Genomic DNA, 43036 nt, shown 5'->3' on the forward strand with positions numbered 1-43036 from the left:
CCCCCTCCTACTCGATCGCTGTGGAGGTGGAGACGTGTACGCGATCAGGAACAAGAAAACCGGCAAATGGCTTTACGGCACCGACTTCAGATTCAACCCACGGCGTCAGCTTACCTCTTACGATGCTGCTCTAACCTTCGGGGACAGGCAGTCCGTCGAGCTTGATTTTCAAAGACGCGGGTGCGGAAAGGATTAGAGATTGCCACAGTGAGATTGGAGGTGACTGGATGAATCTATCACGCCAAGAATTCCGTGAACGCGTGCCATCGGTGTTGAAAGGCCGGGTTATTTGGGAGGTTGATTTGCCTCGGGATGAAGTCCGCTTATGTCGCTGGTGGGCTTATCCGTTCATGCGGATCTATTGCGCTGCACGAAATGCGAGAATTGGACTGTACCACTGGCTTAATCATGTTGGCGTTATGAAAACTCCGGAGGGCAACCGGATGATTTTATCTGACATTTGGAGGCGGCGGACATGACTGCGAAACTTTATAAAAAAGACGTATTTGTCGAGGCTATCGAATTTACCAACACGCCGGAGAATCATCAGGCGATCATCGACTTTGCCGGGTTACCAATCAGCGTCGAATATACCAGCGACGGCGTACAGGTGCGCGTCATCCGCGGAGCGTACAGTGTTCTGATAGCGCGGCTGGGCGAATACATCGTCAAGGAGGTCGACGGGTCGCTGAGGGTATGCACTCGGGAAGGTCTGGAGGCGGAAGGATACGCTTTATACGTTGATGAGTAATAGGCTCCGGTTGAGACTGCCGGGGCCTTCGCCGTTTGGTATTGTGGGCGCAAAACACAAGACATCACCGGACACGACCGGGAAAAAAGTGAAGATGAAAGGAAAGATGTTAGATGACAAAGGAAGAGTTTATAGCGTTGGGTTTATCCGAAGAGTTGGCCGATAAAGCCGCTGCTGCATCTGCCGAGGAGTTGAAGGGCTTCATCCCGAAGGCGCGTTTCGACGAGATTAATACTGCCAAGAAAAAGGCCGAGGAAGACCTGGATGAGCGCGATAAGCAACTTGAGCAACTCAAGAAAGACGCCGGCAGTAATGAGGAGCTCAAGAAGCAGATCGAGTCGCTGCAGGGAGAGAACAAAGCCGCCAAGGAGAAATATGAAGCCGAGTTGACCGATCTGCAGAAGACTACCGCCCTCAAATTGAAGCTTGCCGGCAAAGTGCATGTAAATGCCATCGACGATGTCGTCAAGCTGTTTGACAAAGAAAAGGTCGTGATCGACGAAAACGGCAACATCAAATCCGGATACGAAGACCAAGAAAAGTCCTTGCGGGAAAGCAAGGGTTTTTATTTTATTCCGGAAGAAACCGAGGGCACGTCAGGAGACATACCTATCCAATTCAGAGGGCTCAAACCCGCTGAAGGTGGAGACAAGGGCAACGGTAGCGGCATCGTCAATCCATGGAAGCAGGAAACGTTCAATCTCACCGAACAAGGACGCTTACTGCGGGAAAAGCCGGAACTGGCTAAGCAGCTCAAAACAGCTGCAGGCGTTAAATGACAAACAAGGAGATGAAAATGCATGGGGAAATTTAGACTCACTCTGGATCTACAAACTTTTGCAGCAACACGCATCGCGGATGTAATCGTCCCGGAGGTGTTTAACCCGTATTTGATTGAAAGAACTGCTGAACTGTCGGCGCTTGTGCAAGCCGGCATCATCGTCCCGGATCCGCAGCTGGACGAGCTCGCGGCCACGGGCGGCACGATCTTGAATATGCCGTTCTGGAGCGATCTTGAAGGGGAGTCGGAGATCCTCTCCGATACGGATCCGCTGGAAGTCAACTCGATCAAGGCGAAGAAAGACATGGCGCGCCTGCACACCCGTGGTAAAGCATGGGGAGCGAACGATCTGGCGAAAGCATTGTCCGGTGACGATCCAATGCGGGCGATCGCTGATCTGGTAGCCGCATGGTGGAACCGAGACCGTCAGAGAATGCTGTTCAGTACATTGAAGGGCGTCTTTGCGTCCCCTTCAATGGAAGGAAATCTGCACGACATCAGCGGAAACTCTGGTTCTGCCGGCGTGATCAGCGCGGTAACGATTGTAGATGCGCAGCAAAAACTCGGGGATGCCGCAAATAAGCTGACTGCCTTTTCAATGCATTCGGCGGTCTTTAGCAAACTGCTCAAAGACCAGTTGATCGAGTGGCAGAAAGACCCTGTAAGTGGCGTGGAAATTCCGTATTACTTGGGCAAACGCGTTGTTGTTGACGACGGTCATCCAGTTGACAATAACGGGGTGTATACGTCGTATCTTTTCGGCCAAGGCGCGATTGGTTTTGGTAATGGTGCGGCTCCTGTGCCGACAGAGACGGATCGGGATTCGTTGCAAGGCGATGACATTCTGATCAATCGACAACATTTCATTCTCCACCCGCGCGGTGTTAAGTGGAATGAAGAAGAAGTTACGGGTGTATCGCCAACGAATGCGGAGCTGGAGAATCCCGACAACTGGGAGCGTGTTTACGAGAACAAGAACATCCGGATCGTTGAATTCAAGCACAGAATTGCGTAGGGGCCTATACGGCTCCTACCTTCATTTTTGAGGAGGGATGATCGATGCCGAATTTGGAAGAAGTCAAGCATCGCACGACGCCTGTCGGCAAAATTCTCGGCGTGATCGAGTATTTGGAACAACAAGAAGGTGGCGGCAACGGCGGCCAAACAACGGTTACATGGGCTGATGTGCAAGGTAAGCCGGCAGTAATCGCGGCCGGAGCCGATCAAGCAGCTGCTCGCGCCGCGATCGGCGCAGGAACATCTAGCTTGGCCATCGGAACGACAGCCGACACGGCCGCGGCCGGCAACCATACGCATACGGCCGATACGATTACAACGGCAGCGATCACGGGCGTGACGGGCTCTAACGTTCAGGCCGTGATCGCTGAGCTGGCAGCAAGGATTGTTGCGCTCGAAAGTGGGGGTTAACAATGGGACTGACGACTTTCAATCGTATGCGACGGGCGCGAGCTGTTGCCCGTCTTGCTGAGGAAAAGAGGTTGGCCGCAGAAAGGTTAGCGGCTGAAGAAGCCGCGCGCGTGGCCGAGGAGGAAGCGGAACGGCTGCGCAAGGAAGAAGTGGAACGAAAAGCGGCCGAGGAGGCAGCAAGATTGGAAGCTGAACGACAGGTCCGAGCAGAAGGGAAAAGCGAGGACGTTCAGCAGCCAGATTTTTTCGCACCGGAATTCCATGGAACGCAACCTTCATCCGAGGGGGTAGAGGATACAACGGAACAGGGAGACGCTGTTGAAGAAGTTTCATTTAACGAGCTTCGGGCGCGGGCGAAAGAACTGCGCATAGAGGGGTACGGAAAAATGAAGATGGATCAATTGGCCGAGGCGGTCGCTGCTGCCTCTGTTCAAGCAGAGGGGTGACGATCGATGCCGATTACCACCGATGATGTCTGGAGGATCGTGAAGTTGCGTCTCGAATTGCCTGATGAGCGTAAAAATCTCGTAGAAACGTACATCGACGAGATTGAACGCCGAATCAAGCGTTATTGCAATATCCGCGAACTGCCGGATGACCTGCTGTACGTCTGGGCGAGCATGGTCGTCGATGCTGTGCGTGTGGATCTGCCCAATGTCGACGAGATTGCCGACACGATCGGAGGGAGCGGCAGTGTGAAGGTGGGCGACACGTCTGTTTCCGGCGGCGGCGGATCCGGGCGAGAACTGACCAACACGGCCAAGGCGGTCATCGATCAGGTGGTCTTTGACTACCGCGCTGACCTGCACGACTATCGACGGATGAAATGGGGGCGTAGCCGATGATCAATTACCGCCGTCACCGCCGGCAGATCGAGCGCATGTATGAGGACCGCGCTACCATCAGCCGGCAGAAGCCCGACGAATCATCTGTGGAGACAAAACTGATATCCGTTACGATTTACGAAAATGAGCCCTGCAAACTGTCGCAGACCAGTCTGGCCCGTAATGGCCAGACGGAGGCGCAAAATGATATCCGCTATGATGCCAAGCTGTTTATTGCGCCGGAGTTGGAGATAAAGCAAGGGGACGAAATCGCTGTGACGCGGGCGGCCACCGGCCGGGTGGAAACATATACGGCAGGTGAGCCATTTCCGCCATACAGTAGCCATCAGGAAATCAATTTGAAGGCTGAGGGATGGGCGTGATGCAGGATACACAGGAACATCGCGGCCCTTTGTCCGACAGAATCATGATCACCATCCACATGATTTCGGGCGATGTATTCGAACAGCCGTTGCCCTATGAGATGGCCGACGGTGTTCAGGATTTTTTAGACTGGTACCGTGATCCGGGGAAAGAACGTATCTGGACGTGGCATGTACCATCGCAAATGAGTGTGCATGCATTCCATCACGCCCATATTGTTGCGGTTGATGTCGACGGATACATCGAGCCGGATGGTCGAAACTCTCGATGGTGGGAACGCCTATGGGAGAAGTGGTTGGTCAGGCGGTGGTTGTGACGTGGCTAATTGGGGGAAGTTTAACTTCCGTGATTTTGAGAATTTGGCCAAGCGTTTCGAGAAAATGTCTAAAGGCGATGTGATTGATCAGTTCATCCGTGATTTCGTTATGGAGATCGGCATGCGGGCACTTCGGAAAATCAAGAAGCTAACGCAGTCTAACGCAAGCGGGCAACTTCGCAGTATGTGGCAGATCGGGAAGGTGGAACGTCAAGGAGATAGCTATATTGTCGAGATTTTTAACAATCTCGAATACGCTTCGTTTGTCGAATACGGCTTCCGCGCTCACTGGGTGCCGGGGAAATGGGAAGGAAATGTTTTTCGGTATATCCCGAACTACAAGCCACCTCCCGGGGAGCCTGGAGGAATGCAGGTTGGTCCCAAGGGCGGTTGGGTTGAGGGACGATTTATGATGTCGATCGGAATGAAAGAAATAGAACGAGAACTCCCCACATATCTCGCGCGCCGACAAAAAAAACTGCTCGAAAAATTGCTGAGAGGGTGAAGGGATGGTCACGTACAATGACGTGCGGCAGGGCGTCTTCGCCCGCCTGCAGCAGAAGTTTCCGGAAGTGGCACGATACGGCGAAGAAATCAAGCAAGGGCTGAAACCACCGTGCTTCTTCGTCAAACTCTTCCCCGGCCAGCAGGATCGAGAAGTGGGCCGGAGGTACATTCGTTATCACTCGTTCGACATTCACTATTTCGCGATGGATGATCGGAATGAAGCGATGCACGCCATGGCCGAGCAACTCTATGACGTGATGGAGTACATCATTATTAATGGCAATCTAACCAGAGGACGAAGCATGCGACACGAAATCGTGGACCGCGTGCTTCATTTTTTTGTGGACTACGACTTCCATGTCATGCGGTCGGCGCCAGACGAGCCACTGATGGAAGAACTGGAACAGAAGGAGAGATTGAAGTGAGCGAGGACAAAGAAAAGCAAGAATCTAAGCCCGTACCACCAACGCCGGCAAAAGCCGGGTTTACGAAGGAACAGTTTCTCCAGTCTCGCAAAACGCTTCCAGCGGACAAAGATATTCTTGCCGTGGTGTTGGAGGAAGGAAAGCGGTACACCGTACAGCAGGCGGAGAAGGCGGTACACGACTTCAAAAAAAGGAAGGTGACGTGACATGGCTGGTGGAACTTGGACAACGCAAAATAAGGTCCGGCCGGGCGTCTATATTAATTTCGCGTCCGATGGTGGCGCCCTGGGTACTATGGGCGAGATCGGAATCGCGGCATTTCCGACCCCGCTTCCATGGGGTAATCCCGGGCTGATCGTATTGGATGCGGCGACGTACCTGGATGATGCACTCGAAAAAATCGGTTTTCATCCTGAGGATCCGCGTATCCGGCACATCTCCGTGGCTATGGAGCATGCCGTAAGAGTCCTCCTTTATCGACTCGGCGCGAACGGAGCGGCAAAAGCGAGCGCAACCGTGGGCAACTTAACCGGTACCGCAAAATGGGGCGGCCCGCGCGGTAACGATCTCATGTTCTCCGTCCAGGAATCTTTGGACGAAGAAGGACAGTATGAGGTCCGGACGTATCTTGAGAGCGAGGAAGTGGATGTGCAGACAGTAGAGCAGATCGAAGACCTGCAAAACAATAAGTTTGTGGATTTCTCTGGCTCGGGTGAATTTGAAGAAACGGCCGGAGCGAAATTTTCGGGGGGCACCGAAGGGACACCGTCGGGCGGCGAGTATTCTGCTGCGTTCGCCGCGTTTGAAGCCGAAGAATACAATGTGCTGGGCTTGCCGGTGGACGACACTCCAACCAAGCAGCTCGCTGTCGCATATGTGCGACGACTGAGGGAGGAAGAAGGCAAGAAGGTCCGCTTGGTCCTTCACGATTATCCTGCAGCCGATTATGAGGGCGTGACGAGTCTTCGCAACAGCTATTATGATGCGAACGGCGAGCTGATTCCTCCGGAGCATGCGATTTTCCGGATCGCGGCCATGTGCGCGTCAGCGAACGTGAACGAGTCGCTAACATATTCCGCTATTCCGGGCGCCACGGATGTTTATCCGAAACTGACGTCGGCGGAGACGATCGCGGCGCTACGGAACGGGGAATTGATCCTCACAGCCACAAATGGGCGTGTGGTGATTGAACAGGACATCAATACGCTGACCACGTTCAGCCCGTCCAAGGGCCGGATGTTCTCCAAGAATCGCGTGCTGCGCGTACTGGATGCAATCGGTAACGATATCAAGCGAATCTTCGAGCAATTTTATATAGGCCAGGTATCGAACAACGCTGACGGCCGGGCGCTGTTGTGGAATGAGATCGTGACCTACATGCGCAATCTGGAAGAGATCGAGGCGATCCAAAACTTTAATTCGGAGGATATCGTGGTTCTGGCCGGTCAGGAGATTGACAGCGTATATGTTGAAGCGGCTATCCAGCCAGTGGACAGCGTCGAGAAGGTCTACATGAAAGTGAGGGTGAGGTAACATGACGTTTTTGCGCGCAAAGGATACAATCTCGGGCCAAGAAGGACGAGCATATGCCGTCATCAATGGCCGACGGGAAGAGTTGTTTTATGTCAAATCGCTTGAAGCGACGGTCGAGAAGGAAAAAGCGGAAGTGCGCACTCTCGGAAAACGTGGGACCCAGCACAAGGCGACAGGATGGAGCGGCTCCGGAAGCATGACGATTTACTACGTCACTTCGGTATTCCGCGATCTGATGTTGGTATATATCAAGGATGGTACGGACACTTATTTTGATATTGCTGTTACCAACGAAGATCCTACATCACAGATCGGCAGACAGACGGTTATCCTCAAGGATTGCAATTTAGACAGTGTGATTATGGCATCCTTGGACACGGAAAGTGATGCACTTGAGGAAGAAGTAAGCTTTACCTTCGAGGATGTTGATATTCCGCAAAGGTTTAATCCTATCAATTAATAAAATGATCGAAGGAGAATGGAACCATGAGCAATCTTAGTTTCTTTTATGCAGATAATGCAGCCGGTAGCTCGGAAGAAAGAGTCGTTATATCAAATCGGTTTACTGACCACGATGGCGTCCCCCTTGAATGGGTGCTGCGCAGCATCACTGAACGAGAGAATGAAGCATGCCGAAAAGCCGCTACGAAGCGAGAAAAGGGTAGAAACGGGGTAGCGGTTAGCGACACGGACTTTAACCTGTATGTCGCAAAAATGGCCGTGGCTAGCGTAGTATTCCCTGATTTGAAGGATGCCGGCTTGCAAGATTCGTACAACGTTCGCGGCGCCGAGGAACTGCTCAGAGCTATGCTGTTGCCAGGCGAATACGCCGATTTGGTGCAGCACGTTCAACGTTTGAATGGCTTTGAGAAGGATATGAACGAGATGGTTGACGAGGTAAAAAACTGATCGAGGAGGGCGATAGCGAGGCGAACTATGCTTACTACGCCCTCCACGAATTACACATATTGCCGCATGACCTGGCCCGCATGAGCCGGCCGGAGAAAGCTGCGATCTACGCCATGATCAAGGTGCGCATTGAGGAGGAGAAGCGCCGAACCCGGCGCAAGAAATAGCGAGGGCAATCATTGCTGTGATTCCTCGTACAGGAAAGGGGGAACAAGATGGCCACCGTATCGAGCACGCTGCAAATATTTGACGCCATGACGAGGCCATTGCAAAACATCACGCAGGCGATGAACATCATGATTGGATCGATGCAGCATTTGCAGCAAGCAGTAGGAGCAGACAACAAGTTGGGCGCTGCTTTTGATGCTGCGAAGGAGAAAATTGCGGACGCCGAGGCTGAGCTGAAAATGCTGGCTGCCCCGATCAATGAGGCGGTGCAAGCCCAGCAAACGCTTAATGATACCATTGCCGCGCAGCCACAGCCGCCAACATGGCAAAGCGCGTTGTCAATGGAAGTTTTCCAGACCACGGGCATGGACCGCATGACGCAAGAGATTGATGCGGCGAAGGCTGCACTGAATGCATTAAATCAGGCCCAGCAGCAAGTGGCGTCTACAGATATGTCGTTTCTGCCACCCCAGGCAATTCGAGACATCAATGCACTGGAACAGCGTGTGATGGGTCTTCGCGGCGCTCTGCAGCAGGCCGAGGATGCGAAACAGAATCTTTCAGTTGATGCTCCTCCGCAGGCATTTGATCGGATCAATGACTCCATTGAAAAAATCAGAAACGAGTTGCTTGACGCAAAGCGCGCCCAGGATGATATGAACGCCGCCATGCAAGCCGGTGACCTTTCCGGTGTGAACAATGCTTACCAGCGGCTTAATGCACACGTCGAAAAGACCGAGCGGGCTGTCAGAGATAACGTCCGGGAGCAGCAAAGGTTTAATGACGAGCTGGAGAAAGGCGACAAAAATGCTAACTCTCTGCTTAAAACCGTCGCCGGGTTTGTCGGTGCTTACGTTGGCTTCCGAGCGATCACAGGGTTCCTAAAAGAATCCCATAGCGCTGCCAACGAACAGATTCGAGCCGAACAGCGCCTGCAGTCGATCATGAGTCAGATCAGTGGTATGACGCAGGATGGGATTGACCATGTAAAAAATTATGCCAAGGAGTTGGAGGCGGCGACAGGTGTAGCAGCCAGTGTAGGCATCTTTGGTCAGAGCCAGTTGGCGCAGTACGTGTATGACCCGGATAATATTAAAAATATGACAAAGGCCATGTACGACCTGGCCACAGAAACATACGGCGTCGGTTTTTCACAAGATCAACTCATGCAGACGTCTAATCTCATGGGTAAGGTTATGATGGGTGATATTAATGCGCTGTCTCGTAACGGTTTCCGGATTGACGCAATTTTTGATGAAGCTCAGCAGCAGCTGTTAAAGACAGGCACCGAAGCTGAACGAGCGGCACTGGTCATCGAGATGATAGAAGAAAACTTGGATGGTTTGTCTGAGGCGATGCGGAACACGCCGGAGGGTGCGGTCAATGCGTTGGCTAATGCCTGGGGATCGGTGCAGGAGAAAATCGGTTACGGCGTCATGCCGCTCATCATGCAATTCGCAGACTTTGTTACAGCGAACATGCCTGTAATTGAGGCTATCTTTTTGAATGCATTCGGGAACTTGATCACCGGTATGCAAACCGTCATGACGCTGGCCATGAGCACCGCGACTTTCTTTATCGAGAACTGGTCATGGATCGCTCCGATCATTTGGGGGATCGTGGCGGCTACGACTGCTTGGTTTATTGCCAGCCAGCGACAAGTGATCGTGACGGCAGCACTTGCTACATGGCAAGGCATCTTGGCGGCAAAAATGGCGATCGCTAAAGTAGCTATTTTTGCGAAGACCGTGGCAACCTTCGGTTTGGCGACAGCTTGGCGAACGCTCAATGCGGCCATGAAGGCAAATGTTATTATATTTGTCATTTCTGCCGTAGTGGGATTGATCACCTGGTTGGTACGTCTATGGAAAACTAACGATAACTTTGCAGCAGGTTTGATGAGAGCGTGGAACAGTATTCTCAATTTTTTCGACCGGATTCCCGGTTACTTCTGGCAGTTGGTAGAGTGGCTGATGGTGCCGTTTGAATGGTGGGCAAAGTCTGTCGGTAAAATCTATGACACAGTAATAAACGGCATCATTTCGGGAATTAATAGCGTTCTCTCCATTATCAACAAAGTAACAGGATCATCTTACGAAATCGCCGCTGAATTCAGCTTTGAAAATATCGCAGCCGGCATGAAGGAATATGCGGAAATCAAGAAAGACGACGCATTTTCTCGTGCTGCGGAGAAGGCAGCAGAGCGTGAGCAGAAAGTACTGGACATGCTCGACAATCGGGCCGCGAAGCGTGAGCGGGAAGAAAAAGAACGGGAAGAGATGTTCGCGATGCCTGAACTCTATGGTGCCGACGGCATGCCGACCGGGGCCTGGGATGTTCCAGATGAGCCGCTCAAGGAAATTAACAAAGTAGGTGAAGTCGGCAAGATCCAAGATACCGTGGATATTTCGAACGAGGACCTGAAGGTGTTGCGTGATCTGGCCGAAATGCGTAACATTCAAAATTTTGTCACCCTTACTCCTACTGTGCAGATGACCACAGGAGACATCATGAATTCGGTGTCTGCTGAGGAAATCATCCGGCAGATTGAAGATGCTTTGGAAGCAGAGTTTGCATCCTCAGCTGAGCAGTTTTTCGAGTGACCACTTTCCCTCTATTTGGTATACTAATTGAAAAGTTGGAGGTGGTCACTTGAAACGATTGCGAGATTTGATTACGGGAGCAGTGATCGGTGCTCTGCTGGTCACAGGCGCGACCGCAGGATATGCGGCTGTGAAGCAATATGTTCTGACAGATGCGCCGTATCCGATCATTGTCAACGGCGTGGAATATAAAGATGCTGAGAGACCGATTCTCAACCTAGAAGGCAGCACTTACGTCCCGTTGGCCAAGCTGGGGGATCTGACTGGCGTGGATTATACGTGGAATGCGGAGCTGCATCGGGTAGAGATCAACACCGGCAGCGGATCACAACCAAACCAAACGTCCCCATCTCCACCTGTAAGCGGCACGCCGGGTGCGAAATTTGAGCCCGCAGATCAGCCAACGGGCGGTACTTATTTCGGTTACAGGGACGAGGATGATCCGGCTTATGAACGAGCATTAATTATGGGATACGAAATCCCTCCTTTATTGAGTGAAGGATGGATATCTTCAACGATGCTATCAAGGATTCACGGAATTTTCTATCCCAGTGATTTTGATGCTCCGAGGGGAACTCTCATTCTCGCAACGGATAGTATACTCGATCCATATGAACTGATTCGATTGCAACTTCCCGAAAGTTACTCTGACGAAACAAATTTTGATCACGAAGATAAAGGTATTAGGATGAAAAGATTTAACGGCACTTGGTTTTTTCAAATAAAAGACCTTGAACATGCCGACGTAATTCCAGAAGATATAAAATAATCTTAATGAAGGCGTCCCTGAATCAGGGGCGTTTTTTTATGGGGTGGAATTGCAATGAGTGAAAACCATTCAATACTTTTAAGTTTCAATAACAAAGCTGAAAATCTACGGATACCTGTGCTGCCGGACAAAATTGACTTCGGAGAAAAAGGTAAGATTCGTACATTCGATATGGTCGGAAATGTAGGTCATAGCGAAGAAGCCCGGGCTCTCGGTTTTAATCAAGCCAATGTATACCAGGGGCGGGAGCTTACATCCGTATCATTTTCAAGCTTTTTTCCTGGGGAGTCATATAAAGAGGCGAGAAGAATTCAACAATATAACGGCGCTAAAGAAGCCGTAGAACAGATTCAGTACTGGATGAGTCGGAAAGAACCAAAGAGATTCACATATGAGGGGAGTAAATATGGACATGAGCGTGACACTTTTTTTATCACCTTCCCCGTCTCCATCGAATCTTTCAATTGGGGGCCGAGAGCCGGCAGCGACGACATCGAATACAGCATCACCTTGCGGCGTTACGAGTTTTATGCTGCGCGGAAGGCCACAATCGTGACGGACGCGAATGGGAACCAGAAGATCGTACTCGGGGCGAAACCTCGTCTGGACGAACGCGTGCGACCGGATTCGGTTGAGCTGCAGCCAGGAGAGAATCTGGTGATATTGGCAAAAAGATGGCTCGGAGATACCGGGCGCTATCGTGAGATCATGGAGCTTAACGGGATCACCGCCGCGCAAGCTAAGAATTTGACAGTAGGCATGGTCATCCGGCTGCCGCAGGATTAAGAAAAAAATGTACTCTCAATGCCTCGCTTTGTGTATAATAAAAACGAAACAAATGTTCTTGTTTTAAGAATGAGAGGTGAATGAAATGGAAGAACAACAAATCCGAGAAATCATACGTGAAGAACTGGCCGAATTCAAAAAAACGATCCAGCCAATTATCACGTTGAATCCAACAGTTCAATTCTGTGATGTCGATGCTGATACCGATCAACTCGTTAAAATGTTGAGAGACAAAAGAATCCCTGACAAACCTTGGGGTTAATTATCTTCTTGGATGTACCCAATGCGACGAGCCGGTTTGTTAGGATCCTTCTTTGGCACAGAAGTGAGTAAAAAACTGAGCTGGTTGATATGCTGGATTAGTTCGCTTTGTACTCCGTTAACATATCCATAAAAATGGATCAGGCTTGGATTGCTGTAACCCAACGCTGTTACATGCATCACAACTGATTGTCCAAATGCTGCTAATTGTACGGCAACTTCAAGGTCATCATCGAGTTCAGATTCAAATTCTCTAATTGATTCCATGATAATCTCATATTGTCGATCAGCCAAGTGATAATTTCGATTATCGATGTTAACTTTTATAGAATCTAACGAATTCCAATTTGAAGGCGATTTAGTCATATTACACTTCCTCTCCTAAAAAGAATAGTAAGTCTCGTAATTCCATAATTCGACAAGTAAGGTTCTAAGTCCTACCGAAAAGGGGGCTTTTTTTATGCTCGAAATCATAATCGACAACCGTGATGGGAACGTGTGGAATGTCGCAGAAATCTGTTCCGGATTAAGTTGGAAGACTAGCCGGATTGGGCGCGCTGGTTCGTGTGAAATCACGCTGATCAAAAACGCCGTGTTTCAGGAAAAAAATTTCAACTACAATAACGGAGATATTCTGAGCGTTCGACATGGGCAGCACAAGATGTTTTACGGATATATCTTCAGCGTTGACTCACACCACGACAAAACGGTCAAAATTACAGCGTACGATCAACTTCGCTATTTGATGGCGAACGACAGTGGTGTATTCGAGGGGGCTACAGCAACGGAGATCATCCGGAAGTTCGCGGGTGATTTCCAGCTCACGATTGGTGAACTGGCTGATACGCGATATAAGATGGACCTGGTTGAGTCCGACAAGCGACTTATGGATATTATCACTACTGCATTAGACAAAACCATGATGGCCGATTACGGCCTTTTTGTGTTGTATGACGACTACGGTCAACTCACATTACGTAATACGCAGCAAATGATCGTGAACCTGTCCGTGGGGGATAGTAGCCTACTGCTTGGTTACAGCCTCAAATCCAGCATAGACAACGACACCTACAACCAAGTAAAGGTTGTACAGGATAACGAGAACACCGGGCGGCGTGATGTGTACATCGAACGTGATAGTGCGAACATCGCCAAGTGGGGATTGCTCCAGTTGTATCAGGTCGCGGATAGAAACATGAATCAAGCGCAGATTGAACAGGCGATGCGCAACCTGTTGTTGCTTAAAAATCAGGAGGAGCGAAAGCTCAGGCTGGATGCGTTAGGTGATATTCGTGTACGAGCTGGCTGCTATTTGAATGTGATGATCGAAGAATTCGGCTTCAATCAAAACGTACTTGTGGACGAGTGTACACACAAGTTTGATGGTCATGTACACACAATGCAATTGGAGGTGCGCGGAATATGAGCCTACTCAACACAATCAAAAAGGCAAGTGTAGGCGCTGTGAACGCCGGGAACCCGGTGAATGTCCTTTTTGGAACAGTGACAGATGCAAATCCACTTGCCGTACAGATTGACCAGAAAACCACGCTTTCGCAAAGATTTTTGGTCGTGCCGGAATCAATTACTCGGTTGGAGATCTCCCTGCAGCACGTTCATGAATATTCCGGCGGCGGAACAACGGAGACTGCTTTGAACGCCCCTGTGGTGATACGGCGCGGGCTCGCTGTTGGAGACAAGGTATTGCTGCTCCGCATGCAGGGCGGACAATCTTATGTCGTTCTGGACAGGGTGGTGAGTTGATGCTGCCACAAGGTTTTGTGCGGGAAGCGGAAGAAGAGCAGCAGCCAAGTCGGACGTATCGGATGGATCTGCAGCGCGGTCGGATCGTGGGAATAACGGATGGGGTCGAGGCTATTCGTCAGGCAGTATATAAGATTTTGCTCACGACCCGCTATGTTCGCGAGATCTACAGCACCTCTTATGGCGCTGTGATCGAGATCGGCGGGGGAACTGGACTGGAACAAGCTATCTCTGAAGCGCTGCTACAGGACGAGAGGATTGCTGCAATCGAAAATTTTCGAACGACGATCGACCGTGAAGCCGTACTGGCGGAATTCACGGTCGTTTCAATTTTTGGCCGGTTCGGCGTATCCCAGGAGGTGGGATGATGTACGAGCATATGACGTTTGAGCATATCCTTCAGCGTATGCTATCTCGGGTGCCGAACGATATCGATAAGCGGGAAGGCAGCATCATTTACGATGCGCTAGCGCCAGCCGCATTCGAACTGGCGCAGATGTACATGGAATTAAACCTGATTATGGATTTGTCGTTTGTCGACACGGCAAGCGGCGATTATCTTACCCGGCTGACTGCCCAAGTTGGTGTCAACCGGCGACCGGCTACAAGAGCGCTGCGGCGCGGGATATTCGTCGGTCAAAACTCTGCACCCATTGATGTACCGATCGGTAACCGTTTTTCGATCGCGGGAGTGGCGTATACAGTCCTCTCTCGGGAGATGTTTGGGCAATATGTGCTTGAATGCGAGCAGCCTGGCGTCATCGGTAACCAGTATTTCGGTGTGATGTTGCCAGTAGATTACGTGACGGGCCTGGTGCGAGCTGAACTGACCGAAGTATTGGTACCAGGAGAGGATGAGGAGGCGGATGAGGTCCTTCGTCAGCGCTACTATGAGGAAGTTAACAACCCGCCATTTGGCGGCAACGTAGCACAATATAAGCAGATAGTAAACGCTATCGACGGTGTGGGAGCGACAAAGGTATTTCCGACGTGGCAGGGGGGCGGGACCGCCAAATGTACAATCATTGCAGCAGATTGGTCCGTACCTAGCCCACAACTGCTCGACGAGGTGCAAGAGATCATTGATCCGACTCCGCAGGGTAAGGGGCTTGGGCAAGCTCCAATCGGACATGAGGTGACCATCGCCGGCGTCACCGAGCATACTATCAGTATCGAGACGACGCTGTCGCTAGCTAGCGATATGACGCCCGGACAAGTACAAGCCGATGTCGAGGAAGTCATCGCTGCCTACCTGTTGGAGCTGCGCCAGAACTGGGCGCAACAGCAGCAACTCATTGTCCGGACTGCGCAGATCGACGCGCGCATCCTGACGGTTCCAGGGGTTGAAGACGTAGAGGGCACTGAAATTAATGGTGACGCTGCGAATTTGACGCTCGGCGAGGATGAAATTCCAATGATGGGGTCGGTGGTTATCCATGGCTGAGCGCATTATGCAGCACTTGCCTGACTACTACCGAGTGATTGAGGATTTCAAGGAATTGGACCATACCGAGACGATTGAACTGGATCTGCTGCAGGGTGCGGTGAACCAGCTGTTTAACGATCAATTCGTCATGACGTCTAACCTGCAGGCGATCCGTCGACGCGAGCAGATGCTGGGCATTCAGGCAGACGCGAACACTGAGCCGTTAGAGTTCCGCAAACGCCGCATCCTGAACCGCTACCAAACGAAGCCGCCGTTCACGGTCCGGTACCTGCAGCAGCAGCTCGACAGGCTGGTTGGCCCCGGTATGACGATTGTGAGTGTGGATGTGCAAAATTTTGTGCTCTATGTGACCACGAACATCGAGACGGCCAGCGTCTTTCGAGAGGTCCAGCGCACGATCGGGACAGTCAAGCCAGCTAATATGGTGTATCAGCAAAACACGTCCATTGAAGAGAAGATCGGCGTGGAAGAGAAGATATCGAGGCGGGAGATCACTTGGAATTACAAGCTTGGTTCATGGAAGCTTGGTCAAAAACCATTCGCCAGCTTGGGACCGGAGGTGCCTGTTGAATGATTGAAGCACAATTCTTGCGGGATCTGGCCAGTTACGTTAATAGCCGAATCGCGAAGGTTATCGTTAACGGCTCATATGAAATAACTAATTTCACGGTGAAGCGCGTTGACGATCAGACAGTAGTGTTGAATTATATAGTGCCGGCAGCTGAGGTATCGCTCGTAACAGAAATCGATTTGAGAGATACCGCAGACCGTGTGATTAGCTCAAAACCAGTACATGTACCGATTACGACCGATCATTTGATGTTGCAGACGCTTAAGGTGAAAGAGGTGACGACATAATGGCGAAAACTGACTGGACTCTCGATGAAGACGTGTTGCCGCAGGATATGAACAACATCGGGCAAGAGATTAACCAGCTCCGCGCGGACGTGGATAATATTCACATTCCACCAGCGTCCACAACACAGGCCGGTATCGTGCAATTGTCTAACGCTGTGAATAGCACAGCGCAGGATATGGCTGCAACACCAGCAGCAGTTAAGGTGGCCTATGATCGAGCCCAAGAGGCTTTTCAACTTGGCAATGAGAGAAAGCAAGAAGTTGTGGACGTGCTCATTGCCAAAGGAGTTTCAGCGTCCACTTCTGAATCATGGGATTCGTTGATTGGAAAGTTGTCTTCGATCATCAAGGCGACAGGCAATGCCGCGGTGGGCGACGTGCTTGTTTCCAAGACATTTTCCAACGCATCGGCGAACGGACTTACTGGTACGATGCCGAACCGGGGGAATGTGACCCAAACGTTGACGAGTCAAGGACAATCCTATACGATCCCGCAAGGGCATCATGGAGGAACGGGCACTGTAACAGCTAACATCACCAATTTGAGCGCGGCGAATATAAGGAACGGCGCAACAGTCGGTGGTATCGCAGGGACGTTTTCACAGTTTTCCAACGGCGCAACGGCTGCGCAGATACTAACAGGTCGGTCGGCGGCAGTGAATGGAGCCGCTGTAAACGGTTCAATGCCTGATCGGGGAAGCGTTGGGACGCAAACAATCTCCACGCAAAACGGTGAGTATGCCATACCCGCAGGGTATCACAATGGTGCGGGGAGAGTAAGGGCGACCTTTGCAAATTTGACGCCTGCCAATGTGCGGCAAGGGGTTAATATAGGCGGGGTTGTAGGCTCTCTTATTCCGGGTGTGCCTTACGCCGAAGGTTCGGCAACCCCCAATCAATTTGGTGAGATCGTGGTTACCGGGCTATCATTTAGACCCAGAACAATTTTTATTTCGGGGGATTACGGTGGCAGCGGTGGGGAAACAATAAATAAGTTTTATGGCGATGTGTTTCCCTTTTCCGTTATACAACAAACCGCCTTTTTAATGAATTCAACCGGATCATATAACAGTAGTGTATTCACGGCCGGTTCGTGGACAATTGGCAGCAATTCATTTTCTTGTAGGGTCGGCTATATGATGCCCGTCCAATATAGATGTTTTGGTTAGGAGGTAGGACATATTGCAGATAGGGAGACGAATTTATTACGACAAGACCAACGGAAATGTCATCCAAGATACAGGAGAAAGACGAGGAAATGTCGTTGAGACAACAATCGAGCAAGATTTTGCGGCATATGTCGCACTGGCCGAGCGTGTGCCCGAAACGGTGGGAGTCCTGCAAATGGATTACGGTCAATATGCACAGGACTTTGCGGAGTGCAATGGATATCGGGTGGATGTAAGCGGAGACGAACCGAGATTGCTATTTTCGTATCCTGATCTGGAGGAACCGGAAGCTCCTCCTGTCTATAGGGGGCCGTTTTCGGTTGAAGTGGATCGCTTGAAGCAAGCTGACCTCGACAACAAAGAGGCCGTAGCTGCACTCTATGAAGCGCTAATCGGAGGTGGGACAAGTGAGCGAAGCTATCGCTAAGATTTACGCTGATTTAGTGCGAGCAGGCCGCCGGACAATTGCGCAGGTGCCGGAGACAGTACGGCAGCAGGTAGAGCAAACACTCGCGATGGACAATCTAAGCTGATTCAAATAAATAAAAATAAATAATATTGTTGTAGTTGAATTATGCAGCATCCCGTTTTATTTGATGACCTGTTGAACCGCAGAGCACATTAGAGATTTTTTTTATAAATAAAACATTTTAACACGAGCTGTTTTCATTGCGACATACACGCAGCGTGTGATATGATTATTTCAAAAGGTATACCTCAGTTTATACATCAATGCATACATTAAAGCACCTGTATTGGTCTACAATGTAAAGAGGGCGGTCTGCCAACCGCCCCCGGTACAACACTTGGATGGGTATCCCTCTAAGATGGTGTCTGAACAGAAAGTAGCCCTCACCTTGGCAGCTAACCTGGGAGGGCTACTTTCTTTTTTCGATGTATGTCAGCAGCGCCAGGAGAAATGTTCCGAACGCAATGAATGACATGATCGTCTGGAAAGTATTCATAGGCATCCCTCCTTTCCAGAGGGAGCCTGCCCATCCCAAGTTCAGTTGTACCAATTCAATTATAGCAAATGCATCCATTTATGTGGGTGCTTTTTTTATGTCATGGAACAGTCAGATGAATATCAAAAGAAGTGCAGCCTGCCCTGTTAGCGGGGATTTAATTTGGATGGTGATGTCATGGAGTGGATGGGTATTGCAGGAGTGATTAGCGGAATATTACTTGGCTGGCTGGGACGTGCAAGATTAATCAAACAGGACGTTGCTCAGGAAGCTAGTACAGACGCTGCACTCAAGTCGGATGTGGATTATATCAAACGTGGTGTTGATGACCTTAGGCTTGAGCAAAAAGACCAAGGTAGACGTTTTGACCAACTGGCCGAGAGGGTAACGCGCGTAGAGGAATCTGCCAAGCAAGCACATTACCGACTTAATAGACTGGATGGGAAGGAGAGATAAAACATGAAGATCGTAATTGATGCCGGTCACGGACCAAATACGCCAGGCAAGCGCACGCCGGACGATAGCATGCGCGAATTTCACTTCAACAGCGTGACAGCTCGATATGCTCGGGACGAACTACTGAAGTACGAAGGTGTGGAGGTGCTCTTTACGCATGCGGATGAAGGCAGCCGAGATGTGCCGCTTAAAGAACGGACAGACAAGGCCAACGCCTGGAAGGCCGCTGTACTCGTGTCTATACATGCGAACGCCTACGGCAGCACCTGGAACGATGTGCAAGGCATCGAGACGTTCGTCTATTCGACCCGGCCAGCAGCCGCTATAAAGCTCGCTGAAGCTGTCCAGCAGAACCTTCTTATGGGGACAGGGCGCAAGAATCGCGGTGTAAAAGCGGATAACCTGCACATGCTACGCGAATCGAATATGACGTCGATACTCGTTGAGTGTGGCTTTATGACAAATTACGAAGAAGCTGACTTGCTGAAAAGTGACATTTACCGCCGTAAGTGTGCGAAGGCGATCGTGGCCGGGATCGTGGAGACGTATGGCCTGCGGCGTGAAGCGGATGCCAATCCGAAGGTGGACGGTAAAGCGAATGTAGTACTTAATGGAGCACCTGCTCCTGACGGGTTCATTGCATCCGGTGCTACGTATGTGCCTGTTCGCTTTATTGCAGAAGCGTTTGGGGCTCGTGTGACGTGGGATGGTAATTCTAAAACGGTGTTTATTGAGAAGGGAGATAGTTAAATGAATAAGAAAAGATTGCGGAATTACGGATTGTGGGCGGCTGTAGGAGCTTTGGTGATCGATGTAGGCATTTATGCAGGCTTCATCCCAATGAGCGAGTCTGAGGCCTTAAATAGGTTTGTGATTAGCGGGCTGAACGTGTTGGTGCTGGCCGGGATCGTCAGCAATCCGACCAAGCCGGATGGTAAAGGATTCAATCTATAATGTACAAGCCCCGCTAACATTAAGTTGGCGGGGTATGTTTTATATGTCGTTCGATTTTTTTAGGTTCAGGACCTTTGACTTTGAATTTCATTTCTAGCATTGTAGATAGTTCAATAAATTTACTAGCTATCATAGAAGCTTCTTCTGCAGAATTATATGTTCCACGTCCTTCATTAAGAGTTCCGGTGATTTCACCAAATGAATCCATCCAAAATTCTTCGAAATACTTCCGCATGGAATCCCATGGAGCTAGAATGGACTGTAGCAGGATATTATCAAATAATGACGATAATTTCTCACTACTGAACGGGGGATCAATTGTTACATATGACTTAAATGATTCCATATCTATTTTGTCGGAACTACTTAAATTATATAAAAAGGCAATATTCCCATGAGATGCCCGAAGAATCTCTTTTACCAAAATAATTCGTTGATTCTCTTTTTCTTCTATACGTTGATTGTACATTTCTCGAACAATGTCAGAATTAATTTTAGTTGCGCGCCACATGAAGAATGTTAGTAAGCCCATTATAATAGTGTTCACTATTAATATGTAATCGGAATTCTCCATTGATTAAATAGTCTCCTTTCCTATTACTCGCACGCGACCCCATCCCCGTCCCGATCAAGCTTCGAGCTATACCCAGGATCCCCGGCGTAAATCGGCGCGGCTCCCGCTTCTCTGGCCTCACTACAATTAGCGTAAAAGACTTCCTCAACGATGCTTCCCTGCGTTTCAGTCGGTACAGTTGGCTCCGCTACTCCTGCAGACTCCACTGTTGCATCGATCACAAACAAGACTCTTGTTCCGTCTGGATAATCTTCGAGCTGATTGCCAACCCAGGAACCGGCCCCGCGATTGTCAGATGGATCGATATACATGATGGACGCTCCGGCACCTCCCTCAGCACACATGGCCATCGGCCACTCATCACGGTCAAATCCGTCTTTAGTCGGAATTCCTGCGAGTGAGGCGTCACGATTTTCGTCAGCTCCGTCCCTATCGATCGTACACACTGCTGGTTCACCATTTTCGATTGCCTTCAAGATGTGAGCTGCTGTTTCGGGATATCGATCGGCTGGAAATTCTAAAACGACATCATATGTACTGTTTCCAGCGATCGCATTTTTGCTTGTAATCGTGGCTGTTTTTGTTGCGTCGTCCCACTTAACATCAGCGCCAAGCATTTCACCTGCTGCCCGTAGAGGAACATAGATCGATCCGTTAATAAGCTGCAGTTCGGCATCTGCCTTTTTCCCGTCCACGATCAGAGTCAACTTAGATGTTGCCAGTGTTCCAAGACTAAACGATAAGGCGAGAGCAATGCTAATAAGAACAGTGATAACTATCTTTCTCTTCATTGTAAACCCTCCTAGAACTTCTTGCTCAAAGTATTCGCCAGAATATGACATAATCCTTTTGTACAGCTTGATTTACAATTAACGATCTGTATCATGAGAACAAATGTTTCGCTAGGGTGGTTGCTTCATTGAGGACAAATGTGATTTTTATCTTTTCATCACGAAAAATCACACAAAAATCACAGAAATAACATCCTAGAACGAATGAACACGAACATATGTTAATGGACAGATTAAAATAACGCGAATTTTCAACGGTAACAACCGAACATAACTCGCTGCAAAATGTAATGAAAGATGGGCGGCATGATGTAAGCTTTGGTTCAGAATCCCGGTTTTGGTCAAGAGGCTTCTCATCAGAAAATAGCTGATGAGAAGCCTTTTTTATTCAGTGCTCGAAGACTGTGATATCGAGCAGGATGAAGTGTCAAGAGACATACGGAATGGGCCTTGTACTAATGTTCGGCAGACGCCTGAGGTTTAGGGGATTGTTGCCGAATCTTGCGAGGTTGGTGTATGCTAAAAGAGTCTAGGACTTGACCAACTAGCGGGGAGAGGACGACTTCATGCGGATCATTTTATTGTCAGGAGGCTCCGGCAAACGGCTTTGGCCCTTGTCCAACGATGCGCGCTCCAAGCAATTTCTGAAGCTGCTCCGTAATGATGCTGGTCGGCTGGAATCGATGGTGCAGCGAGTATGGAGCCAACTGAAGGCAGCCGGCTTAAGCGAGTCTGCCGTTATTGCCACATCCCCGACGCAAATCGATATGATTCGGAGTCAAATTGGGCAGCAAGTCCCTATAATTGCCGAACCGACCAGAAGGGATACGTTTCCTGCCATCGCCCTTTCTGTCGCATATTTGCATACTGTGTTGCAGGCGGATCGGGATGAGATAGTCGTCGTTTTGCCTGTTGATCCATATGTGGACGCTTCGTTTTTTGAACAGGTGAAGCGCCTCGCGGAACTGCTTCCCGAATCGGGGGCGGCAATTGGGCTAATGGGAGCTGTACCAACTGTGCCATCGACGAAATATGGCTATATCGTGCCCGACCGGGATGAACCAAGGAAGACCCGCTATTACCGGGTCAGCCATTTCATGGAGAAGCCGGACGAGGCTACAGCAACCAAGCTGCTGGACATGGGGGCATTGTGGAATTGCGGCGTATTCGCGTTCCGGCTGGGTTATTTGCTTGATGCCATGGAGAGGAAAGGCTTGCCTGCTTCCTACGGCATGCTGCGCGATGTATATCCGACGCTCCGAAAGATCAGCTTTGATTACGAGGTGCTGGAGCGGGAGAAGCGTCTGATTGTGCTTCCCTATGACGGAGATTGGAAGGATCTCGGTACTTGGAACACATTGACCGAAGAAATGGGCAGCATGGTGATTGGCAAGCACGTCAAAACGCATGGCTGCAGCAACACGCATGTCATTAACGAACTGACCATTCCGATTCTGGTATTAGGCATTGATAACGCCGTGGTCGCTGCAAGCCCGGACGGCATCCTTGTCACCGATAAGGCGGTTAGCCCCAAGTTGAAAGACTATCTTGAAGATACGAGAGAACCCATGTATGAAGAACGGCGCTGGGGGTGGTTTCGCGTACTGGACTCACGGAAGCAGCCGGATGGCCAAGGAGCCATGACGATGCTGATTGCACTGGAGGAGGGCCAGCTATTGCGCTATCGTCGCAATCTGGACAGGCATGAGGCGTGGACCGTTATTAAAGGCAAAGGGATACTGACGCTTAATGGCGAACAGGTTGTTGTCGAACAAGGGCGCACCTTTGAAGTTGCGGCCGGGGCGGGCTATGCCTTGCGTGCAGAAGAAGAGATGGAGTGCATCTGCGTACAGACAGGCGATTTCTCAATCCCGAACCGGTGGGAAGCTTTGGAGGAAGAATGGAACGAACTGATTGTGGAAGGGGCAATTGACTAGGTATTGGGGGAATCATTGATGAAAGTAAGAAAAGCGGTCATTCCGGCAGCGGGTCTTGGTACACGCTTCTTGCCGGCAACGAAAGCTCAACCGAAGGAAATGCTGCCCATCGTGGATAAGCCTACTATCCAGTACATTATTGAAGAAGCCGTAGCATCGGGCATCGAGGACATCATGATTGTCAGCGGCAGAGGGAAGCGGGCCATTGAGGATCACTTTGACAAGTCCTTCGAGCTGGAGGAGATGCTTGCGCAGAAGGGCAAGCATAAGGAGCTTGCGAACATCCAAGCGATTTCGGAAATGGCGAATATCCACTATATTCGGCAAAAAGAGCCTCGCGGCCTTGGCCATGCAATCTGGTGCGCGCGCCGCTTTATTGGCGATGAACCGTTTGCGGTGCTGTTGGGCGACGATATTGTGCAAGCGGACCGCCCTTGTCTGCAGCAGCTGATCGATGTCCATAACCGCTACCGCTGTTCGGTTGTAGGCGTACAGCCTGTACCGTATGAAGCGGTGTCCAAATACGGCATCATCAAGCCGAAGGGCGCGGAAATCGAACCGAATGTTGTGCACGTAGATGACTTGGTGGAGAAGCCGGCCGTGGAAGAGGCGCCTTCCAATCTGGCTATTATGGGTCGGTATATCTTGAGCCCTGAAATATTGGATATTCTTGAACACCAGGAAGTTGGGGCTGGAGGCGAGATTCAGCTGACTGACGCGATAAAGCGTCTGAACGCGGAGCAGGCGGTAGTGGCGTTAAATTTCGAGGGGACCCGTCACGATGTGGGGGACAAATTCGGATTTATTAAGGCGACGATAGACTTTGCCCTGCAGCGCGATGACCTGCAGGATGATGTACTGCAGTATTTGCGTAAGCTGTTGGAAAGTGAAGCGATACGAGCGTAAGGAATCCAGTTGCATCTAAACAAGAAGAGCTGCATTCGTCCGGATTGACGAAAATTGCAGCTCTTTTCATTCTATGAAGCAGATTAGTCAGCAAGACTATTCTCGCTTTCCAATCTGGCGCCTTTTCCTTGGCCTTTCAAATTATACTCCAGGCTTGTCCCTTTATTGTTTGCGATGGCGCGCAAAATGAGATTTTTAAATAGCTTCTGCTTAATAAAGGCAATGGTGGCAAACTTGCTTTTGCTGGTGGGCTCTTCCTCGAAATATAGCTTGCCTTGCTTGGAATCCAGTTTCTTGATCTTGCTGATATTGACCAAATTCGTTTTATCCGTCAGATCGAATCCGTATTCGGTCAAATGATCTTCCCAGTCCGACAGTGTGGATATATGGCGATAAGCTTGATCGACGGTATGATATACCAAAGTACGATTTTCTACGCAAATATATATCACATCGTTCAAATCCAGCATATGCAATTCGGTATCGCCATTATCCAAATGTTTCAGGACAGGCACTTGCATTGCGAACTTCACCTCATTTTTTGGTGCGTTACTTTTATTTTACAAATGTCTAGCAACTATTGGCAAGTGGTCTTTTTTGGAAGAAGCCTATTTCTTTTTTATCTTTATTATAGAAAAATGTCCGCGAAATACCAAGTTAAAATATTTCTTATTGGCATGGACTCTCGTTCGTGCATGCGGCAAGCGCCTGTTCATCGTGAAAGAGACAGGCCAAACGATAAGGGGCTTCTGACAATTTTGTTGATCCCAATAGGGTTTGTGCCTCTTGAAGGCTGCCCCGGTACACGCATTCCAGCTTGTCGGATTGCTCGAGATCGCATGGAGAGGCAAGGGCCGCGCATTTGGTGGTCAGAGGATGGTCCAAGCGTTCGAATATTGTAGCTACGAATTGCGAGCAGAAATATGCGCATTTCCGCCGGATCGGCTTATTGAGCATGACGCCAATCAAACCAAGCAGGTTGTAGCGGAAGCAAGCGGATCTGCGTTCGAACTGTCGGAGCGTGGCCTTGGCCTTGGCATACTGCTTCCTGTTCACTGGACAGCGATAAATGGCGCAGTCTGCCTGTTCAAAAAGCGAACTTTGTAAATCTTCTTTTACGAACCCTCCGATAAACGGATTGTTCGGGCGCTTCCGGCCAAAGCTGTACACTTCACTGAGCGACCGGTCGAGGCAGATCGATACATGATTCAACTCCTGCCTGGTATATAGACGAATCAACCGTGTGAACCACGTTCCCGTATTGGTGAACAGGACATACATATATTGCGTTTCGGAGGATGCTTGCATTGATTTCACCACACATACGCCGCCCGTTGCGGCTTTAATTGATATGCAACCATTGTATCGGTGACAGGCCGCTGCCAAAACGGTCTGGCGACTGTTTCCATCCTAGACCGGAGTCGAGGGGCTGTCCCGGACGAGAAGTCTGGAACGGAGTTGAAACTTCTCGACGCGGGGAGCGTCTAACTATAACAAATATGGGTAATAAGAAGGGAGTGCCGAATATGACGGCCGTGTTGCCGCAAGGAAATCGGGGATTGCTTTTGCGAGTGATGATCGTACTCGCACTGGCAATGGGAAGCCTAGGGATCGCGGGTACGGGGAAGGCTCAGGCTGAGAGAGATTCGGTGATCGAGTTTCCCGATCCTGTATTGGATTGGTTGGTCCGACAGGAGATCGGATTGGCCGAAGGTCCAATCCGGTTGTCCGATGCAGAGCAGGTGGAAGAACTGGACGTAAGATACGAGAAGCTGGAAGCTTTCAGGGAGCAGAACGGCTACTGGTTTGCCTACCTGGAGGATTTAACGGGAATGGAGCAGCTGGTCAACTTGAAATCGCTGATTCTATGGGATTCCCACTCTGTCGAAAGCCTGGATATCATTGCAAGCCTTCCCAAGCTGGAGAAAATTGTGATATGGGAAGGCAGACCAATCGATTTGGAGCTGTTCTCGGGTCTGCATTCCTTGCGCGAGCTTGTAGTGACGAACGTAATAAGCGAGGATCTGGAGCCACTGCGGTCGCTCGCCAATCTTGAAGTATTGAACCTCATTTCAAATACATTGCAGGATGTAAGCGCCTTGGAATCATTGCCCCAATTGCGCGAACTGAGTCTATATTCATGGCCGGAAAATTCGGTTGATTTGCAGGTGCTCGATAAGTTGACCAAATTGGAGCGCTTGAGCATTCATCAACAAGGATTGCGTCAGCTTGATTTCTTGCGTCATATGCCTGAATTGCGTGAATTGCACATAAGCAACAATCCGATCATCAGTTATGAGCCTGTCAAGCAGCTCTCCCGTCTGGAATCGTTATCGGTATCCCATGTTGACGATCTCTCCTTTGTCGCACCGTTATCCCATCTGCAGCAGCTTTCCGTTGAACAAGGGCAAATCAGCGATTTGCGCCCGCTGGAGAATCTGACTCAATTGAGACGCTTGTGGTTGGCGGGAAATGAGATTCGGGACGTTACGCCATTATCGAAATTAACGAACTTGGAGTACCTGACTTTGCAAAGCAATGCAGTCGAAGATATTTCTTCCTTGCGCACCTTGGCAAATCTGGAGGAATTTCATGCCGGCGGCAATCCGATTCGGGATGTGCATGCAATCGGTGAGATGGCAAAGCTGCGGGTACTGAACCTGGATGATACCAGTATCACGAGTTTGCGAGGTTTGGAGCGCTTGTCGGAGCTTCGGGAGGTCACACTTCGATCCACTGTTGTTCCGGTGGATGGGGAACCGGCGATCAAAGCCTGGAAAGACCGGATATTGACGGCGGGCGGCACATTCTACTACGAGGCGTATAATCCGATACCGGACATCTTGCTATACGTTAACAGGAACAGGGTATTTGCCGGAGGAGAATACGGAGAAATTCGCGAAGCTCCATTCATCCATGAATCCAGAACGTTGGCGCCAATACGGTTCGTTTCGGAATATTTGGGCGCTGATGTGAAGTGGGATCAAACCAGCAGGACGATTACGGTTGACGGATTGGATCAACGCATCGTACTGACTGTAGGATCTCGTGAAGTGACGGTGGGCAAGGAACGCGTCACATTGGATGTGTCGCCTCAAGTTCGAAACGGAACTGCTTTTGTACCGCTACGGTTTTTGTCAGAGCAAATGGGGCTGAAAGTCGATTACTATCACTGGTATGGGAACATCGGCTTGACCGCCGGTGCAGGTGAGGATCAATAAACAGCGACTTGCACCATAAGAGAAGCGCCTGTAACGAACAGGCGCTTTCTTCGTTGGAACAAGGTAGGTTCATGTCATCTGCCGAACTGGGTCGCCGAGCATGCTGCGCATATCGTGTCCAGTCGGATTCTGGAAGACTCTGAGGCCAAACTTCGGCGCGACGGCAATGATATGGTCGAAAATATCGGCTTGGATGGCTTCATATTCGCCCCAGCGAATATCGTTGGTGAACGTGTAGATCTCCAGAGGCAAGCCATACTCGCCCGGTGCGAGCTGCCTGACCATGGAGGTCAGGTTCTTATGGATCTTCGGATGGTTTTCCAGGTATCGGGAAATGTAGATTCTGTAGGTCCCGATATTGGTCAGTCTTCTGCCATTCACCTCGCTCGAGTCGTCAATCTCATGTTCCCGATGATAGGCTTCGATTTCCTGCTCCTTGTTCACGATATAGTCCTTGAGGTAGCGTATTTGCTTGAACTGCTCGATCATTTCTGCGGAACAAAAAGAAATGCTGGTCATATCTACATACAGGGAACGCTTGATCCGGCGGCCGCCTGCTTCTTGCATGCCTCTCCAGTTTCTGAATGAATCAGAAATGAATGCATAGCTCGGTATCATGGTTATGGTCTTGTCCCAGTTTTGCACCTTCACGGTATTCAGGGTGATTTCGATCACATCGCCGTCAGCGTTATACTTTGGCATCTCGATCCAGTCACCGACGCGAATCATGTCGTTGGCGGTCAGCTGAATACCGGCGACAAGCCCCAGGATCGAATTTTGAAATACCAGCATCAGAACAGCGGATATCGCGCCCAGTCCCCCGAGCAAAATGAGCGGGTTCTGCCCGATCAAAGTAGCGACCAGCAGGATAGCTCCGACGAAGAATAGAATAATCTTGGCTACCTGAATATAACCCTTGATCGGTTTTTCCTTGGAAACCTCATAGGTCTGATAAATATCGTTAACTGCGTTCATGAACGCATTCAGCGCCGACAAGATCATGAGAATCATATAGACCAAGGCGCCCTTTTCAATTAGCTGACTTGCGGCGGGGTAGTCCGCATAAATAAAGGAAGCGTAATAAATAATGATCGCAGGCACGATGTGCGACAATTTTTGGAACACTTGCCGCTCCAGGAGCTTGTTGTCCCATTGAAATCTGTTTCTGGTAATATACAGAGCGATCATCCGAAGAATAATTTTTTTCACAATGAGATTCGCCACAAAACTAAGCAGCACGATCAGCAGGGTTGCGATCGCATACGATAGAAATGCGGCCATATCGGCATGCAGGTCGAGGTTGGTGAAATAATTTCGCAGTGCTTCCATTTTCATCTCCTTGCTCGTGTTGTATTTTTTTCGTCCCGTCATATACCTTACCAAAAAAAAAAGATTCTCGTCTTCCTTAACGCTCGAAAACATCATGGCAAGCTGGCGAGAACTTAGCGCAGTAATGAAGGCCGGGAGTTGAAATGTACGAGGAGACATAGAGAAATAGGGAGCCGGCCGGCTCCCCTTCGTTCAATTCTCGATTGTCTTATACCATTCGCTGATCGAAACGACATCGACCTCGTCCCGGGATGAGTCGAGATAGTCCAAGAACGCTTGAAAATCATCCGTATGGAGGATGATGGAATCGTCTCCCGCCTCTTCGATGCGGTGCAGGAAGAAAATGACGGTAGTGCCATGATCGGCAGCTGAACGTATGGCTTCTTGATAAACCGCCGGATCGATATCGTTCACCAATTCAATCGCTTTCATCCGATACGGGTTAATCGGCGAATCAACTTCAAAGTCGGGCGTAATGGTCCTTGCGAATCGGCTGTATTTGCCGGCAATATCCACAATGCTGTCGTTGAAATCGCCGTATGGATACGCCATATAATCTGCGGCACGGGTGAAACGGTTGCGCATCAGAAACGCCTTGGCGGAGCTCAGTTCAACTTCTGCCAGTTCTTCGGTCAAAGAAGTCAGGCGCGGATGATTGGCCGTGTGATTAAATATGTCCCAACCATCCGCATACATCTCTTTCAACTGGTCAAGCTTGGCATAGTTCGGATTGCCTACAAGATTGCTTACAATGCCGATATTGCCGACCAGCCCTTTCTCTTTCATCATCGGATAGGCTTTCGTATAGACCGACTCCCATCCATCATCGAACTGGATCATGACTTTACCTCTTCCTCCATGATCGCGATAAAGCGCATCGAACACAACGGTCACGGGAAGATCGCCTCTCTGGGTGACCGAAACTTGCAGCGTGGTCATGATATTCTCGAACGTTTCGTTGCCGGAAGGAGCGAACTTGTCCATCGGGATGATGATTTCGTTCCACCCTTGAACCAGCTGCCACCGGGTGTGCGCATGCCCCAGATAAGCTGCCATATTCGAAGTTGAAGACAATCGCACTTCAATCTTCGACAGTCTGGAAATATCCTCTACATGCAAGCGGAGCATCAGATTTTGGGCTTCGCTCAAATCAAGAGCAAGATTTTGGACCCGTGCCGCGGTAGTAGTATGCTCCGAGTCTGTAGAAAGCGATACGGAGGACACGCCTTCGATAACTCGATTCGGATCGGCAGATTGCGAGACCGTCCCATACCAACCGACAGCCTGCGAAAAATCAGTGATCCCGGAATAGGATGGACGCTTCAAGGCCGAATCGGAAGTACTGTCCGGGATCGGACCGTACACGGCGCGGTACAAAATCGCTGCCGTCTCTGCACGAGTGACGGTAGCCTTCGGACGAAATGTCCCATTCTCATATCCGCTGACAAGTCCTTTGCGTGCTGCCAGCGCCACATCCGCCCTCAACTGGGGGGTGATGTCCGCCGCATCGCGGAATGCATGCAAAATCGATTCATGCTGTTGATCGTCTATGTACCCAAGCGTTCTAACGAGAGCGGATGCCACATCCTCTCTCGTCGCCTCAGCCTTGGGATCGAAGTACGGAGCGCCGGACCCGACGGAGTACCCCGGGAAATAATCTTTAGCCGATTCGATAGCCGCATAGGACCAGCGGCTTGCGGCTACATCAGAGAAGGTTGGCGATGAGGCGGGCTGATCCAGATTGAAGGTTTTGGCGAGCAAAGCAGCAAATTCTTCACGCGTTACAGGATCATTAGGTTTAAACAAGTTGCCCTCATACCCGTTGATCACGCCAATTTTCGCCATTTCATGAATAGCCTCGGCAGCCCAGAACGTACTGGTCACATCGTGAAAAGCGGCATGGTTTTCTGCTTTTGCCTCTCCCGAGAAACCGCCGGAGAAAAGCAAGACTAGGATTAGTGTGCAAGCGATCCATTTACGCAAAATCATAACTCCCTCCAAGACTATTAGAATAGTAAGATATTGATAGAATATAAGTATAGCATAAAGGCGATCCTCTTAGCTGGGAATAGTTTGAATAATGGCAATTCCGATCAGTCGCTGATCCGATAGAATAGACGGCGCCTTCATTCGGAACACAGACGTCAAGTCCGGTCAATTCAGTCAATAGCTCGGCAGCGGCTTGACAGATAGAAGAGGGAGAAAGCACCTTCCCGATGCTCCTTTAACCAAGTTTTAACCAAACAAGCTATTTTAATAGATAAAATGGCAAATAGGTTGGAACGCGAAAGGGGATCGGCTATGAAGAAAAAAGGCTGGATGATTTTATGGATATTGATTATTGCTTTACTGACACTTCTTTTACCTATCCCGGAAGTGAATGCGAGGGAAGGTCCATTCACGGAGGGACCATATACCTATTGGGTTAATGAAGATGACTCGGTCATGATTAGCCAATATATTGGTCTTGATGACGAGTTGGTGATTCCTTCTGAACTGGGGGGACTGCCCGTTTCGATGATTGCCGCTGGCGCCTTTCAGAGCAGGGGCCTCCAGGCAGTGAGGATTCCCGAAGGGATAAAGAACATCGTTCAGTTCGCTTTTGCCGAAAATCAGCTTGCGTTCGTGAGCATTCCGGAAAGTGTGGACAACCTTGGATGGCGGGCTTTCAGTAATAACAACCTGACGGAAGTGGTGATCCATAACGCTGAGGTCACATTTGAAGCTGACGTATTTGCGGGTAATGATTCGAACCTGACGTTGATCGGTTATGCGGGATCGACGACGGAAGCTTATGCGTATGCAAACGGGTATCCATTTATGGATATTGACCACTACTTGGGATATAGTTTTTTATTTGATGACAACGGCGATGGCACGGCGACGATTACGGGGTGGAACGACCGCGGTTTCGGCCCGGCTCCGGAATCGTTGTTTATACCGGCCGAGTTGGAAGTGCCGGGCGAGTCGATTCGGTTAATCGTAACAGGGATCGGCAGCATGGCTTTTCAAATGAGAAGCCTCACAGATGTGACGATTCCGGACAGCGTGACGATGATTAAAGCAGGGGCTTTTAGTAATAACAACCTGACGGAAGTGGTGATCCATAACGCTGAGGTCACATTTGAAAGATACGCATTTATGGGTAATGATCCGAATTTGACCTTGATCGGTTACGCGGGCTCGACAGCGGAAACGTATGCAGATGCAAACAGGTACCGCTTTGTCAGTATCGTCAGTGAAGGCTTTGACTATATCGATCACGAGGACGGTACCGCAACCATCATCGGATGGAATGAAGCGGTATACGGCACAATGCCCGACCCGCTGGTGATTCCGGCCGAGTTGGGTGGATTGACCGTAACGGGAATCGGCAGTCATGCTTTTTCGAGGAAAAGCCTTACAGGCGTGACGATTCCGGACAGCGTGACGACAATCGGGAATGCTGCTTTTGCAGATAACGCTTTGGAAGAGGTGGTTTTATCCGCAAATATGAGGGAAATCGGCGCGGAAGCATTCAGGGACAACGAAATGAGCACCGTCATGATTCCGGCCGGTGTGAGGGTACTTGGCGCTGGTGCTTTTCAGAACAATCGCCTCAGCAGTGTGGTGCTCCCTGCGACGATGACGGAGATTGCCGCACGTGCATTTATGGATAATCAGCTGGTCGAAGTGAAGCTGCCCGACGATTTGGAAAAGATCGGCGACGAGGCTTTTCGCAACAATCGCTTGGCGGCAGTGGAGCTTCCGTTGGGGGTGACGAAAGTTGGCGCTAGAGCTTTTGAACGCAACCAACTTGCCGATATCCTTCTTCCCGACAGCGTGACGGAGATCGGTTCGTCCGCTTTTGCCATCAATGAGCTTGCCGATATCATGCTTCCCGACAGCGTGACGGAGATTGGTTCGGCTGCCTTTGCTGATAATGGTCTCACTTCTGTTGAGCTTCCTTCTTATATAACAGAGATCAAGGCGAGTGTTTTTTCGAGGAACCGTCTCGCGACAGTGACGATTCCGGATAACGTAACTGCGATTGGGAGCCAGGCTTTTGCCTTTAATAAGTTGGAGGAAGTGATGATATCCGCTAACGTCACAGACATTGCTGATAGTGTATTCTGGCGTAACAATCTCACGCAAGTGATCGTTCACAACGATGAAGTCGCATTTGGCAATAACGTATTCAGGGATAACGACGCTGACCTGACCTTGATCGGTTATACGGGATCAACGACCGAAGCGTATGCCAGTGCATATAGCTACAAATTCAGGAGCATAGTCCACTATCTAGGTCTTGGTTTTACTTATGACGACAACGGAGACGGCACTGTGACGATTACGGGCTGGGATGAAAGAGAATATGGCAGTGTGCCGGATCTGATGGTGATTCCAAGTGAAATTGATGGGTTGACCGTGACGGCAATTGGAGACGATTCATTTACAAGAAAAAGGATCAGTGAGTTAATCCTTCCAAACGGCATCACGACCATTGGGGAAAGTGCGTTTTTAGAAAATCAGCTGAATACACTGGAGCTTCCGGCAAGTGTGACGACGATTGGGGGCTGGGCTTTTCAGTCTAACAGCCTCAGCGAACTGAAAATTCCCGACAGTGTCGTGGACTTGGGGAATTATACATTCGGATATAACAACCTGGTCAGCGTGGAGCTTCCGGACAGCTTGTCGACGATTGGGGCTGGTGTGTTTGCGGAAAATAATCTTGCGGAATTGACCATCCCGGACAGTGTGACGTCAATTGGCAGATGGGCTTTTGCCGGAAACAATCTCACGAAAGTTGAGCTTGGCGCAAGTGTAAGTACGATCGGAGAACGGGCTTTTTCGGAGAATGATCTGGAGTCTGTATTTTTCCCTGCCAGCGTTACGGACTTGGGGGAACATTCCTTTTACAGGAACAAGCTTGAGCGGATCGAGTTTGCCAGTGGCAGCCGTTTATTGCGGATTAGAATCGAGGCTTTTCGGAATAACAATCTGGAGTCTTTGGTTCTTCCACATGGCGTCCAAACGATCTCTGCCTGGGCGTTTGAGGATAATAACCTGAAGGAAGTCGTCATCCCGGACACGGTAACGCAGATTCATACAGCTACTTTCAGGAATAATCAGTTGACGAAAGTGGTCATTCCGGGAAGTGTGGAAACGATCGGAGAGGAAGCTTTCTACCACAACAAACTCGTGGAAGCGGTGATTCATCGTGACGATGCCACATTTGGAGATGATGCGTTCTCGCATAATGACCCCGGCCTCACGTTGATTGGGCACGCGGCGTCCACGGCAGAAGATCATGCTGCCGAAAAAGGTTTTCGATTTGTTTCGTTCGATTCATCGCCTCATGTGACGATTCTCCACGATGAAACGGTGGTTGCCGGATCGATCGAGGCGGAAGTCGGCACATCGACAGCTCTGGCGATTGAATACGCGCATAGTCATTTTGCCATGGAAAGCGTGGAGTGGACGGTTGACGGTGCATCGGCAGGATCGGCGGATACATTGCTGCTCGATATTAGCAATACCGGGGAGAAGACGGTGCAGGTGACGGTTACAACGGAATACGGAGGCACGGCAACAGCAACAGTGACGGTGACGGGTGTTCATATGGTTGCTTCGGTCGGCGAGCTAGATGACATCCGGGTCACTACTGGCACAGACCGATCCGACATCAGTTTGCCGGGCGAGGCGGAAGTGACCTTGGGCAATGGGGAAAAGTTGGAACTGGGCGTCACATGGGATAACGGCGATCCGGTATACGATGGCGGAACCGTCGGGACATATACGTTCACTGGGGAGCTCACGCTGCCGGGCGATGTCCGTAACCCGCATGAACGGAAAGCAACGGTTGACGTGCACGTGGTACGAACGGCGCCGACGATCAGCTTTGGATCGAACGGGAACGAAGATTGGTCCGCCAACGCATCCACAACGGTGACCGTGACGGGGACCGATTTCGATGTGGACGATGACAGTTTGCGCTATGTATGGACGCAGGATGAGGTTCCGCCGGCTGACGACGCGGAGGGATGGACGTCGTTCGACAAGGGAGACACGCTGACACTTGGCGGTAAGGACGGCGACTGGTACTTGCATGTATTGGCCCGGGACGTGCGCGGCAACGTGGCTGTTGCACGTACGGAACGATTCCGTCTGGACAACAGCGTCCCGGATATTAGCGTGGAGCTGCGGCACGAAGACGGATCGTCATATGCGAGCGGAACGTGGACGAATCGGCAGGTGACTGCCGTAATCGAAGCGACGGATGCACACAGCGGCGTGGCCCTCATCGAATATTCGACAGATGGCGGCACGTCATGGCACACCTATGCAGCTGAGCCGATTGCCTTTATGACCGAGGGCGCTCATACGCTGCGAGTTCGAGCGGCGGACGTTGCCGGTAACAGCGGCGAAGCGGCGTTACAGCAGATCAATATCAGCCGCGGCGGATTGACGCTGGATGTGTCTCTGACGTTCAGTGACGACGGATCGCCGTATACAAGCGACACATGGACCCGCCACAGTGTGACGGCCGAAGTGTATGCGAGTCAGGCGACGGAAGGCGTGGTCGTAACGTCCGTCACTTATTCAACGGACGGTGGGGGAGCTTGGCAGCCGTATGCCGAGCCGATCGCATTCGCCGCGGAAGGCGCCCATACGCTGGCTGTTCAAGCGACGGACAGTGCGGGCAATGAAGTGAGGCTTGCCTATCATATTCGGATCGATCACACCGCACCGAGCATTTCCTTTGCTGCGAACGGCAGCGACAGCGAGGCACGGTCGGCGTCGACCCGGGTGGAGGTCAGCGACGATGCGAGCGGTGTAGAGGACTCCAGCTTGCGCTATGTGTGGACACAGGATGAGGTTCCACCGGCTTATGACGCCGCGGAGTGGGCGTTTTTTTCCAGCGGCGACACACTGACGCTCGATGGAGTGGACGGCGACTGGTACTTGCATGTTCAAGCGGCAGATGCGGTCGGTAACATGTCGCGTGCGACCACAAACCGTTTCCGCTTGACCTCGATAGGAGGCAGTCCAGGCGGCGGCAGCGGCGGCGGTGGCAGCAGCGGCACCAGCAGTGAACCGGCACAGCCCGACAACACCTGGATGGTGGGCACGGAAGGAGAAGTCATCCTCTTTGATGGCGGCCGGATCATTATTCCCGAAGAAGCGTGGCACCGAGTCTTCTATGTAACTATCGAAGAGAGTGCGTCGGATGCGCTGTCTTTCACGGAGCAGGATCGGCTGGCTAGCAAAGCGATCGCAATTACAAAAGATCAGGAAGGAAACTTCACGGAAGATGTCACAATCGTTTTGTACGTAAGCATGGACGGCCTGACCGAGGAATCGTGGGCTATCAGTCTCTATCGATTCGATGAAGAGACTACCGAATGGATCGAGCTGGACAACATCGAAGTGGATTGGGCGCAAGCTGCTGTTAGCGGCACCGTCGATCACTTTACGACAGTTGCGACAACGTACGCGGCCATTGCTCGCCCGGTTGATGCCGACGCACCGCCGTTAGAAGCGCCGTTGTTCTCGGATGTTGCGGGACATTGGGCGGAAGAGGACATCCGCCGCTTATCAGCGCAGGATGTGGTCAACGGCTATCCCGATGGTACCTTCCGGCCGAACCATGACATGACGCGAGCCGAATTTGTAACGATGGTGGTACAGGCATTGAATCTGGAGCCTTCAGCGGGAAGCGGCTATGCATTCGCTGACAGTGCGCATCATTGGGCGCGTGAAGCAATCGCTACAGCGGCGGCATCTGGTATCGTGACAGGGTATGATGAGATGACGTTTGGCGTGAACGATCCAATTACGAGAGAACAGATGGCATTGATGATCGTGCGGGCGCTGCAGCTTGAGACGGGAGCGGGCGGCACTAGCGCGTTTGCTGATCAACACGCCATTTCGGAATGGGCTAGGGAAGCTGTTGCTGTTCTGCAAGCAGAAGGAATGATGGACGGCTATCCGGATGGAAGCTTCCGGCCGCAGCAAAAAGTAACCCGTGCGGAAGCCGTTGCTGTGTTGGCCAGAGGGTTCGCCTGGTTGCACGCAAACAGATAGTCAATAGACGGAAGAAGCAGCCCGTTGAGAGCGGTGGCGCATCAATTCAGTAACGTGTCGGAATAGATTGCACCAAACGTACAGAAAAAAAACAAGACCATCCTTCCCCAGAATTATATCTCTGGCAGGATGGTCTTATTGCTGTCAAGCATGCAAGCGTCAATCTGAGTACAAGACTACAACTACTGCGAAGCTTGTGTTTCGTGCTTGGCGGAATACGGCAGAATCAAGGTGAACTTTGTTTTTTCATTTGGGCGGCTCTCCATACGCACGTACCCTTTATGGGCATTCGCCACTTCTTGAACAATGGACAGACCGAGGCCTAGTCCTTCACCGCCTCGCCCTTCCGGTCCCCGGTAGAACCGTTCAAAAATAAACCTCTGTTTAGCTAATTCAATGCCGGGACCACGATCAGCAATGGTGATGTGAACTTGATTTTTCGTTTTTTTTAGAAAGATGCCCAAGTATTTGCCTTCACCGCCATGTTGAATTGCGTTTTCAATCAAGTTCCGCAGTGCTCTTTCTATTAAGGGTTGGTCGAAAGACACATAAAGCGGCTGCTCGGGAATGTGGAAATCCATGTCAATGGACATGGATTCCACGACAGGGATATAATCAGCGGCAATGAGCCTGATCGTCTCCCCTAAATCTTGGTGGACCAATTGGACCCGATCTTTATAAGTATCCAGCTGCGCGATTTCCAGCAATTTCTGCAAAAGTACATCCATATATGTTGCCCTTCTTAATAGGTAGGTCATATATTTTTTCTTTTCTTCGGGCGATTTTACGATTTGCTTGTCCAAAGACTCGGCATAGCCAATGATCATGGTCAGCGGTGTCCTTAAATCGTTGGAAATATCTGCGATTAACAATTTGCGCTTGGCTTCCAGCTCTCGTATTCGAATGATGTTGGAACGGATGCGGGCGGACATATCGTTGAAGCTGCGTGTCAATTGGCCGATTTCATCTTTGGACGCATTCTCATCAACTTCATGCGCTCCGCTTGCATCAAATGTGATCATGGCCTGATTTAGTAATTGTAGCCGACGATTTAACTTCAAGAAAAAAAACAGAGCGAATACATAAGGCGTCAACATAAATAAGGCCACGGGGAGTAGCAATTGGATGAACTGGGCGCTGTTCTGTATGTAAATAAAGATTTGACTGCTTTGCATCACTTCACTGGGCAGCGACATGACCAAAAATTGCTGCAGTCCTTCCCATTGCCAATCGAAAATCAAGGTGATCTCTGCCTCATTTTCCCATAAGTTAGACGGCATATTCAGGAACCGATTCATCAATTCGTTCATGTTATAGTCACTCGTCCGCCCGTCTGTTGCGTAACGTAATTCGCCGTTTTCAGACAACCAGGTCAAATCAATATGCGGATGCTCATTACGAAAAGCGGCCAATTGCTGTTGAATTTGCTCATCATCGGGCCCGATTTGTTCCATCATGCGGCTCAGTTGATTGCCGAGTTCACTTAAGTTATGGTGGGTGTAGCCTTGGTTAAAGATCAGCCCGATCACAGCGGCAATCCCTATTAATAAAATAAGAGAAGAGAGGGAACTTGCCAATAAAAGCAGCCACAGCTTGCTCTTCAGATTCATGAGGGGTCCCCTAAAAAACGATAACCGATTCCCCGAATGGTCTGGATATACCGTGGCTTAGCGGGATCATCTCCGATTTTTTTTCTCAGATAATTCACGTACACTTTCACTGAGTTGTTGTCAACATGATCCAGCTTCCAAACTTCTCGGAAAATCTCTTTGTGGGTAAAAATTTTACCCGGATTTTGCAGGAAAAGTTCAAGCATCGCACCTTCGATAGGGGACAGGGGGATCGTTTCGGAACAATTCTGAATGAACGAGCCTTCGACATCGAAGATGCTTGCGCCCAGTTTGAACTGTTTGATTCGCAAGTCCGGCTTGCTTCTTCTCAGAATCGCTTGGATCCGGGCGATGAGTTCACCGGGGCTGAAGGGTTTTGTCATATAATCATCCGCGCCCAGATCAAGGGCTTCGATTTTGTCCGTTTCCATTTGTCTGGCACTGAGCACGATTACGGGGGTTCTCAACTGCTGCTGCTGCATGTGTTTCAGAACTTCCCAGCCATCCATCCGCTCCATCATCAGATCCAGTATGATCAAATCAATTGGCTCTTGATTTAGAATGGACAAGGCACGCTGACCGGAATCGGCTTCAAAAACCTTCATCTCTGCATTCAACAGATGCAGCTTCAGGATGTCCCGGATTTCCTCTTCATTATCTACCAGCAGTATATTTTGAGATTCCACGGGCGCTCCTCCGTTCTGCGATCAGTTCTACTCCTTTTTTATTATAAGAGATTATTTCTTTGATCATAGTGTTTTCCATGATTTTTTAACCGAGCTTTAACTTAAGTCAACCCTTGGCTCAACCACGCCTGAACGCTCAAGGACCAAACTGGCACAGCTGCTGCATCCGCTTCCGGAGCTGTCCGAGCCATCGCCGCCGGAGGTGGTCGAGCCTCCTTTTTTGCTTCCAGAACCACAGGCTGTTCCTGCGACGGAGCCGGCTGCATCCCCTTGTTTCATCCGTCCTTCACTTGCCAATCCGACAGCTATGCGGCCGGGTTTGACGAGCTTGAGAAGTCGTTTCCGCGCGGAGAAGCAACAGTCTGCGTCCGGACGGTTTCGCTGTCTTTGCGTGTGAAATCCTTTAACCATCCTTTAATCTTTCAACGGCAGGCCAGATGATAAACTGGACAGAATAGCATATTTCAAGCAGACTGTCGAGGAGAAAGCTGGAATTCGGGACAGTATGTTTTTGAAAGGGGAAGCGAAATGCAAGGTTTTATCGTCCGCACAAAAAAACTTCTGACCCTTTGCCTCATTGTCTGCCTGGCAGCAGGCGGAATGGCGCAGGGCGTCAAGGCCGGCACGCCGGCGTCAATCGATCATGCCGGCCACTGGGCGAAGGAGACGATCGATCGCTGGCTCGGGGAGGGGTGGCTGCGCGGCTTTCCGGACGGTTCGGTCAGACCGGATCAACCGATTGCGCGAGCGGAATATATCGCCTTGATCAATCGTGTCTTCGGCTTTACGAAAACGGTCGCCGCCTCGTTTCACGATGTGGAACCGACCGATTGGTATGCGCCGGATGTCGGCCGGGCCGTTGCCGCGGGATACATAACGGGATATTCCGACAACACGTTCCGGCCGCATCAGGAGATCACAAGGCAGGAAGCGGCCGTGACGCTGCAACGCATTCTCGGTCTTGATGCCGACCCTGCCGCGGCTTCGAGTTTCACCGATCAGGAGACGATTCCAGACTGGAGCCGCGGCGCTGTCGGAGCCCTCGCCGCACAGGAAATCATCAACGGATATCCGGATGGAAGGCTCGGGCCGGAGCATACGCTGACGCGTGCGCAAGCGGTCGTCATGCTGGATAAGTCGAGGGCCGTTCGGGAAGCGACGCAGCTTGTCTTGAACGAACCCGGAGAGACGTTCGGCCCTGACAATGGAGCGGAGCGCATCGCGGGAAGCGTGATCGTGACTGCTCCGGATACGACGCTTCGGAATCTGATCATCACAGGCGACCTGGTGATAGCGGAACAAGTCGGAGAAGGAGATGTGACCTTGCACAACGTAGAAGTGCAGGGATCGATGGAGGTGTACGGTGGAGGCAGCGACAGCATCCATCTGGACGACAGCACCGTCGTTCGGCTCGTCATGAACAAGGAGAACGGCTTAGTGCGCATCGTCGTATCCGGCGATACCGTCATCAAGGAGACTGTCGTCTATTCACCTGTCCTGTTGGAAGCAGCGAAAGATGTCATCGGGGAAGGGTATCAGCGTGTCACGTTGTTCGGCAGCGACATGGACATGCGCATCGTCCGGGCGGTCATCGGACTGCTTCATGTAACGGAAGAAGTATCGGATTCTACGATAACCCTCGTGAACGATGCGAGGATTATCGAGCTGATCATGGACGGGGAAGCGACCATCATCGAAACGGTGCCCGGAACCGGTCCAGGCCTTAGATCGGGCCCAGTTGTTCCGGGGCCCGGCACCGAGCCTGAGCCGACGGTCACCCAGGTTACTTACGACCCGGAGAGCCTGTCCTTGATCGGGATCGGCCAGACGCGGCCGATTCAGCTTACGGCGCATTGGAGCGACGATACGACCCGCAATGTGACTGATAAAGCGGTGTGGAGCTCGGATGATGAGACGATCGCTTCGGTGAAGGAAGGGGTCGTAACGGCTGTAGGAGATGGCACAACGGTCATCCGGGCGGAATACGACGGCTTTACCGTGCAAATTCCGGTATCCGTCGTCCGCGGGGCATCTTATGCCAACGTCACCCTCTCTCCAGAGCATGTTGCAGCCGGAGAGAACATCAGGGTAACGTTAGCGGTGTATCGTTCCAACGGCGACGTCGATACGGACTTCGCCGGGGAGAAGACGGTGACCGTGAGCGGTTATACGAACGCGCCAAGCGGAACAGCCGGCAGCTTTGAAGGAACGCCGTTGATTGGGGCTTCTACGGATATATTCCTACCATTCACCGATGGCAAGGCATCGGGGAATCTCGTCTTGCATCATGCTGTCGAGCAGACGATCTGGATCGATGTGGCCGAAACGGGAGATTCGGCAACCGCATTTACGATCACACCGCAGGCTGCCGAGCCGAGCAAGCTTGAATGGATGCAGAAACCGAGCACGTACGTGACGGAAAATGAGGTTTTCGAGGTCTATCCGATGATCCAGGTGACGGATGCGTACGGGAACCCGATCGGAGAAACCTATACAGCAAAAGTAAACGTCGATGTGATCGACAGCACCGTCGATTACATCTTGTCCGGAACGACAAGCGTAACCGCGGAAGAAGGAATAGCAGCCTTCCCGGATCTGACCGTGCAAGGCGTCGGAACCGATGCCGTTCTGCGGTTTGCTTTGGATGGTGCGGAGATTGCCGCTTCACTCGACAGCGAACCGATTGAGGTCGGGTACTTTGCGAGTGGAGATGGAACGGCAGACCACCCTTACTTGATCGAAACGCCTGCTCAACTTGCTAGAATGACCCTGAATTTATCTGCGCATTATCAATTGAACGCGGATATCATGTTGTCGAATGACCTCGACTTTTATAACGACTTGTACGACCGGTATTTTGGCGACGCATATGAGTATGTCAAAGACTCCGGCTGGATGCCGATCGGAACGGAAGAAACGCCGTTTACCGGCACATTCGACGGCAATGGTCATACGATTTCCGATTTGAAAATTTCTAGGGACGCCGTGTATCAGGGATTGTTCGGATACGTAGAAAGCGGAGAAATCCGCAATGTGGCGTTGGCGGATGTAGAAGTGTGGTCAATGAGCAGTAACTATGCAGGCGCGTTGGCCGGTACAATCGAGGCATCTGCAAAGGTTTCCGATGTTTCGGCATCGGGAGTAGTTGTCGGCGATCAATTAGTCGGCGGTCTGACGGGGATGAATAAAGGATCCTTGACGCGTTCCTCCTTCCGGTCAACGTTCAAGGGGATCGAAGGAAATGGGGCCATCGGCGGACTGGCAGGGGGAAACCATGGCAGCATTACCCAAAGCTTTTTCGTCGGGGAGGTTGGAACTCTATCCAGCATGACGAATATTGGCGGTCTCGTAGGCAGTCAATATGGCACGATTTCAAATTCGTATGCAATCGCTGTGGTAAAAGGAATTAGATCTAAAGGCGGATTGATAGGTTACGCTTATGCCGGAACGGTTGCGAATAGCTATACGTCATCGGAACTTGGAATTACGGGAAGCGGAACCATTGAAATCCGTTCCTCTTACCATCAGCATGAGACAGACCGGGATCCTGCAAACGGAACTTGGGTCACCGATGAACAGATGAAACAACAAGCCACTTTTGAAGGCTGGGATTTCGACAACATCTGGTACATCGAAGAAGGGGCATTCTACCCGATGCTGAGATGGCAGGATACGGAATAACGGGCAGTTCCGCGAAGCGCCTTCGTGAATGAGCTGCAAAGACAGCGAAACCGTCCGGGACGCAGACTGTTGCCTCGCCGCACGGAAACGACTTGTCACGCTCGTCAAACCCGTCTGCATAGCTGTCGGAATAGCCTCTTTTTCTTCCCGGAGATATTCGCCGGAACCCTCACGGC

46 protein-coding genes and 2 pseudogenes are annotated in these 43036 nt (G+C 50.7%); 36 read left to right on the forward strand and 12 right to left on the reverse strand.

The window, feature by feature from the left end; translation table 11 throughout:
- The 19 genes from XYCOK13_RS17640 to XYCOK13_RS17730 form a co-directional block, all read left to right on the forward strand.
- A partial coding sequence (locus tag XYCOK13_RS17640; protein ID WP_213413564.1) for a hypothetical protein occupies positions 1 to 196 on the forward strand: 196 nt, incomplete at its 5' end.
- 279 nt (positions 197 to 475) lie between these two features.
- Entirely contained in the window at positions 476 to 751 is a 276-nt protein-coding gene (locus tag XYCOK13_RS17645) for a hypothetical protein (protein ID WP_213413565.1), read from the forward strand.
- A gap of 113 nt (positions 752 to 864) precedes the next feature.
- The gene (locus XYCOK13_RS17650; RefSeq protein WP_213413566.1) at positions 865 to 1530 is read left to right on the forward strand and encodes a phage scaffolding protein; all 666 of its coding nucleotides are present in this window, start codon (positions 865 to 867) and stop codon (positions 1528 to 1530) included.
- 21 nt (positions 1531 to 1551) lie between these two features.
- A complete protein-coding gene (locus XYCOK13_RS17655) occupies positions 1552 to 2547 on the forward strand; it encodes a major capsid protein (RefSeq protein WP_213413567.1) in 996 nt (331 codons plus the stop codon).
- A 44-nt stretch (positions 2548 to 2591) separates the two neighbouring features.
- A complete protein-coding gene (locus XYCOK13_RS17660) occupies positions 2592 to 2960 on the forward strand; it encodes a hypothetical protein (protein WP_213413568.1) in 369 nt (122 codons plus the stop codon).
- Positions 2961 to 2962: 2 nt separating this feature from the next.
- Positions 2963 to 3406: a hypothetical protein gene (locus tag XYCOK13_RS17665; RefSeq protein ID WP_213413569.1), complete on the forward strand. Its 444-nt coding sequence runs from the start codon at positions 2963 to 2965 to the stop codon at positions 3404 to 3406.
- 6 nt (positions 3407 to 3412) lie between these two features.
- Entirely contained in the window at positions 3413 to 3805 is a 393-nt protein-coding gene (locus tag XYCOK13_RS17670) for a DNA-packaging protein (protein ID WP_244865236.1), read from the forward strand.
- Positions 3802 to 4167, forward strand: coding sequence for an ABC transporter ATP-binding protein (locus XYCOK13_RS17675; protein WP_213413570.1), 366 nt, complete (start codon positions 3802 to 3804; stop codon positions 4165 to 4167). Before XYCOK13_RS17670 ends, XYCOK13_RS17675 begins: the two co-directional genes overlap by 4 nt.
- A complete protein-coding gene (locus XYCOK13_RS17680; RefSeq protein WP_213413571.1) occupies positions 4167 to 4484 on the forward strand; it encodes a hypothetical protein in 318 nt (105 codons plus the stop codon). Before XYCOK13_RS17675 ends, XYCOK13_RS17680 begins: the two co-directional genes overlap by 1 nt.
- Position 4485: 1 nt before the next feature.
- The gene (locus XYCOK13_RS17685) at positions 4486 to 4989 is read left to right on the forward strand and encodes an HK97 gp10 family phage protein (protein ID WP_244865237.1); all 504 of its coding nucleotides are present in this window, start codon (positions 4486 to 4488) and stop codon (positions 4987 to 4989) included.
- A gap of 4 nt (positions 4990 to 4993) precedes the next feature.
- Entirely contained in the window at positions 4994 to 5416 is a 423-nt protein-coding gene (locus tag XYCOK13_RS17690) for a phage tail terminator family protein (protein ID WP_213413573.1), read from the forward strand.
- A complete protein-coding gene (locus XYCOK13_RS17695) occupies positions 5413 to 5622 on the forward strand; it encodes a hypothetical protein (protein WP_213413574.1) in 210 nt (69 codons plus the stop codon). The genes XYCOK13_RS17690 and XYCOK13_RS17695 overlap by 4 nt, the downstream gene beginning before the upstream one ends.
- A gap of 1 nt (position 5623) precedes the next feature.
- Entirely contained in the window at positions 5624 to 6949 is a 1326-nt protein-coding gene (locus tag XYCOK13_RS17700; RefSeq protein ID WP_213413575.1) for a phage tail sheath family protein, read from the forward strand.
- A 1-nt stretch (position 6950) separates the two neighbouring features.
- Positions 6951 to 7409 (forward strand): phage tail tube protein, encoded by a 459-nt coding sequence (locus XYCOK13_RS17705; RefSeq protein WP_213413576.1) that lies wholly within the window; start codon positions 6951 to 6953, stop codon positions 7407 to 7409.
- Positions 7410 to 7435: 26 nt separating this feature from the next.
- Positions 7436 to 7858, forward strand: a complete 423-nt coding sequence (locus XYCOK13_RS17710) for a phage tail assembly chaperone (RefSeq protein WP_213413577.1) — start codon at positions 7436 to 7438, stop codon at positions 7856 to 7858.
- 215 nt (positions 7859 to 8073) lie between these two features.
- On the forward strand, positions 8074 to 10629 hold the full coding sequence (locus XYCOK13_RS17715; RefSeq protein ID WP_213413578.1) for a phage tail family protein: 2556 nt from the start codon (positions 8074 to 8076) through the stop codon (positions 10627 to 10629).
- Positions 10630 to 10678: 49 nt separating this feature from the next.
- Positions 10679 to 11398 carry a hypothetical protein gene (locus XYCOK13_RS17720; protein ID WP_213413579.1) on the forward strand — a complete coding sequence of 240 codons (720 nt, stop codon included), beginning with the start codon at positions 10679 to 10681 and terminating at the stop codon, positions 11396 to 11398.
- A 54-nt stretch (positions 11399 to 11452) separates the two neighbouring features.
- Complete coding sequence (locus XYCOK13_RS17725) at positions 11453 to 12184, forward strand: LysM peptidoglycan-binding domain-containing protein (RefSeq protein ID WP_213413580.1); 732 nt, start codon at positions 11453 to 11455, stop codon at positions 12182 to 12184.
- Positions 12185 to 12269: 85 nt separating this feature from the next.
- Positions 12270 to 12446 carry a hypothetical protein gene (locus tag XYCOK13_RS17730; RefSeq protein ID WP_213413581.1) on the forward strand — a complete coding sequence of 59 codons (177 nt, stop codon included), beginning with the start codon at positions 12270 to 12272 and terminating at the stop codon, positions 12444 to 12446.
- Here XYCOK13_RS17730 and XYCOK13_RS17735 read toward each other — a convergent pair.
- On the reverse strand, positions 12443 to 12811 hold the full coding sequence (locus tag XYCOK13_RS17735; protein WP_213413582.1) for a DUF6173 family protein: 369 nt from the start codon (positions 12809 to 12811) through the stop codon (positions 12443 to 12445). The two genes, XYCOK13_RS17730 and XYCOK13_RS17735, sit on opposite strands and share 4 nt — an antisense overlap.
- A gap of 94 nt (positions 12812 to 12905) precedes the next feature.
- Here XYCOK13_RS17735 and XYCOK13_RS17740 point away from each other — a divergent pair, with 94 nt between their 5' ends.
- Genes XYCOK13_RS17740 through XYCOK13_RS17780 form a run of 9 tightly spaced genes read left to right on the forward strand, consistent with a single transcriptional unit; the run spans position 12906 to position 18216 of the window.
- Entirely contained in the window at positions 12906 to 13871 is a 966-nt protein-coding gene (locus XYCOK13_RS17740) for an XkdQ/YqbQ family protein (RefSeq protein WP_213413583.1), read from the forward strand.
- Complete coding sequence (locus XYCOK13_RS17745) at positions 13868 to 14209, forward strand: DUF2577 domain-containing protein (RefSeq protein ID WP_213413584.1); 342 nt, start codon at positions 13868 to 13870, stop codon at positions 14207 to 14209. Before XYCOK13_RS17740 ends, XYCOK13_RS17745 begins: the two co-directional genes overlap by 4 nt.
- Complete coding sequence (locus tag XYCOK13_RS17750; RefSeq protein WP_213413585.1) at positions 14209 to 14577, forward strand: DUF2634 domain-containing protein; 369 nt, start codon at positions 14209 to 14211, stop codon at positions 14575 to 14577. The genes XYCOK13_RS17745 and XYCOK13_RS17750 overlap by 1 nt, the downstream gene beginning before the upstream one ends.
- The gene (locus tag XYCOK13_RS17755; protein ID WP_213413586.1) at positions 14577 to 15653 is read left to right on the forward strand and encodes a baseplate J/gp47 family protein; all 1077 of its coding nucleotides are present in this window, start codon (positions 14577 to 14579) and stop codon (positions 15651 to 15653) included. Before XYCOK13_RS17750 ends, XYCOK13_RS17755 begins: the two co-directional genes overlap by 1 nt.
- Complete coding sequence (locus XYCOK13_RS17760) at positions 15646 to 16230, forward strand: putative phage tail protein (protein ID WP_213413587.1); 585 nt, start codon at positions 15646 to 15648, stop codon at positions 16228 to 16230. The genes XYCOK13_RS17755 and XYCOK13_RS17760 overlap by 8 nt, the downstream gene beginning before the upstream one ends.
- The gene (locus XYCOK13_RS17765) at positions 16227 to 16514 is read left to right on the forward strand and encodes a ketopantoate hydroxymethyltransferase (protein ID WP_213413588.1); all 288 of its coding nucleotides are present in this window, start codon (positions 16227 to 16229) and stop codon (positions 16512 to 16514) included. Before XYCOK13_RS17760 ends, XYCOK13_RS17765 begins: the two co-directional genes overlap by 4 nt.
- Positions 16514 to 17683, forward strand: a complete 1170-nt coding sequence (locus tag XYCOK13_RS17770) for a tail fiber protein (RefSeq protein WP_213413589.1) — start codon at positions 16514 to 16516, stop codon at positions 17681 to 17683. The genes XYCOK13_RS17765 and XYCOK13_RS17770 overlap by 1 nt, the downstream gene beginning before the upstream one ends.
- A 13-nt stretch (positions 17684 to 17696) precedes the next feature.
- Complete coding sequence (locus tag XYCOK13_RS17775) at positions 17697 to 18110, forward strand: hypothetical protein (RefSeq protein ID WP_244865238.1); 414 nt, start codon at positions 17697 to 17699, stop codon at positions 18108 to 18110.
- On the forward strand, positions 18091 to 18216 hold the full coding sequence (locus XYCOK13_RS17780) for a CD1375 family protein (protein ID WP_213413590.1): 126 nt from the start codon (positions 18091 to 18093) through the stop codon (positions 18214 to 18216). Before XYCOK13_RS17775 ends, XYCOK13_RS17780 begins: the two co-directional genes overlap by 20 nt.
- A 345-nt stretch (positions 18217 to 18561) precedes the next feature.
- On the opposite strand, the gene XYCOK13_RS22255 is transcribed toward XYCOK13_RS17780, so the two are convergent.
- Positions 18562 to 18726 carry a putative holin-like toxin gene (locus tag XYCOK13_RS22255; protein ID WP_308443035.1) on the reverse strand — a complete coding sequence of 55 codons (165 nt, stop codon included), beginning with the start codon at positions 18724 to 18726 and terminating at the stop codon, positions 18562 to 18564.
- A 99-nt stretch (positions 18727 to 18825) separates the two neighbouring features.
- Here XYCOK13_RS22255 and XYCOK13_RS17785 point away from each other — a divergent pair, with 99 nt between their 5' ends.
- The 3 genes from XYCOK13_RS17785 to XYCOK13_RS17795 are packed head-to-tail and all read left to right on the forward strand — an operon-like array spanning position 18826 to position 20058.
- A complete protein-coding gene (locus XYCOK13_RS17785; RefSeq protein ID WP_213413591.1) occupies positions 18826 to 19104 on the forward strand; it encodes a hypothetical protein in 279 nt (92 codons plus the stop codon).
- 3 nt (positions 19105 to 19107) lie between these two features.
- Positions 19108 to 19854, forward strand: a complete 747-nt coding sequence (locus XYCOK13_RS17790) for an N-acetylmuramoyl-L-alanine amidase (protein ID WP_213413592.1) — start codon at positions 19108 to 19110, stop codon at positions 19852 to 19854.
- Entirely contained in the window at positions 19855 to 20058 is a 204-nt protein-coding gene (locus XYCOK13_RS17795; RefSeq protein ID WP_213413593.1) for a holin, read from the forward strand.
- A 19-nt stretch (positions 20059 to 20077) separates the two neighbouring features.
- On the opposite strand, the gene XYCOK13_RS17800 is transcribed toward XYCOK13_RS17795, so the two are convergent.
- The 4 genes and pseudogenes from XYCOK13_RS17800 to XYCOK13_RS22380 form a co-directional block, all read right to left on the reverse strand.
- Positions 20078 to 20632, reverse strand: coding sequence for a hypothetical protein (locus tag XYCOK13_RS17800; RefSeq protein ID WP_213413594.1), 555 nt, complete (start codon positions 20630 to 20632; stop codon positions 20078 to 20080).
- A gap of 23 nt (positions 20633 to 20655) precedes the next feature.
- Complete coding sequence (locus XYCOK13_RS22025; RefSeq protein ID WP_244865241.1) at positions 20656 to 20853, reverse strand: excalibur calcium-binding domain-containing protein; 198 nt, start codon at positions 20851 to 20853, stop codon at positions 20656 to 20658.
- A pseudogene (locus XYCOK13_RS22030) lies at positions 20848 to 21162 on the reverse strand (excalibur calcium-binding domain-containing protein); the annotation flags it as partial. The pseudogene XYCOK13_RS22030 and the gene XYCOK13_RS22025, both read right to left, overlap by 6 nt.
- 33 nt (positions 21163 to 21195) lie before the next feature.
- Positions 21196 to 21474, reverse strand: a pseudogene (locus XYCOK13_RS22380) (stalk domain-containing protein); the annotation flags it as partial.
- A gap of 515 nt (positions 21475 to 21989) precedes the next feature.
- Between XYCOK13_RS22380 and XYCOK13_RS17810 the strand changes: the two are divergent.
- On the forward strand, positions 21990 to 23360 hold the full coding sequence (locus XYCOK13_RS17810; protein WP_213413596.1) for a sugar phosphate nucleotidyltransferase: 1371 nt from the start codon (positions 21990 to 21992) through the stop codon (positions 23358 to 23360).
- An 18-nt stretch (positions 23361 to 23378) separates the two neighbouring features.
- Complete coding sequence (gene galU / locus XYCOK13_RS17815) at positions 23379 to 24266, forward strand: UTP--glucose-1-phosphate uridylyltransferase GalU (RefSeq protein WP_280520916.1); 888 nt, start codon at positions 23379 to 23381, stop codon at positions 24264 to 24266.
- Positions 24267 to 24349: 83 nt separating this feature from the next.
- On the opposite strand, the gene XYCOK13_RS17820 is transcribed toward galU, so the two are convergent.
- Together XYCOK13_RS17820 and XYCOK13_RS17825 are read right to left on the reverse strand one after the other, a co-directional pair.
- Entirely contained in the window at positions 24350 to 24787 is a 438-nt protein-coding gene (locus XYCOK13_RS17820; RefSeq protein ID WP_213413598.1) for a LytTR family DNA-binding domain-containing protein, read from the reverse strand.
- A gap of 148 nt (positions 24788 to 24935) precedes the next feature.
- Positions 24936 to 25574 (reverse strand): C40 family peptidase, encoded by a 639-nt coding sequence (locus tag XYCOK13_RS17825; protein ID WP_244865242.1) that lies wholly within the window; start codon positions 25572 to 25574, stop codon positions 24936 to 24938.
- Between the two features lie 218 nt (positions 25575 to 25792).
- Between XYCOK13_RS17825 and XYCOK13_RS17830 the strand changes: the two genes are divergently transcribed.
- Positions 25793 to 27487 (forward strand): stalk domain-containing protein, encoded by a 1695-nt coding sequence (locus tag XYCOK13_RS17830; protein WP_213413600.1) that lies wholly within the window; start codon positions 25793 to 25795, stop codon positions 27485 to 27487.
- A 69-nt stretch (positions 27488 to 27556) separates the two neighbouring features.
- On the opposite strand, the gene XYCOK13_RS17835 is transcribed toward XYCOK13_RS17830, so the two are convergent.
- Together XYCOK13_RS17835 and XYCOK13_RS17840 are read right to left on the reverse strand one after the other, a co-directional pair.
- Complete coding sequence (locus XYCOK13_RS17835; protein WP_213413601.1) at positions 27557 to 28816, reverse strand: mechanosensitive ion channel family protein; 1260 nt, start codon at positions 28814 to 28816, stop codon at positions 27557 to 27559.
- Positions 28817 to 29008: 192 nt separating this feature from the next.
- On the reverse strand, positions 29009 to 30805 hold the full coding sequence (locus XYCOK13_RS17840; RefSeq protein ID WP_213413602.1) for an S-layer homology domain-containing protein: 1797 nt from the start codon (positions 30803 to 30805) through the stop codon (positions 29009 to 29011).
- 312 nt (positions 30806 to 31117) lie between these two features.
- On the opposite strand from XYCOK13_RS17840, the gene XYCOK13_RS17845 reads away from it, so the two are divergent.
- Positions 31118 to 36883, forward strand: coding sequence for a leucine-rich repeat protein (locus tag XYCOK13_RS17845; protein ID WP_213413603.1), 5766 nt, complete (start codon positions 31118 to 31120; stop codon positions 36881 to 36883).
- Positions 36884 to 37065: 182 nt separating this feature from the next.
- Here the strand turns inward: XYCOK13_RS17845 and XYCOK13_RS17850 are convergent, their stop codons facing one another.
- Together XYCOK13_RS17850 and XYCOK13_RS17855 are read right to left on the reverse strand one after the other, a co-directional pair.
- A complete protein-coding gene (locus XYCOK13_RS17850) occupies positions 37066 to 38493 on the reverse strand; it encodes a HAMP domain-containing sensor histidine kinase (RefSeq protein WP_213413604.1) in 1428 nt (475 codons plus the stop codon).
- Positions 38490 to 39179 carry a response regulator transcription factor gene (locus XYCOK13_RS17855; protein ID WP_213413605.1) on the reverse strand — a complete coding sequence of 230 codons (690 nt, stop codon included), beginning with the start codon at positions 39177 to 39179 and terminating at the stop codon, positions 38490 to 38492. The genes XYCOK13_RS17850 and XYCOK13_RS17855 overlap by 4 nt, the downstream gene beginning before the upstream one ends.
- Before the next feature lie 528 nt (positions 39180 to 39707).
- Here XYCOK13_RS17855 and XYCOK13_RS17860 point away from each other — a divergent pair.
- Complete coding sequence (locus XYCOK13_RS17860; protein WP_213413606.1) at positions 39708 to 42860, forward strand: S-layer homology domain-containing protein; 3153 nt, start codon at positions 39708 to 39710, stop codon at positions 42858 to 42860.
- The last annotated feature ends 176 nt before the right edge of the window (positions 42861 to 43036 follow it).

Source organism: Xylanibacillus composti, assembly GCF_018403685.1.
GTDB classification, from domain to species: domain Bacteria; phylum Bacillota; class Bacilli; order Paenibacillales; family K13; genus Xylanibacillus; species Xylanibacillus composti.

Coding starts and splice junctions, on each gene's coding strand:
- XYCOK13_RS17850 (WP_213413604.1), bottom strand. CDS start 38,493: ATGAATCTGAAGAGCAAGCTGTGGCTGCTTTTATTGGCAAGTTCCCTC.
- XYCOK13_RS17770 (WP_213413589.1), top strand. CDS start 16,514: ATGGCGAAAACTGACTGGACTCTCGATGAAGACGTGTTGCCGCAGGAT.
- XYCOK13_RS17800 (WP_213413594.1), bottom strand. CDS start 20,632: ATGGAGAATTCCGATTACATATTAATAGTGAACACTATTATAATGGGC.
- XYCOK13_RS17675 (WP_213413570.1), top strand. CDS start 3,802: ATGATCAATTACCGCCGTCACCGCCGGCAGATCGAGCGCATGTATGAG.
- XYCOK13_RS17725 (WP_213413580.1), top strand. CDS start 11,453: ATGAGTGAAAACCATTCAATACTTTTAAGTTTCAATAACAAAGCTGAA.
- XYCOK13_RS17650 (WP_213413566.1), top strand. CDS start 865: ATGACAAAGGAAGAGTTTATAGCGTTGGGTTTATCCGAAGAGTTGGCC.
- XYCOK13_RS17745 (WP_213413584.1), top strand. CDS start 13,868: ATGAGCCTACTCAACACAATCAAAAAGGCAAGTGTAGGCGCTGTGAAC.
- XYCOK13_RS17825 (WP_244865242.1), bottom strand. CDS start 25,574: ATGCAAGCATCCTCCGAAACGCAATATATGTATGTCCTGTTCACCAAT.
- XYCOK13_RS17645 (WP_213413565.1), top strand. CDS start 476: ATGACTGCGAAACTTTATAAAAAAGACGTATTTGTCGAGGCTATCGAA.
- XYCOK13_RS17750 (WP_213413585.1), top strand. CDS start 14,209: ATGCTGCCACAAGGTTTTGTGCGGGAAGCGGAAGAAGAGCAGCAGCCA.
- XYCOK13_RS17785 (WP_213413591.1), top strand. CDS start 18,826: ATGGAGTGGATGGGTATTGCAGGAGTGATTAGCGGAATATTACTTGGC.
- XYCOK13_RS17755 (WP_213413586.1), top strand. CDS start 14,577: ATGTACGAGCATATGACGTTTGAGCATATCCTTCAGCGTATGCTATCT.
- XYCOK13_RS17670 (WP_244865236.1), top strand. CDS start 3,413: ATGCCGATTACCACCGATGATGTCTGGAGGATCGTGAAGTTGCGTCTC.
- XYCOK13_RS17705 (WP_213413576.1), top strand. CDS start 6,951: ATGACGTTTTTGCGCGCAAAGGATACAATCTCGGGCCAAGAAGGACGA.
- XYCOK13_RS17845 (WP_213413603.1), top strand. CDS start 31,118: ATGAAGAAAAAAGGCTGGATGATTTTATGGATATTGATTATTGCTTTA.
- XYCOK13_RS22255 (WP_308443035.1), bottom strand. CDS start 18,726: ATGGATGCATTTGCTATAATTGAATTGGTACAACTGAACTTGGGATGG.
- XYCOK13_RS17795 (WP_213413593.1), top strand. CDS start 19,855: ATGAATAAGAAAAGATTGCGGAATTACGGATTGTGGGCGGCTGTAGGA.
- XYCOK13_RS17700 (WP_213413575.1), top strand. CDS start 5,624: ATGGCTGGTGGAACTTGGACAACGCAAAATAAGGTCCGGCCGGGCGTC.
- XYCOK13_RS17660 (WP_213413568.1), top strand. CDS start 2,592: ATGCCGAATTTGGAAGAAGTCAAGCATCGCACGACGCCTGTCGGCAAA.
- XYCOK13_RS17765 (WP_213413588.1), top strand. CDS start 16,227: ATGATTGAAGCACAATTCTTGCGGGATCTGGCCAGTTACGTTAATAGC.
- XYCOK13_RS17830 (WP_213413600.1), top strand. CDS start 25,793: ATGACGGCCGTGTTGCCGCAAGGAAATCGGGGATTGCTTTTGCGAGTG.
- XYCOK13_RS17680 (WP_213413571.1), top strand. CDS start 4,167: ATGCAGGATACACAGGAACATCGCGGCCCTTTGTCCGACAGAATCATG.
- XYCOK13_RS17690 (WP_213413573.1), top strand. CDS start 4,994: ATGGTCACGTACAATGACGTGCGGCAGGGCGTCTTCGCCCGCCTGCAG.
- XYCOK13_RS17840 (WP_213413602.1), bottom strand. CDS start 30,805: ATGATTTTGCGTAAATGGATCGCTTGCACACTAATCCTAGTCTTGCTT.
- XYCOK13_RS17735 (WP_213413582.1), bottom strand. CDS start 12,811: ATGACTAAATCGCCTTCAAATTGGAATTCGTTAGATTCTATAAAAGTT.
- XYCOK13_RS17710 (WP_213413577.1), top strand. CDS start 7,436: ATGAGCAATCTTAGTTTCTTTTATGCAGATAATGCAGCCGGTAGCTCG.
- XYCOK13_RS17835 (WP_213413601.1), bottom strand. CDS start 28,816: ATGGAAGCACTGCGAAATTATTTCACCAACCTCGACCTGCATGCCGAT.
- XYCOK13_RS17860 (WP_213413606.1), top strand. CDS start 39,708: ATGCAAGGTTTTATCGTCCGCACAAAAAAACTTCTGACCCTTTGCCTC.
- XYCOK13_RS17790 (WP_213413592.1), top strand. CDS start 19,108: ATGAAGATCGTAATTGATGCCGGTCACGGACCAAATACGCCAGGCAAG.
- XYCOK13_RS17740 (WP_213413583.1), top strand. CDS start 12,906: ATGCTCGAAATCATAATCGACAACCGTGATGGGAACGTGTGGAATGTC.
- XYCOK13_RS17665 (WP_213413569.1), top strand. CDS start 2,963: ATGGGACTGACGACTTTCAATCGTATGCGACGGGCGCGAGCTGTTGCC.
- XYCOK13_RS17715 (WP_213413578.1), top strand. CDS start 8,074: ATGGCCACCGTATCGAGCACGCTGCAAATATTTGACGCCATGACGAGG.
- XYCOK13_RS17820 (WP_213413598.1), bottom strand. CDS start 24,787: ATGCAAGTGCCTGTCCTGAAACATTTGGATAATGGCGATACCGAATTG.
- galU (WP_280520916.1), top strand. CDS start 23,379: ATGAAAGTAAGAAAAGCGGTCATTCCGGCAGCGGGTCTTGGTACACGC.
- XYCOK13_RS17760 (WP_213413587.1), top strand. CDS start 15,646: ATGGCTGAGCGCATTATGCAGCACTTGCCTGACTACTACCGAGTGATT.
- XYCOK13_RS17655 (WP_213413567.1), top strand. CDS start 1,552: ATGGGGAAATTTAGACTCACTCTGGATCTACAAACTTTTGCAGCAACA.
- XYCOK13_RS17810 (WP_213413596.1), top strand. CDS start 21,990: ATGCGGATCATTTTATTGTCAGGAGGCTCCGGCAAACGGCTTTGGCCC.
- XYCOK13_RS17730 (WP_213413581.1), top strand. CDS start 12,270: ATGGAAGAACAACAAATCCGAGAAATCATACGTGAAGAACTGGCCGAA.